The 57,671-nt window shown below is 45.1% G+C and carries 53 protein-coding genes, 1 tRNA gene and 4 pseudogenes (1 of these 58 running past the window's edge); 12 read left to right on the plus strand and 46 right to left on the minus strand.

What is annotated here, in order from left to right; translation table 11 throughout:
* Positions 1 to 75: 75 nt before the first annotated feature.
* The 16 genes and pseudogenes from ACHBIE_RS05235 to ACHBIE_RS05310 form a co-directional block, all read right to left on the minus strand.
* Positions 76 to 1,140 (minus strand): annotated as a pseudogene (locus ACHBIE_RS05235) (Eco57I restriction-modification methylase domain-containing protein); the annotation flags it as partial.
* Between the two features lie 169 nt (positions 1,141 to 1,309).
* Positions 1,310 to 1,981 (minus strand): amino acid ABC transporter permease, encoded by a 672-nt coding sequence (locus ACHBIE_RS05240; RefSeq protein ID WP_105123055.1) that lies wholly within the window; start codon positions 1,979 to 1,981, stop codon positions 1,310 to 1,312.
* A 91-nt stretch (positions 1,982 to 2,072) separates the two neighbouring features.
* Positions 2,073 to 2,948 carry a transporter substrate-binding domain-containing protein gene (locus tag ACHBIE_RS05245; RefSeq protein WP_394732875.1) on the minus strand — a complete coding sequence of 292 codons (876 nt, stop codon included), beginning with the start codon at positions 2,946 to 2,948 and terminating at the stop codon, positions 2,073 to 2,075.
* Positions 2,949 to 3,072: 124 nt separating this feature from the next.
* Positions 3,073 to 4,521, minus strand: coding sequence for an amidase (locus ACHBIE_RS05250; protein WP_394732876.1), 1,449 nt, complete (start codon positions 4,519 to 4,521; stop codon positions 3,073 to 3,075).
* Between the two features lie 66 nt (positions 4,522 to 4,587).
* Positions 4,588 to 5,415, minus strand: coding sequence for a lipoate--protein ligase family protein (locus ACHBIE_RS05255; RefSeq protein WP_105123052.1), 828 nt, complete (start codon positions 5,413 to 5,415; stop codon positions 4,588 to 4,590).
* 222 nt (positions 5,416 to 5,637) lie between these two features.
* Positions 5,638 to 6,768, minus strand: coding sequence for a molecular chaperone DnaJ (gene dnaJ / locus ACHBIE_RS05260; protein ID WP_105123051.1), 1,131 nt, complete (start codon positions 6,766 to 6,768; stop codon positions 5,638 to 5,640).
* Positions 6,769 to 6,994: 226 nt separating this feature from the next.
* On the minus strand, positions 6,995 to 7,675 hold the full coding sequence (locus ACHBIE_RS05265; protein WP_105123050.1) for a type 1 glutamine amidotransferase domain-containing protein: 681 nt from the start codon (positions 7,673 to 7,675) through the stop codon (positions 6,995 to 6,997).
* A gap of 63 nt (positions 7,676 to 7,738) precedes the next feature.
* The gene (locus ACHBIE_RS05270) at positions 7,739 to 7,960 is read right to left on the minus strand and encodes a hypothetical protein (RefSeq protein ID WP_105123049.1); all 222 of its coding nucleotides are present in this window, start codon (positions 7,958 to 7,960) and stop codon (positions 7,739 to 7,741) included.
* Positions 7,961 to 7,981: 21 nt separating this feature from the next.
* Complete coding sequence (dnaK, locus tag ACHBIE_RS05275) at positions 7,982 to 9,805, minus strand: molecular chaperone DnaK (protein WP_002943084.1); 1,824 nt, start codon at positions 9,803 to 9,805, stop codon at positions 7,982 to 7,984.
* A gap of 226 nt (positions 9,806 to 10,031) precedes the next feature.
* Positions 10,032 to 10,544, minus strand: coding sequence for a nucleotide exchange factor GrpE (gene grpE / locus ACHBIE_RS05280; protein ID WP_002943082.1), 513 nt, complete (start codon positions 10,542 to 10,544; stop codon positions 10,032 to 10,034).
* A gap of 12 nt (positions 10,545 to 10,556) precedes the next feature.
* Complete coding sequence (gene hrcA, locus ACHBIE_RS05285; protein WP_105118320.1) at positions 10,557 to 11,591, minus strand: heat-inducible transcriptional repressor HrcA; 1,035 nt, start codon at positions 11,589 to 11,591, stop codon at positions 10,557 to 10,559.
* Between the two features lie 266 nt (positions 11,592 to 11,857).
* Positions 11,858 to 12,358 carry a DUF2812 domain-containing protein gene (locus ACHBIE_RS05290; RefSeq protein ID WP_079267735.1) on the minus strand — a complete coding sequence of 167 codons (501 nt, stop codon included), beginning with the start codon at positions 12,356 to 12,358 and terminating at the stop codon, positions 11,858 to 11,860.
* Positions 12,345 to 12,614: a PadR family transcriptional regulator gene (locus ACHBIE_RS05295; RefSeq protein WP_394732914.1), complete on the minus strand. Its 270-nt coding sequence runs from the start codon at positions 12,612 to 12,614 to the stop codon at positions 12,345 to 12,347. The genes ACHBIE_RS05290 and ACHBIE_RS05295 overlap by 14 nt, the downstream gene beginning before the upstream one ends.
* A gap of 67 nt (positions 12,615 to 12,681) precedes the next feature.
* Entirely contained in the window at positions 12,682 to 13,362 is a 681-nt protein-coding gene (locus tag ACHBIE_RS05300; RefSeq protein ID WP_161941131.1) for an IS6-like element IS1216 family transposase, read from the minus strand.
* Positions 13,363 to 13,415: 53 nt separating this feature from the next.
* The gene (locus ACHBIE_RS05305; RefSeq protein ID WP_105118420.1) at positions 13,416 to 13,664 is read right to left on the minus strand and encodes a hypothetical protein; all 249 of its coding nucleotides are present in this window, start codon (positions 13,662 to 13,664) and stop codon (positions 13,416 to 13,418) included.
* 254 nt (positions 13,665 to 13,918) lie between these two features.
* Positions 13,919 to 14,779: an Rgg/GadR/MutR family transcriptional regulator gene (locus tag ACHBIE_RS05310; RefSeq protein WP_105118421.1), complete on the minus strand. Its 861-nt coding sequence runs from the start codon at positions 14,777 to 14,779 to the stop codon at positions 13,919 to 13,921.
* A 98-nt stretch (positions 14,780 to 14,877) separates the two neighbouring features.
* Here ACHBIE_RS05310 and ACHBIE_RS05315 point away from each other — a divergent pair, with 98 nt between their 5' ends.
* Together ACHBIE_RS05315 and ACHBIE_RS05320 are read left to right on the plus strand one after the other, a co-directional pair.
* Positions 14,878 to 15,744, plus strand: a complete 867-nt coding sequence (locus ACHBIE_RS05315) for an ATP-binding cassette domain-containing protein (protein WP_105120583.1) — start codon at positions 14,878 to 14,880, stop codon at positions 15,742 to 15,744.
* A 13-nt stretch (positions 15,745 to 15,757) separates the two neighbouring features.
* Positions 15,758 to 16,450: an ABC transporter permease gene (locus ACHBIE_RS05320; protein WP_105122142.1), complete on the plus strand. Its 693-nt coding sequence runs from the start codon at positions 15,758 to 15,760 to the stop codon at positions 16,448 to 16,450.
* An 81-nt stretch (positions 16,451 to 16,531) separates the two neighbouring features.
* Here the strand turns inward: ACHBIE_RS05320 and ACHBIE_RS05325 are convergent, their stop codons facing one another.
* From ACHBIE_RS05325 to ACHBIE_RS05335, 3 genes are all read right to left on the minus strand, one after another.
* Positions 16,532 to 17,227, minus strand: a complete 696-nt coding sequence (locus tag ACHBIE_RS05325; protein WP_074391408.1) for a histidine phosphatase family protein — start codon at positions 17,225 to 17,227, stop codon at positions 16,532 to 16,534.
* 175 nt (positions 17,228 to 17,402) lie between these two features.
* Positions 17,403 to 18,740: a PFL family protein gene (locus ACHBIE_RS05330; protein ID WP_394732877.1), complete on the minus strand. Its 1,338-nt coding sequence runs from the start codon at positions 18,738 to 18,740 to the stop codon at positions 17,403 to 17,405.
* 11 nt (positions 18,741 to 18,751) lie between these two features.
* On the minus strand, positions 18,752 to 19,018 hold the full coding sequence (locus tag ACHBIE_RS05335; protein ID WP_002941251.1) for an ACT domain-containing protein: 267 nt from the start codon (positions 19,016 to 19,018) through the stop codon (positions 18,752 to 18,754).
* Between the two features lie 420 nt (positions 19,019 to 19,438).
* Between ACHBIE_RS05335 and ACHBIE_RS05340 the strand changes: the two genes are divergently transcribed.
* Positions 19,439 to 21,190, plus strand: coding sequence for an ABC transporter ATP-binding protein (locus ACHBIE_RS05340; RefSeq protein ID WP_394732916.1), 1,752 nt, complete (start codon positions 19,439 to 19,441; stop codon positions 21,188 to 21,190).
* Positions 21,180 to 22,925 (plus strand): ABC transporter ATP-binding protein, encoded by a 1,746-nt coding sequence (locus ACHBIE_RS05345; protein WP_394718799.1) that lies wholly within the window; start codon positions 21,180 to 21,182, stop codon positions 22,923 to 22,925. The genes ACHBIE_RS05340 and ACHBIE_RS05345 overlap by 11 nt, the downstream gene beginning before the upstream one ends.
* Before the next feature lie 139 nt (positions 22,926 to 23,064).
* On the opposite strand, the gene fni is transcribed toward ACHBIE_RS05345, so the two are convergent.
* The 10 genes and pseudogenes from fni to ACHBIE_RS05395 all read right to left on the minus strand — a co-directional run.
* Positions 23,065 to 24,159 (minus strand): type 2 isopentenyl-diphosphate Delta-isomerase, encoded by a 1,095-nt coding sequence (fni, locus tag ACHBIE_RS05350; protein ID WP_172079314.1) that lies wholly within the window; start codon positions 24,157 to 24,159, stop codon positions 23,065 to 23,067.
* Positions 24,160 to 24,168: 9 nt separating this feature from the next.
* Entirely contained in the window at positions 24,169 to 25,248 is a 1,080-nt protein-coding gene (locus tag ACHBIE_RS05355) for a phosphomevalonate kinase (RefSeq protein WP_105122136.1), read from the minus strand.
* 1 nt (position 25,249) lies between these two features.
* Positions 25,250 to 26,275, minus strand: coding sequence for a diphosphomevalonate decarboxylase (gene mvaD, locus ACHBIE_RS05360; RefSeq protein ID WP_394732878.1), 1,026 nt, complete (start codon positions 26,273 to 26,275; stop codon positions 25,250 to 25,252).
* A 1-nt stretch (position 26,276) separates the two neighbouring features.
* Positions 26,277 to 27,203, minus strand: coding sequence for a mevalonate kinase (gene mvk / locus ACHBIE_RS05365; RefSeq protein ID WP_105160403.1), 927 nt, complete (start codon positions 27,201 to 27,203; stop codon positions 26,277 to 26,279).
* 160 nt (positions 27,204 to 27,363) lie between these two features.
* Positions 27,364 to 28,623 (minus strand): annotated as a pseudogene (locus ACHBIE_RS05370) (MATE family efflux transporter).
* 308 nt (positions 28,624 to 28,931) lie between these two features.
* On the minus strand, positions 28,932 to 30,416 hold the full coding sequence (gene thrC / locus ACHBIE_RS05375; protein WP_105122133.1) for a threonine synthase: 1,485 nt from the start codon (positions 30,414 to 30,416) through the stop codon (positions 28,932 to 28,934).
* A 100-nt stretch (positions 30,417 to 30,516) separates the two neighbouring features.
* The gene (locus tag ACHBIE_RS05380; protein ID WP_105122132.1) at positions 30,517 to 30,723 is read right to left on the minus strand and encodes a hypothetical protein; all 207 of its coding nucleotides are present in this window, start codon (positions 30,721 to 30,723) and stop codon (positions 30,517 to 30,519) included.
* 22 nt (positions 30,724 to 30,745) lie between these two features.
* The gene (locus ACHBIE_RS05385) at positions 30,746 to 31,111 is read right to left on the minus strand and encodes a PH domain-containing protein (RefSeq protein ID WP_105122131.1); all 366 of its coding nucleotides are present in this window, start codon (positions 31,109 to 31,111) and stop codon (positions 30,746 to 30,748) included.
* A 421-nt stretch (positions 31,112 to 31,532) separates the two neighbouring features.
* On the minus strand, positions 31,533 to 34,184 hold the full coding sequence (gene adhE, locus ACHBIE_RS05390; protein WP_394732879.1) for a bifunctional acetaldehyde-CoA/alcohol dehydrogenase: 2,652 nt from the start codon (positions 34,182 to 34,184) through the stop codon (positions 31,533 to 31,535).
* Between the two features lie 273 nt (positions 34,185 to 34,457).
* Positions 34,458 to 34,877, minus strand: a pseudogene (locus ACHBIE_RS05395) (thiamine pyrophosphate-dependent enzyme); the annotation flags it as partial.
* Between the two features lie 286 nt (positions 34,878 to 35,163).
* On the opposite strand from ACHBIE_RS05395, the gene ACHBIE_RS05400 reads away from it, so the two are divergent.
* Positions 35,164 to 35,655, plus strand: coding sequence for a phosphatidylglycerophosphatase A (locus ACHBIE_RS05400; RefSeq protein ID WP_394718785.1), 492 nt, complete (start codon positions 35,164 to 35,166; stop codon positions 35,653 to 35,655).
* Between the two features lie 42 nt (positions 35,656 to 35,697).
* Here the strand turns inward: ACHBIE_RS05400 and ACHBIE_RS05405 are convergent, their stop codons facing one another.
* Complete coding sequence (locus ACHBIE_RS05405) at positions 35,698 to 38,157, minus strand: YhgE/Pip family protein (RefSeq protein ID WP_394732880.1); 2,460 nt, start codon at positions 38,155 to 38,157, stop codon at positions 35,698 to 35,700.
* Between the two features lie 124 nt (positions 38,158 to 38,281).
* On the opposite strand from ACHBIE_RS05405, the gene ACHBIE_RS05410 reads away from it, so the two are divergent.
* Positions 38,282 to 38,821: a TetR/AcrR family transcriptional regulator gene (locus ACHBIE_RS05410; RefSeq protein ID WP_394732881.1), complete on the plus strand. Its 540-nt coding sequence runs from the start codon at positions 38,282 to 38,284 to the stop codon at positions 38,819 to 38,821.
* Between the two features lie 27 nt (positions 38,822 to 38,848).
* Here ACHBIE_RS05410 and ACHBIE_RS05415 read toward each other — a convergent pair whose 3' ends face one another.
* A complete protein-coding gene (locus ACHBIE_RS05415; RefSeq protein WP_394732882.1) occupies positions 38,849 to 39,679 on the minus strand; it encodes a Cof-type HAD-IIB family hydrolase in 831 nt (276 codons plus the stop codon).
* Between the two features lie 26 nt (positions 39,680 to 39,705).
* Between ACHBIE_RS05415 and ACHBIE_RS05420 the strand changes: the two genes are divergently transcribed.
* Both ACHBIE_RS05420 and ACHBIE_RS05425 read left to right on the plus strand, forming a co-directional pair.
* Entirely contained in the window at positions 39,706 to 39,993 is a 288-nt protein-coding gene (locus ACHBIE_RS05420; RefSeq protein ID WP_394732918.1) for a type II toxin-antitoxin system RelB/DinJ family antitoxin, read from the plus strand.
* A pseudogene (locus tag ACHBIE_RS05425) lies at positions 39,993 to 40,264 on the plus strand (type II toxin-antitoxin system YafQ family toxin). Before ACHBIE_RS05420 ends, ACHBIE_RS05425 begins: the two are co-directional and overlap by 1 nt.
* A gap of 51 nt (positions 40,265 to 40,315) precedes the next feature.
* Here the strand turns inward: ACHBIE_RS05425 and ACHBIE_RS05430 are convergent.
* Both ACHBIE_RS05430 and ACHBIE_RS05435 read right to left on the minus strand, forming a co-directional pair.
* Positions 40,316 to 40,690 carry a hypothetical protein gene (locus ACHBIE_RS05430; protein WP_394732005.1) on the minus strand — a complete coding sequence of 125 codons (375 nt, stop codon included), beginning with the start codon at positions 40,688 to 40,690 and terminating at the stop codon, positions 40,316 to 40,318.
* A gap of 129 nt (positions 40,691 to 40,819) precedes the next feature.
* A complete protein-coding gene (locus ACHBIE_RS05435) occupies positions 40,820 to 42,112 on the minus strand; it encodes a CapA family protein (RefSeq protein WP_394732883.1) in 1,293 nt (430 codons plus the stop codon).
* A 173-nt stretch (positions 42,113 to 42,285) separates the two neighbouring features.
* Here ACHBIE_RS05435 and ACHBIE_RS05440 point away from each other — a divergent pair, with 173 nt between their 5' ends.
* Positions 42,286 to 43,473 (plus strand): chromate transporter, encoded by a 1,188-nt coding sequence (locus tag ACHBIE_RS05440; RefSeq protein WP_394732884.1) that lies wholly within the window; start codon positions 42,286 to 42,288, stop codon positions 43,471 to 43,473.
* A 97-nt stretch (positions 43,474 to 43,570) separates the two neighbouring features.
* Entirely contained in the window at positions 43,571 to 43,783 is a 213-nt protein-coding gene (locus tag ACHBIE_RS05445) for a hypothetical protein (protein WP_105122122.1), read from the plus strand.
* 45 nt (positions 43,784 to 43,828) lie between these two features.
* Here ACHBIE_RS05445 and ACHBIE_RS05450 read toward each other — a convergent pair whose 3' ends face one another.
* Positions 43,829 to 44,767, minus strand: coding sequence for a dihydroorotate oxidase (locus ACHBIE_RS05450; protein WP_394732885.1), 939 nt, complete (start codon positions 44,765 to 44,767; stop codon positions 43,829 to 43,831).
* Between the two features lie 220 nt (positions 44,768 to 44,987).
* Here ACHBIE_RS05450 and gdhA point away from each other — a divergent pair, with 220 nt between their 5' ends.
* Entirely contained in the window at positions 44,988 to 46,334 is a 1,347-nt protein-coding gene (gdhA, locus tag ACHBIE_RS05455) for an NADP-specific glutamate dehydrogenase (protein WP_172096223.1), read from the plus strand.
* Positions 46,335 to 46,701: 367 nt separating this feature from the next.
* Here the strand turns inward: gdhA and tsf are convergent, their stop codons facing one another.
* The 4 genes from tsf to ACHBIE_RS05475 all read right to left on the minus strand — a co-directional run bounded on the left by tsf (position 46,702) and on the right by ACHBIE_RS05475 (position 50,999).
* Positions 46,702 to 47,742 (minus strand): translation elongation factor Ts, encoded by a 1,041-nt coding sequence (gene tsf, locus ACHBIE_RS05460; RefSeq protein WP_105122652.1) that lies wholly within the window; start codon positions 47,740 to 47,742, stop codon positions 46,702 to 46,704.
* Positions 47,743 to 47,903: 161 nt separating this feature from the next.
* Positions 47,904 to 48,680 carry a 30S ribosomal protein S2 gene (rpsB, locus tag ACHBIE_RS05465; protein WP_012775356.1) on the minus strand — a complete coding sequence of 259 codons (777 nt, stop codon included), beginning with the start codon at positions 48,678 to 48,680 and terminating at the stop codon, positions 47,904 to 47,906.
* A 185-nt stretch (positions 48,681 to 48,865) separates the two neighbouring features.
* Entirely contained in the window at positions 48,866 to 49,861 is a 996-nt protein-coding gene (locus ACHBIE_RS05470) for a DUF4767 domain-containing protein (protein WP_161948231.1), read from the minus strand.
* 10 nt (positions 49,862 to 49,871) lie between these two features.
* On the minus strand, positions 49,872 to 50,999 hold the full coding sequence (locus tag ACHBIE_RS05475) for a DUF6287 domain-containing protein (RefSeq protein ID WP_394732887.1): 1,128 nt from the start codon (positions 50,997 to 50,999) through the stop codon (positions 49,872 to 49,874).
* A gap of 174 nt (positions 51,000 to 51,173) precedes the next feature.
* On the opposite strand from ACHBIE_RS05475, the gene ACHBIE_RS05480 reads away from it, so the two are divergent.
* Positions 51,174 to 51,244, plus strand: a tRNA-Cys gene (locus tag ACHBIE_RS05480).
* Positions 51,245 to 51,540: 296 nt separating this feature from the next.
* Here ACHBIE_RS05480 and ACHBIE_RS05485 read toward each other — a convergent pair.
* The 8 genes in view from ACHBIE_RS05485 to pnp are tightly spaced (at most 55 nt apart) and all read right to left on the minus strand, a layout consistent with a single transcriptional unit that may run on beyond the window.
* On the minus strand, positions 51,541 to 52,401 hold the full coding sequence (locus tag ACHBIE_RS05485) for a helix-turn-helix domain-containing protein (RefSeq protein WP_161943060.1): 861 nt from the start codon (positions 52,399 to 52,401) through the stop codon (positions 51,541 to 51,543).
* Positions 52,402 to 52,423: 22 nt separating this feature from the next.
* Positions 52,424 to 52,822: a Mini-ribonuclease 3 gene (locus ACHBIE_RS05490; protein ID WP_394732888.1), complete on the minus strand. Its 399-nt coding sequence runs from the start codon at positions 52,820 to 52,822 to the stop codon at positions 52,424 to 52,426.
* Positions 52,815 to 54,158, minus strand: a complete 1,344-nt coding sequence (cysS, locus tag ACHBIE_RS05495; RefSeq protein ID WP_105122648.1) for a cysteine--tRNA ligase — start codon at positions 54,156 to 54,158, stop codon at positions 52,815 to 52,817. The genes ACHBIE_RS05490 and cysS overlap by 8 nt, the downstream gene beginning before the upstream one ends.
* Positions 54,159 to 54,168: 10 nt before the next feature.
* Positions 54,169 to 54,354 carry a hypothetical protein gene (locus tag ACHBIE_RS05500; RefSeq protein ID WP_024418656.1) on the minus strand — a complete coding sequence of 62 codons (186 nt, stop codon included), beginning with the start codon at positions 54,352 to 54,354 and terminating at the stop codon, positions 54,169 to 54,171.
* Positions 54,348 to 55,121 (minus strand): nucleoside phosphorylase, encoded by a 774-nt coding sequence (locus ACHBIE_RS05505; protein ID WP_394732890.1) that lies wholly within the window; start codon positions 55,119 to 55,121, stop codon positions 54,348 to 54,350. The genes ACHBIE_RS05500 and ACHBIE_RS05505 overlap by 7 nt, the downstream gene beginning before the upstream one ends.
* Before the next feature lies 1 nt (position 55,122).
* Positions 55,123 to 55,983 (minus strand): GNAT family N-acetyltransferase, encoded by an 861-nt coding sequence (locus tag ACHBIE_RS05510; RefSeq protein ID WP_394732892.1) that lies wholly within the window; start codon positions 55,981 to 55,983, stop codon positions 55,123 to 55,125.
* Positions 55,984 to 56,038: 55 nt separating this feature from the next.
* A complete protein-coding gene (gene cysE / locus ACHBIE_RS05515; protein ID WP_394732893.1) occupies positions 56,039 to 56,656 on the minus strand; it encodes a serine O-acetyltransferase in 618 nt (205 codons plus the stop codon).
* Positions 56,657 to 56,709: 53 nt separating this feature from the next.
* Positions 56,710 to 57,671: the final stretch of a polyribonucleotide nucleotidyltransferase gene (pnp, locus tag ACHBIE_RS05520; protein WP_394732894.1), read on the minus strand. The gene runs 1,258 nt beyond the window's last position; only the last 962 of its 2,220 coding nucleotides appear in the window; its start codon lies beyond the right edge, outside the window; the stop codon is at positions 56,710 to 56,712.

Below are 57,671 nucleotides of genomic sequence, written 5' to 3' on the forward strand. Positions count from 1 at the left end.
TCTATACTGAGTTGGGGAATTCTAGTATATCAGACGAACATGTCTTTTTTGTTGCACTTCATTTTACAACGCGGGAACTTTTACTTGTTCATCGTTCAGCATTTTGTTATTCCAATTTTTAGGTGTCTGTCCAGCATTAAACAAAAATCGTGCTGGTGTAATCAATAAAGCCTTATTTCCAATTTTATACGACTCTTCAATAAAATAATGATATATTGGTTCATCTCTAGCTCCACCTTCTTCCTGATACGGTGGGTTTCCAATGACAACATCAAATTTCATAGTGGTTTCTCCTTGTGATAGATGCTCAAAATCTATCAACTCATTTGTTTTCCAATCTTTGATTTGTGCCTTTTGTGGCTGGCTGGTCTGCTCTGCTATTTCCTCAAAAAGGCTAAGCTGAACAGCTTCCTTTGCTTGCTCAGTGTAGGGGCTGGTGTAGGTCAGGCCGTCCATCTGCAGGACATTGTAGGAAATAATCTGGGCAATGGTCTGTTTCTGGCTGGGGCTGGGTTCCCGGTCAAACTTGGCTTGATAGTAGTCGATGAAGCTGGCTAGGAGGTTTTCACGAGCCAAGAGCAGGGAATCTCCCTGATACTCGTAGCCGTAGGCGTTCTGGTAGGCAGTCACTGCCCCTTGGAACCAAGCTTCTTCCTCGTGGACGTCCTCAGATAGACGGTGGAGCTTACGGTCCAAAAAACCGACCCGCTCTTCAAGGTCGAGGGCCTGTCCGGTCACCGTATCGTAGCGGGAGACCATGTAAGGCGCTTCCCCGCAGGTGATTTCCAACCATTTGAGGTTGAGGTAGGCCTCTAGGTCTAGATCTTGGAAGTCTTGGTCCACGGCATCAATCTGCTGTCTGACCAACCAAGTTGGGGTAAACACCTCTGCTCGGACCTTGGTGCGGTCTTTTTGCTCGTACTTGGACTTTTCTGAACGTGGCTGGATGAGGTTGGCATAGGGACCCGTCACTCTAGTAGGAGTGATTCGGTCATAAGCACCGAACCCTTTTCCCAGCAACTCATAGGAATGTGTAGCCCAAACAATGGACTTGTTGGTCGTTCGATCTTTCAAGAGGGTCCTAAGAAGACCAGAGGACTCTCTCGCTAATGTTTCTTCGCTAATATCTATGGTCGTCATAAGGCACCTTTTCTCTTTATTTAACTTCTATTATACCATTTCTTTACAAGTAATAAAATCGTTTTCAGAGGAGTGTAAAAAATAAAAAATAAAAAAAAAGCATTGGGTTGAAAAGAACCTCCTTATATGAACAATATAAGGAGGTTCTTTTCAGGGCTTTTTCTTTTTTTTAATAAGTAGCCAGACGTTTTTCCAAGCGTAACTGCCCCACAGCATAGAGTGTACAAATGACCCAATAAATCAAGGCTACGCAGATATAGACCGTCATGTAGTCAGACTTAGCACCGCCGACGATTTTGGCCTTGTTGAAAATTTCAGGCACCGTAATCATAGCTGTCAGAGAGGTACTTTTTACCATGTCCAACAGAACATTACTCAATGGGGGGAGAGCAATTCGGAAAGCTTGGGGAATAATGATTTTTCGATAAATCACATTGGTCTTGAGGCCCAGACTGCGTGCCGCCTCCCATTGACCCTTATCAATAGCCGACAGGGAAGAACGGATGATTTCCGAGATGTAGGCCGATGACATGGAAGTAAAGGCAATGATGGACGCTGATATCGCATCCAGCTGAATGCCCATAAAGGGCAGACCAAAATAGATAAAGAAAAGCAAGACCATAAGCGGAATACCCCGCATGAGGGAAATATGAGCCATAGCCAACCAGCGGAGGACGGCAAGCTTAGACATACGCATCAAGGCTACAAAAAAGCCACAAAAGGTCCCTAGGGCAAAGCCGATAAGAGAGAGAGCCAATGTATAGGGCAAGCCCTCTAGAATAAGCGGAATAGCCTCAAAAGCTAGTTTTGGATCAAAAACAGCCTGCCAATTGATAGACATAGAGAAATACCTTGGAGGCGCCGACCAGGTCAACACCCGTCCTTTCTTTACTAGATAAAAAGGTAGGAATCACTTCCAACCTTTCTGATGTTTAGTCAACGTCTACTACTGGCAACTCATCTGCACCTTCAGCAGGTTTGGTCAAGTCTTGACCAGCATAGTGTTTTTCTGAGATAGCCTTCAAGCTACCGTCATCTTTCATTTCTTTGATGACCTTATCCAACTCTTGCTTCAAGCTGTCATCCTCCTTGCTCATGACAATCACAGATTCGTTTGGATTGTAACGAACATCACCCATCTTCACTTTAATATCTGGGAATTTTGCAGTAATCATCTTAACTGCGACCACTTGTGTGAAGTAGTCATTTGGAATAAAGTCTGTACGACCAGTGGATACATCGCGAAGGTAAACATCGTTGGTTACGTTATCGTAGATAACTGGCTCTGCGCCTTGCTTTTCAGCAATCTTCATGAAGGTTGTACCAGCACCACCACCAGCTTTTTTACCCTTCCAGTCTGAAAGGTCTTTTGCGGTGATGTTTGATGAACCATCTTCACGGACAATCATACCAGATACAGAATACTTGTAAGCCTCAGAGAGGTTGTATTTTTCCTTACGCTCAGCTGTTGGCTGCAGGTTGTTTACTGAAACATCTACCTTGCCTGAGTCTACTGATGTCAGAGCTTCTGCTACACCGATTTCTTGGAATTCAATTTCGAGATCCAAGCGCTTGCCGATTTCCTTCATCATATCGACTTCATAACCGACCAATTCCTTCTTGTCATTGTAGTATGACGTTGGGAAAAGCGTACCTGGAGTCGCAACTTTCAAGACACCTGCTTCCTTGACTTGTTCCCATTTGGTTGGTTCTGCAGTTGCTTCTTCTGTCTTAGAAGCGTTGCTTGAGCAAGCTGCCAGCGTTAATGTAGATACAAGAAAGGCTGATGCCAACAATTTTTTCAACATGTCAATCTCCTCTGGAAGTGACAAACTTCCTTTTTCTTTATTTTTGGTGTTAACCCACCAACTTTAATAGGGTAACATTTTGAAAAAGATTTGGCAAGAATTTGGTATCGTTTTTTGTAGCCATTTACATTCTAAACAAATGAGCATCTTCCAAGTCCTGGGCTAGCTGTAAAAGGATATCTTCTCGGCCCTTAGCTGCTGTCAATTGGACCCCTATCGGTAGGCCTTCTTTGGTAACATGCGTCGGCAAGTTAATGGATGGTTGGCCTGTAATATTGGCCTGTTGCGTAAAGGGAGTAAGAGCGAGACTGTCCGCAAACATCTCCCAGATCAAGTCCTGCTGAGCAGCCATTGAATATTCCTGGGTCTGCTTGAGGCGGGTTTCTAAATCAACAGACGGCTGAAATTGACCATGAAGAGGAGCCACATCTGCCACCGTGGGAGTCAGGAGAATGTCGTAGGTCTGGTGAAATTCCTGCATGCTGGCACTGTAGCGGTCCCAATCCTGTAAAACCTTAGAATAAAGCTTGGCCGGTATGGTTTGACCGCTCTGATAAATGGCCCAGGTCATGGGCTCCATGTCATCCAGAGTCATTGGGCGTCCAAAAGCCGTTTCAATTTCATCAAACATCTGAGCAGTCTCTACGCTATTCATAATATAATAGGACTGCATCACTTCACTCCCGTCCAAGGGTTGTCGCTGTAATTCCTCCACTTGATGACCCATCCCTTGAAGATAGTCGACCAGCTGAAGAACCGCCGTCTGCGCTTCCAGACTAACCTTGCTACCAATAGGGGACTGACAGGTAAAGGCAATTTTCAAAGGGCGATTAAGAGGCCTGAAGATTGACTCTTCCGACAGGGTTGCCAAGGGAAAAGGCGCCTCAACCTGATAGGTTTGAAAATGATAAAGCAGCCGCTTGGTGTCCCGCACGGACTTGGTCAAGGCAAAGTTGCTAGAAGCCCCCTGCCAACCTCGGAAAGACTTGGGTCCGACAGGAATGCGCCCACGACTGGGCTTGAGACCAATCAAACTATTGAAGGACGCGGGAATCCGAATGGAACCACCACCGTCCGATGCTGCCGCAATGCTGACCATTCCAGAAGCCAGGGCTGCAGCTGCTCCTCCGCTTGAACCGCCAGCATTGCGCTTGACATCTGATGGGAGATTGACTGGACCATGGACCAGAGCATCCGAGATATTTTTAAAGCCAAACTCCGGAGTATTAGTCCGACCCAGAATAATAAAACCCAGGTCCTTGAGAGCTTGCACATACCTATCCGTATGGCCGACCGAATGACCCTGAAACAACCGAGAACCCGCTGAAGAGGGATGCCCCTTTTCATTTTGCCCTAAATCCTTTAACAGCAAAGGAACCCCAGCAAAAGGTTTACCCAAAAAACCTTGCTCTTCTGCCTCAGCTAGAGCCTGGTCATACTGGGTGTAGACCACCGCATTAAACTGCGGATTTAGCACCTCTATCTTCTCGATAGCCTCTTGGACCAGTTCCTTGGCCGAAACCTGTCCGCCATTGACAGCCTGAGCCTGAGCTGTCGCATCCATCCATTCCATATCTATACCTTTCTCTTTTGTAAATAGCAGAGCTGCTAGCTAGCCTGAGGGCAAAACTTGATTCGACTATATGCCATACTTCTCCTGAAACTCCTTAATTCCTCGTCCCAGGTCCATAAAGTCAGCCATATTGTCCGACGAAGGATAATAGTTTGAAAGCCTAGCACCATTTCTCTCTAGGACGACCTCAATTCGCTTCTGCATATCCTCGACTGTCAATTCACGACCAACCAGGTCTGAGAGATTGGCCATTGAGGCAGGATTGACCTGGGGATAGCGGTCTGGTATCGGTTGGCCACCACTACTCGCCTGGTAAAAATCAGCCACCAGCTGGCCTCGTTCTGCTTGATTGCCATGAACACTGATATAGGCTGAAATAGCAATGGCCCGCTTATAGACCCGCTGGGCCAAGCCAGCAAACTTCCGCCCCTGGATAGACAAATCATAGGTGCCTGGGCAGTAGGAAGTCGCTATTTCGCCACTCTCCACTTGAACTGGAAAATCCGCCAAAGACTGGCTAATCAAGTCCACCATGACCTGATAGCTTTTGTGGAGGTTAACCTGATGCCCTTGAGCATTCGGCAAAATCAAGGTCAGATTGAGTACGCCTTGGTCAGCCACCACTGCCAAACCACCCAGACTACGGATAATAGGGCTGTAACCAGACTGTTTAATATGAGCCAGACCGGCCGCCAAGTCCGGCACCTGACTGTCCATCATGCCCAATATGACCGTCGTATCCATGGGCCAGTAGTGCAGAATGCCTTGCTGGGGCTGTTGATTGACCTCGCGCAAAAAGACTTCTGTCCAGACCAAGGGGCCCTGCTTACTCCCTGCCAGACCCGAACGATCCTGGTATTTTTTCAGCTCAAGACCAGTCAACCACTTGTCCATCCGTCATCCTTTTCATTTCTACTAATGCTCTTATTTTACCATAAGACTAATGGAACTATTTGAAGAAAATACTGATATAGAAAAAGAGGTTTGATATAACATCCAACCTCACATTATTTGAACAGTAAAAACACTTTAACACAGTGGTTGATTGGCTTTCACAGTTTGATTTTCATTGGGTATGATACAGAAAAAGGACTGGCAGTGCCAATCCAATCTCTCTTATAAATCTTCAAAAGCGTCCTTGACCTTGTCGAAAAAACCTTTTTTCTGCGGATGCACATTGATATTACCTGCTACCGCAAAGTCTTTTAAAGCTGCTTTCTGGCGGTCATTGAGCCCTGTTGGTGTCACTACATTGACAGTGACATACTGGTCACCCATGGCACCCCCGCGGATACTTGGCGCACCCTTGCCTTTAAGACGGAAGGTCTTGCCTGTCTGCGTTCCCTCTGGAATCACCATATCCACATCACCATGAACCGTTGGCACATGGACGGTGTCACCTAGTGCAGCTTGAACAAAGTTGAGGTCCAATTTGTAAAGAATGGTCGTACCTTCACGCTCAAATTTATCCGATGCCTCGACTTGAACGACTACATAGAGATCTCCGTAAGGGCCTCCGTTAAATCCAGCTTCACCTTGACCAGCCAGACGGATACGCTGACCAGTTTCGACACCTGCAGGAACCTTGACCGTAACAGTGTGAGCCTGTTTCTCATGACCAGTTCCACGACAGGTCGTACACGGATCCTTAATCTGCTTGCCACGACCGTGACAGACATCACAGGTCATCTGACGGCGCATGGTTCCAAGTGGTGTCTGTGTATCAACATTGATAACACCAGAGCCATGACAGCGTCCACAAGTTACAGGACTGGTCCCAGGTTTGGCGCCCGAACCAGTACAGGTACGACAAGTTGCCTCACGGTTGTAGGAAACTTCTTTTTCAGCACCGAAAATAGCCTCTTCAAATTTCAAATTGACACGGTACTGCAAATCATCTCCCTGACGAGGTGCATTGGGATTACGTTGAGCAGTTCCACCGCCGAAGAAACTAGAAAAGATATCCTCGAAACCGCCGAAACCAGCACCGTCAAAACCACCAAATCCGCCACCGCCGAAGCCACCATTGGCTCCAGCCGCACCAAATTGGTCATAAGAGGCACGTTTTTGAGGATCGCTCAAGGTCTCGTAGGCCTCTTGAACTTCCTTATATTTATCTTCCGCACCAGCATCCTTGTTAATGTCTGGGTGATATTTTTTTGATAGCTTACGATAAGCCTTCTTAATCTCGTCTGGCGAAGCGTTCTTAGAAACCCCCAGACGATCGTAAAATTCTGTGTTGTTCATAGTTTATGATACAAAAGGCGTTAAGAAAACCGTATGAAAATAGAAAACTAACGCAGTGTGTAAAACACACTAGGAAGTTTATCTTTTTCACTAGGTTTTTAGCCTGTGTTCGAATAAACGAACTTGTATTCCTTTCTTTGAAACTTAGAAAGTAGCCCGTGTTCGATTGCGAACACTTTCCTTTCTGTAAAATTTGAGATGTCAAATACAGTCATTCCAGTCCTTGCTAGAAGTTACTTAGCAAGCGTTTGGCAACTGCCCTACCTGACATGGGATTTTGCCCTGTCACAAAGCGACCATCTTGTATGGCAAAAGAAGTGTAGGGAAGTTTCTTTTGAAAATCAGCCCCACGTTTTTTGACCTCAGTTTCTGTGATAAAGGGAACCTTTTTCAGTTTTCCACTAAGAATTTCTTCCCATTTTGTGAAACCGGTTATCTTCTTACCAGCAATAAGATAACGGCCATCCCTATCACGAATATTTAACAAACCTGCAACACCGTGACAAACTGAGGAAATATATCCACCTTGTTCATAAATAGAATTAGCAATTTCTTGCAGTTCCTTGTTGTCCGGAAAATCCCAAATCACACCGTGGCCACCCGTATAATAGATAGCGATGTAGTCCTCAGGTTGAACATCTTCTGGTTTAAGAGAATGTAGCAAGGCACGCTCCTTAAAATCGGCGCTTTCAGATAGTTGTAAATCTTCTTTCGAAACATAGATACTTTTCAAGCTGCGAGGATCGATTGGAACATTGCCACCCTTTGGGCTAACATAGTCCACTTCAAATCCTGCTTTGGTAACTTCATCTACAAATTCTGTCGCTTCTGCTAGCCACAGACCTGTTTTTTCTTCATCATTTTTGTATTGAGATACATTGGTCAAGACGACCAGTATTTTCTTCATATTGATGGACCTCGTCTCCTCTTTACCCAAAAACAGAGGCTGGGTTGCAACCTCTGCTTAATTTTATAAATAGTCTCTCAACCAATCAGGCATTGAAGGATCGTCGATTTCCCAGGAATCAACTTCACGCCCCCCTGTCTCGCGAACATTTTCATTTCCATCAAAGAATTTTGAAGATGAACACTTATATTTTACTACTCTGTCACCCTCTAATCTATACTCGTTCCAGTATTTACTACCTTTAGAGTACCCATCCCAAGAATTTGTAGTATATATTGTAGACATATTCGCCTCCGTATTATTGGTTTACTTTTCCGTAAACTCGCCATCCACCACATCATCGCCTGCGTTGTTAGCTGTTTGGGCACCTTCTTGGCCTGCGGCTGCTTGTTGTGCTGCTGCGGCTTGCTCATAGAGTTTCACGGCAAGGGCTTGGGCTTTTTCATTGAGGTTTTCAAGTTTAGCCTTCATATCGTCCAAGTTGTTCGCTTCTTGAGCTGCTTTCAACTCATCAAGAGCTGCTTGAGCTTGGTCACGTTCTGCGTCGAAGCCTTTGCCTTCTGTTTCTTTAAGAGTTTTCTCAGTCGCAAAGATTGCTTGGTCCACATCGTTACGAAGGTCTACTTCTTCCTTACGTTTCTTATCTGCTTCTGCGTTTGCTTCTGCATCTTTCATCATGCGGTCGATTTCTTCATCTGTCAAACCTGAGTTAGACTGGATAACGATTGTTTGCTCTTTTTGCGTACCAAGGTCTTTGGCTTTTACAGAAACGATACCGTTCTTGTCGATGTCAAATGTTACTTCGATTTGTGGAATACCACGAGGTGCTGCAGGGATGTCTGTCAATTGGAAACGACCAAGAGTCTTGTTGTCCGCTGCCATTGGACGCTCACCTTGAAGCACGTGGATGTCAACAGCTGGCTGGTTATCTGCCGCAGTTGAGAAAACTTGTGATTTAGAAGTTGGGATGGTTGTGTTGCGGTCGATGAGTTTTGTAAATACACCACCCATTGTTTCGATACCAAGTGACAATGGCGTTACGTCAAGAAGGACAACGTCTTTCACATCACCAGTGATGACACCACCTTGGATTGCCGCACCCATAGCAACAACTTCGTCAGGGTTTACAGATTTGTTTGGCTCTTTACCAGTTTCAGCTTTTACAGCTTCTACAACAGCTGGGATACGAGTTGAACCACCGACAAGGATAACTTCGTCGATTTCTGACAAGCTAAGTCCTGCATCTGAAAGAGCTTGACGAACAGGAACTTTTGTACGTTCTACAAGGTCGTAAGTCAATTCGTCAAATTTTGCACGAGTCAATGTCATTTCCAAGTGAAGCGGACCTGCTGCACCTGCAGTGATAAACGGCAAGCTGATTTGAGTTGAAGTCACGCCTGACAAGTCTTTCTTAGCTTTTTCAGCCGCATCTTTCAAACGTTGAAGGGCCATCTTGTCAGCTGACAAGTCGATGCCATTTTCTTTCTTGAATTCTGCTACCATGTGGTCGATGATCTTTTGGTCAAAGTCGTCACCACCGAGCTTGTTGTCACCTGCTGTTGCAAGTACGTCAAAGACACCGTCACCAAGTTCAAGGATAGATACGTCGAAAGTACCACCACCAAGGTCGAATACCAAGATTTTCTCGTCTTTGTCAGTCTTGTCCAAACCGTAAGCAAGAGCTGCCGCAGTTGGCTCGTTGACGATACGTTCTACTTCAAGACCAGCGATTTTACCAGCGTCTTTGGTTGCTTGACGTTGGGCATCGTTGAAGTAAGCAGGAACCGTGATAACGGCTTTAGTTACTTTTTCACCAAGGTACTCTTCAGCGTAGCCTTTCAAGTATTGAAGAATCATAGCTGAGATTTCTTGTGGTGTGTATTCTTTGCCATTTGCTGAAACTTTTTCAGAAGTTCCCATTTTTGACTTGATAGAGATGATAGTGTCTGGGTTAGTCACTGCTTGGCGTTTTGCCGCGTCACCAACGATGATTTCACCATTTTTGAAAGATACAACAGACGGAGTTGTGCGGTTTCCTTCTGGGTTTGCGATGATTTTTGATTCAGTTCCTTCAAGAACTGCAACTGCTGAGTTTGTTGTACCTAAGTCAATACCGATAATTTTAGACATGTGTGTTACCTCATTTTTTAGTTTTCTTTTATTCATTCATAGTTTACCGTCATTGCAGACGAGTTTTTTTCATAGTTTTCGAGTAACTCTTGTCGCTTTAGCGACCTTAGAGTTACCGACACAAAGTTTGCCCAAGAGCTAGGAGCCTCGCGACGAAGCGATTGGTTGCAAACTACTGTGCATGACATCTCGGTCAGGTTTTCTTTTTTGGGAAATAGCAGAGCGACTACTCTGATACGACTACCATAGCAGGTCTCAGCAAGCGTTCATGCAGCTTGTAGCCTTTTTGGAAGACTTGTGCAATGTGTTCTGCTGGGCAGTCGTCTGTGGCTGGAACGGTTTGAATAGCCATGTGAAGATTTGGGTCAAAGACATCTGTTGCGACTTCTTCTACCCCTTCTTCTTTGAGGGCTTGAATCAAGCTTTCTTGAACCATTTCCAAGCCTTTTTTGACATCTTCTGTCAAGCCTTCAACTTGAAGGGCACGCTCCAAGTTATCCAAACTTGGCAAGATTTTCTTAGCCAAGTCTTGCGAACGGTAACGCTGAATGGTTTGGCGTTCCTCGTTGGCACGGCGTTGGATATTTTGCATTTCAGCGTGGGCACGGAGGTACTTGTTTTCAAATTCCTCTGCCCGCTCATTTGCCAAATCCAATTCTGATTTTTCAGGTGTCTCCACAACTTCTTCTGTTGCTTCAACCTCTTCTACGATTTCTTCGTTTTTGATTTCTTCTGACAAAGCATTCTCCTTCTAATTGACTTCGTAATGATTACTACTTAGATAACGGTAGTAATCGGTTAATTTCATAAATAGGACGCGACTGATGATGTTGATCAAACTCATCTGCCTGCGGTAGTTCATGTCAACAGGACCAAGCAAACTCATCTGGGCCATGCCCCGATAGGGGATTGGAAAGCGATGATGAATAACTGTCACATCCGCTAGGGCTGGATCACGATGTTCCGCCACGGAAATGCTGGTCTGCTGGTCTGGAGCCAGGCCCTGTCGCAACTCTGGTGCCAATAACTGAGGGCTATCCAAGAGCTGATAAGTAGCTAGATTGCCATAGGTCAGCGAGGCAACTTTTCCACTAATAAAGACCGATTCTTGGAAAAGATTGGCAAAGATGTAATCCATGAGATCCAAGACATTGTCCGTCGTGGCAAAGTAACGCTGCACCACTTGGGGAACCTCCGTCCGTAGCTTGTAGTGAATGGACAAGACTGTCTGTCCTACGAAGCGCTCATCAACTAAGCGTTTGAGCACCTCCAAGTCCCTGGACAAAAAGTTTTTAGGAATGGCAAACTGAACGGTGACAGGTTTGGACTGGTCCAAAGTCAAGACTGCCAGGGCATCGTGGCTACTGAGCTGCACAATGTCAAAGGAAGTCAGCTGCTGACTGGTTGGCTCCACATCTAAAATGACCGAGGTATAGCCTGTCAAATCCGCTAGGACTGTGCTGGCCCGCTCCAAGATGTCCTCCAGCTTGAAAGCTTCAAAGTCGAAGGCCTTAACCACCTGATAAACATCTTCTTCATTGATGTGTTCCAAATTAAGCGAGTGGTTGACAAAGTATTGAAAACCAGCCCGACTGGGCATCCGACCGCTTGAAGTGTGAGCCTTTTCCAGCAAGCCCAACTGCTCCAGCTTAGCCATATCATTACGAATAGTAGCCGAACTTGAAGCAATCATTTCCTGTAAGGCCTTAGAACCAACTGGCTCATGATGTCGCGTAAACAATTCAACAATCAGATTCAAAATATCATTTTGACGTTGGGTAATCATCTTCGCTCCTTTCATGAACACTGTTTTAGTTACGCTCAATGAAAATCGACAGTAGCCTAGGAAGCGAGGCCGAATGTAGAACTGTGGTTCACAAAGGCAAGCTGACAACGGTTAGTGTTGATTTTCGAAGAGCGTTAGCACTCTATGATGTCGAGTGCTAACCTATATACTCCCATTATACGCCGAAAAAATGGATTGTCAAGAGAAAAAACCAAAAAATTAGCACTCTTTTGCTTAGAGTGCTAAAAATCAGTCTGAGGACCTAGTTACTCTTTTACCATACGATAAAAACGGATGCCTAGTAATAATAAAAGCGGAATATAAATGATAGAAATACCTAAGACAAAACCTGGACGCGAACGCAAACTTGTTCCCAGTAGAATGCCGTACAGTCCCAAAGATGGCAAATAGCGTCTTTGGAAGATTGTTTTCACAAACTCCACTTTATTTTCTCTATCACCATATAATTCAAGCTCTCCCATCTTCGCAGGTTTCCTAAAAATATTGAAATTTTGGCAGGATACGACAAACTCCCATCCATATTCCTCGTACATATGCAGATAGTTTTCTCTATCTTTATTTTTTGCTTTCTTGAAATCAACCTGATACACAACCCCTTCTGGCAGGCATTTTTCAAAATGATAAAACAAGAGCCAGCTAATCTTAACTAGTTTCCACCCTTGCTGATGCATCTCACTGAGATAGTCTGCTTGCTGACTGAAATCTGTGATAAAAAATACCTTGAACTCTGTCCTAGTCTCCATCATTTTCTCCCTTGCTATTTCGATAGAGCCGTTCAATCCGAGCCAATTCTATGTCTAGGATTTCTCGACCTGTTTCTGTTATCCGATAAAACTTCCGCTTATCTTCTTCCCTGACAAACCGAATCAAGCCGTCCTTTTCCATTTTCGACAGGGTGCCGTACATGGTTCCAGGGCTAATCACGACTTGCCCTGCCGTGACTTCCTTAGTCTTCTGTGTAATATCGTAACCATGTCGTTCTTTCTGTAAATGAAAGAGAATATAGAAGGCTGTTGGTTCTGTTGCAAAGTTTTAAATAAAGAATAAAATCCCTTACGGTATCTATGATTTAAGCTGGGATTCCCAATAATACCTTGATTTCAGTACAGACCGAAAACCCGAAGAGAGTGCCTTCTTTTCGGGTTTTCTTATATAATCCTCGGATGGCTTCCATACCTTTAATCGTGGTAGAGGCAGTGCGTAAACTTCGATAGAATTTATTGCGTCTCTTTACTGGACGATGGTCTTGTTCAATCAAATTATTCAGGTATTTAATGGTACGATGTTCTGTCCCTTGATAAAAGCCGTATTCTTTTAGTTTCTTAAAGGCACTTGTAATAGAGGGGGCTTTATCTGTGACTACAACCTTCGGTTCATCAAACTGCTTCACTAACCGCTTAAGAAAAGCATAGGCTGCTTGTGTGTCCCGTTTTTTACGTAACCAAATATCCAAGGTTAAACCATCTGCATCGATGGCTCGATACAAATAATGCCATTTTCCTTTAATTTTGATGTACGTTTCATCCATTTTCCATGAATAAAAGGATTTTTTATTTTTCTTTTTCCAAATTTGATAGAGTAGTTTGCCATATTCTTGCACCCAACGATAAATCGTCGTATGAGAAACGTTAATGCCACAATCATATAAGATTTCTTGAACTTCACGATAGCTAAGGTTATAACGAAGATAGTAGCCCACGGCTACAATAATCACATCCTGCTGAAATTGCTTTCCTTTAAAATGATTCATCGTCATTCCTCCTGCTATCTTTTTCTATTATTCTACCTTATTTGATAGTAGATTTAAAACTTTGCAACAGAACCTGTCGTGATAAAGTTCTCAAGCCAGCTGACATCATCGCTCTCCGTCGCTACTTCTTCCCTTTCCTCATCCGTGTCTTGTTCTTCATCGTCTGAAAAATCGACTTTTCCAAACAGAACTACCTTGCCCTCCGTTTCAGCACTTGCTGAACTGCTATTAGTTGTTAGAAACCCAAAAGTTACAAAACCTAGCATTGCAAGAGCACCTAAAACAAGTAATTTCTTCATCATTATTTCCTCCAAGATAATTGAGAAACTGTATTCACAGTTCAGCACTTCTAGCTAAGGCTAGCTTTTCAGCTACTCACCGCTCGTTTTTTTCAAAATACAGTTAGTATTCCCTCAAAAAACTGCCTTGATTAGCGAAAAACCATCTCTTCTCTAAAAGCACTTTTCTTGTGAATACAGTTTCTAAACATTGTTTTGTAAAGTTGTAAAACTTACAAGTATTATCTTACAGGAAATGACGAGCCTCTTAAAATTCATTACATATCTGTAACTTTCTCAATTTCCTTATTGATCTGGTGGATTAAATCATAGCAATCTAAAAATTTGGCAATATGCAGACATTCCTTCATTATTTCTAGGCCACCATCATTTCCATTCATGTAGGACAAGCGTGCTTTTAGGAGCTTAAGCAGCAAGCGATCCCGCATATTCTTTTCCATGATATTGACAGAGTCAAGAATTTTGAGAAAGCGAATCGCAGCAGTCTCCTCTCCCCTATCTAACAAACTACTCGAAATATTGATGAGTACCTTATAGACATTATCTCTGTTTTCTGTGATATCCATATAAAAATTTGTTCGATTGAGAACTTCCATTCCCAGAACTTCCAACATCTTGCTAGGAAGACCTCTGCTACAATTTCCGAAAATCCAGAGTTCAAATTTCCCCCAATCATCTATGGACATTAAATAGTCCGATAGAATAGCTTTTTCATCCTCAGAAACATCATAATCAGGATCGCACCATTGCTGCTTGAAGATATGAAAGGCTGCGACCATCACCCTATCAAACGGACGTCCATCTCTATCATACTCTGCTTGATGGTACAAAATTTTATTGTCCATATACTGAGCATTGTGACTATAAACTGCACGGACAAATTCTTCTGAAGAAAACAAATTATCTATCTGAAAATAGGACTGGTAGAGGGTAGAAAATTCGCCCTCAACCATATTCATCCGTCTCAAGCAATGAAAAAATGTATCTACAGAAAGATTGCTCTTTCCATTTTCAAAGCGTGATAGCTGAGCAGGTGTCACGAAATCCCCAGCCACTTCTTTTAGAGACATATTTTTTGATTCACGAATGATTTTAAAAATTTTTCCGTAAGTTCCCATTATATTCTCCACTCGTTACATTTATGTAACGAAATTTGCTAACTTTTGAATCTAGTATATCATAGATTTATCATTTTTTTATAGAAAGGCAGGTAGTTATGGCATCTCTCTTATCTACCCAAGAATTATCAAAGCAATACGGGAAACAAAAGGCCGTTCATCAGGTTTCTTTAACGATTAATAAAGGAGAAATATGTGGCTTAGTTGGTGAAAATGGTGCTGGGAAAACAACGCTTCTCAGAATGTTATCTGGCCTCATTTCCCAAACTTCTGGTACCATTACTAGCTCAAAAAATTGTCGTATTGGAGCTTTAATCGAATCCCCTGCTCTACAACCCAATTTATCTGCTATCGATAATCTTCGTTACATGGCTCTGCAATTAAACCTTAAGCAAGCTGATGAAAAAGTCTTAGAGACATTAGCAATTGTCGGTTTAGAGGATGTGGATCCTAAGAAAAAATCCAAAGATTTTTCATTGGGAATGCGCCAACGTTTAGCCATTGCCTTAGCTATCCTAGATAGGCCTGATTTTTTAATCCTAGACGAACCGATTAATGGTCTTGACCCTGTTGGAATCAAAGAAATGAGAAGTATTATTTTAAATCTTCGAAATCAATATGGGATGACCATCCTTATCTCCAGTCATATCCTATCAGAGCTTGAGATGGTGGTTGATCGGTACATTATTATGCATAAGGGCCTTATCGTCAAAGAATTCTCAAAGCAAGAGCTTGAACAAACCCTAGAAGAACAGCTCTATCTACAAACGAACAACCATCCTAAGACCTTGACTATCCTTGAAGAGCAGGACATCGCTTACAAAATAGATAAGGATTATATCAGTCTGTCATCAGATACGAATGTTATGAGCCTCATTCATCTCTTGATAAACCATGAGATTGAGGTCAAAGAAATTTTTAAACAACAAATGTCATTTGAAGACTATTACCTGACATTGATTTAAGAAGGAGAAGAGCATGATACATTACTTTAAAGCTGATTTATTTAAGATTCAAAAAGAACAGAGACTAACGATTTCATTGGGAATATTGGCTTTACTATCCTTTTTATCCGCTTTTTTGTTGCATGGCAACGAAGACTTCACTAGCTCTCTGATTCAATTGCTTTCTCAATTTATCACACTATTTTTTATCGTTCCAGCCAACCTATTCTTTGGAGAAGATTTTACTTACCGTACCATCAATCATATTATTATCAAGCAACAAACAAGAAAAGGGGTATTTTTCTATAAAGTCTTAGCAACCTTTGTACTAGATCTCGCTTATATCCTTCTAGCCTATTTATTGAGTAGCAGTGTTGGCTTACTTCTAGGTAATCGTGTTGATGTTGCAGTGATAATACACAGTTTCATTGCTCAAACACCTTTATTTATCTGCATCTCTCTGTTATCCATCCTGATATTTGTCAAGTCCAATAAGGTCAATCAAGCCTATCTTATCTTTAGTTTAATCAGCCTTCTTTTTGACAATATCACTAACCTCATTACCAGTAACCTACTCCGTATGAGATTACCAACAGATTATTTTCTATTCCTTTCCCTCCAACAAGGGGAACATATTTCAAGGTTATCCATGGGTGTTAGCTTTATGGCTACCCTCATCTACCTTTATCTGAGTTACTTTATCTTTAGTAGGAAAGAGTTAAAATGATGTAGCTTAGATTTCATATATAAAAAACATGTATGTCACACATCAGAAAAAACGTATGACATACATGTTTTCATTTCACATCTATTCCCCTTGGGCGATCAATTCTGCTCCACGTTTACGGTAGGATAGGTCGCCAACTGCTTCAATTAAAAGCTTGCCATTTTCGTATTTGAGGACGGTGATTGAGCCGTTATCGAGAAAGACATTAGCACCACGCTCTGGCTCTAACAAATGAGCCAATGTCGCAATAGTCATACCGTGGCTGACCACAAGGGCGTTGCCTCCGCCTTGTTTTTCCAAGTCTTGGGCGATGGATTCAAAACCTGTTAAGATACGATTGCTCAAGACCTCCCAAGATTCTGCCCAGCCAGCTGTATCTGCCTCTTGGATACCTGCTGCGATTTCCGCAAAGGACATCCCCGTCGCATCAACTGTCCCTTTCAAACGAGGCAGGACACCTTGGAAAAGCTCGGCATCATACATGCCCTCAAAACTACCGAAGCACCATTCACGGATACGCTTGTCTTGGTAATAAGGGATTTTCCCTAAAATTCCCAACTCACGCTGGGCAATGGTCATGGTCTGAACGGTTCGCCCCAAGTCACTGGATACAGCTAGTTTAAAATCAAGGCCCGCATCCTTTAGCCCCAAGCCAAGCTCGCGGATTCCTTCCTCACCAGCCTTGGTCAGCGGTGTGTCACACCAACCCTGCACGCGCCCAATGGTATTGAACATGGTTTTCCCGTGACGAGAAATATATAATCTTACATCTGCCATAGTGTTCTCCTTGTCTTTTCTTACTATATAGTCATTTGAATTAGCTTTGATACATCGTCACTTTCGGCTTGCTGTACTCTAGTACTACCTGCACCTCGGTTCCTTGTCTGAAAGCTAATTCACTCGACTATAGTATAGCAAAAAACCGACTGCTTGTCGTAATCGGTTTACGTTTTTAGTTCTTAAAACTATGAATTGGAGCTGGAATTTGTCCGCCACGGTTGATAAAGTCCGCAGAAGATGCCTGATTGACCTTCATGACAGGAGCCGTTCCCAGAAGGCCGCCAAATTCAATCATGTCTCCTTCTTTTCCGAGAGGAATAATACGGACCGCAGTTGTTTTCTGGTTGATGACCCCAATCGCCGCCTCATCCGCAATCATGGCTGCAATGGTTTCAGCAGGCGTTGTTTCTGGAATAGCAATCATATCCAAACCTACAGAACAGATGGCCGTCATGGCTTCCAATTTTTCAAGGTTGAGCGAGCCATTTTGCACCGCCGCAATCATGCCCTCGTCCTCAGACACAGGGATAAAGGCACCTGACAAGCCACCTACTTGGTTGCAGGCCATAACCCCACCCTTTTTAACAGCGTCATTGAGCAAAGCCAGGGCAGCAGTCGTTCCGTGCGTACCAACGGTTTCTAAGCCCATTTCCTCCAAAACTCGTGCCACTGAATCGCCAACAGCTGGCGTTGGAGCAAGGGACAGGTCTACGATACCGAACTTGACACCCAGGCGTTCACTGGCCATATTACCAACCAACTGACCGATACGGGTAATCTTGAAGGCGGTCTTCTTGACGGTCTCCGCCACCACATCAAAGCTCTCACCGCGCACTTTTTCAAGAGCACGCTTGACCACACCGGGCCCAGACACGCCGACATTGATAACCACATCCGCCTCGCCGACACCGTGGAAAGCACCCGCCATGAAAGGATTGTCCTCAACCGCATTGGCAAAAACCACCAGTTTAGCCGCCCCCATATCAGAAGCCTCCGCCGTCTCCTTGATGATCCGCCCCATGTCCCGCACAGCCGTCATGTTGATACCTGTCTTGGTTGAGCCGATATTGACTGACGAGCAGACCTTAGAGGTTTGGGCCAATGCCTGCGGTATAGAGTTGATAAGGATTTCATCACCTTTTTGGTAGCCCTTTTGAACCAGAGCTGAAAAGCCACCGATAAAATCAATGCCGATCTCATGAGCCGCCTTGTCCAAGGCATGAGCCAAGGGCAGATAATCCGTGGCATCTGTCGCCGCACCAATCAAGGCAATAGGCGTCACCGACACCCGTTTGTTAACAATGGGAATGCCTAGTTCTGCCGCAATCTCATCGCCGACTGCTACCAGGTTTTTGGCCTTGGTGACGATTTTTGTATAGACTTTATCCGCAGCTTTCTCAATATCCGCATCAATACAGTCCAAGAGGGAAATTCCCATGGTGATGGTCCGGATATCGAAGTGCTGCTCCTCGATCATCTCAATGGTTTCAGTAACTTGTCTAATATCCATGAAATCTCTCCTTACAAGTTGTGCATAGCATCAAAAATGGCCGCACTTTGAATGTTGATTTTCACATTCAAATTTTGACCAAAGGCATCCAACTCCGAACGCAATTGAGTGAAATCTTTCTTCTCATCTGACGATACAACCGCCATCATGGTAAAATACTCATCCAAAACCGTCTGGGAAATATCATCAATATTAAGCCCCAACTCCGCAATCTTAGTCGCAACACCCGCAACAATCCCTGATTTGTCCTTGCCGACAACAGTAACAATTGCTTTCATGTTTCTACCTCATAAAATTTTCTCCTATTTTACCACAAATAAGAGGAAAACGGAATTGCTAGGACATATTGACCTCGAAATGTTCGCCTCTCCAGTTTATCTGAAAGACAAGGACAATCTCAAAAAATAGTCCTCATGGCTACTTACTTTCCTTTTTCTGAATAGTATGTTACACTGGAATGTACATTTATAACCTGTATGACTCTACAGTCTGGGGAGAGACTGTTGGAAGTTGGAGAGGGAGCGAACAGAGTCCGTATCATTCGTTATGACCGGTTCGGAGCCTATAACGCGAATAAACGGAGTTTGCTACGCTACCTCAATCTCTAACTAAAAAACAGGAACTATCTGTTGGAGTCTTAGAAAGGATATCCAACCTTTATTTTGCCCAAATTCTATGAAATAAAAGAAAGGATGATTATGAAAATTGTCAAACAACTCTGGTGGTTTTTTAAGCTAGAGAAAAAGCGCTACCTCCTTGGCATTATCTCTCTGTGTCTGGTCAGTCTCCTCAACCTGCTGCCGGCCTATATTATGGGAGAAATCATTGACCAAATCGACAGCCGTGCACTGACAGGACAGGGACTCCTCTTGGGCGTACTGGGGCTTATCCTATCTGGCTTTGGCATGTACGCCCTCCGCTATGTCTGGCGAATGAATATCCTGGCCACCTCTTTTCGTCTAGGAAAAATTATGCGGGCTCGCCTCTTTGAGCATTTTATGAATATGTCGCCCTCGTTTTTCCAAAATCACAGGACCGGTGACCTCATGGCCCATGCCACCAATGATATCAATGCCTTGACCCGTCTCGCAGGAGGCGGTGTTATGTCCTTCGTCGATGCGACTGTGACCGCTGTGGTGACCCTGGTAACCATGAGTTTTCTGATTTCTTGGCAAATGACCCTGGTAGCTATCCTGCCCCTGCCCTTCATGGCTATGACGACCAGCTATCTGGGCCGCCGCACTCATGAAAATTTCAAGGCCTCTCAAGCTGCCTTTTCAGAGCTGAACAATAAGGTCCAGGAATCTGTGTCTGGTATCAAAGTCACCAAGTCCTTCGGCTACCAAGAGCAGGAAAGCAAGGCCTTTCAAGAGGTCAACCAGGCAGCCTACCTCCAAAACCTCAAGACCATGCGCTACGATTCCCTCTTCGACCCAGCTGTCCTCTTCTTTGTCGGACTCTCCTATGTTCTCACCTTGATTTTTGGCTCCCAATTCATCGCCCAAGGCCAGGTTACCTTAGGGCAATTGGTCACCTTTATGACTTACCTGGACCTGCTGGTCTGGCCCCTCATGGCTATCGGTTTCCTCTTTAATATTACCCAGCGTGGTGCTGTTTCCTACGACCGCATCCAGAGTTTACTGGATGTTCATTCTGATGTAAAAGAGGCCAGCAAGCCTCTGCCAGCACCAGAAAATGGACAAATCTCCTACAAGGTCGACCGCTTTTCTTACGATAAGTATTCTGAGCAGCCTACTTTAGAAGATATTCACTTCAGCATTAAAAAAGGTCAGACTATCGGCCTGGTTGGTCCAACAGGTTCTGGTAAGACCAGTCTCATCAAGCTCCTCCTACGGGAATATGATGTAGACCAGGGCGCTATTTCCCTAAACGGGCAGGACATCAAAAACTACCGCCTGGCAGACCTGCGTGCCCTTATGGGCTATGTTCCCCAGGACCAATTTCTCTTTGCAGCCAGTGTTGCGGACAATATCAGCTTTGGCGACCCTGATTTGGAATTGCAGCACATCAAAGAGGCGGCCAAAACTGTCCATGTCTATGCAGACATCGAAGATATGCCTAACGGCTTTGCGACCATGGTCGGTGAGAAAGGGATTTCCCTATCTGGTGGGCAGAAACAACGTCTAGCCATGGCCCGTGCCATGATTCTCAACCCTGACATCCTGATTTTGGATGATTCCCTATCAGCAGTCGATGCCAAGACAGAACATGCTATTATCGAAAATATCAAGAGCAGCCGTCTGGACAAGACCACTATCATCACAGCCCACCGGCTCTCAGCTGTAGTCCATGCTGACTTGATTTTGGTTATGGAAGACGGAAAAATCGCCGAGCGGGGTACCCACCAGGAACTCTTGGAAAATCAAGCCTGGTACTACGACACCTACATGATGCAACAACTGGAAATGGAGGAAGAAAATGCAAGCTAAATCAAAAGAAAAAGGCGTTTTCTGGCGCCTCCTATCCTATCTCAAACCCTACTCGCTCCTAACTGCTGCAGCCCTGACCTTTCTCTTGCTGACGACTGTTGTTCGCAGCATTATTCCCCTTCTAGCCTCCCACTTTATTGACAATTATATCGGCCATATCTCCCAGTCTGGGACCATGATTCTGGCTGCCTACTTTGGGCTTTATCTGGTGCAGATGCTCTTTCAATATCTAGGCAATATTTGGTTTGCCAAGGTTTCCTATAGCGTAGTCCGAGATATTCGTCGGGATGCCTTTGGCAAGGTCCAATCTCTAGGCATGGCCTATTTCGACCAAACACCGAGCGGTTCTATCGTGTCTCGCCTGACCAATGACACAGAGAGTATCTCAGAGATGTTCTCAGGAATCCTATCCAGCTTTATTTCAGCCCTCTTTGTCATCGTGGTTACTCTCTATACCATGTTTGCCCTGGACTGGAAATTGACCTCCATGCTGGTACTTTTCCTGCCCGTCATCTTCATCCTGGTCAATCTTTACCGCAAAAAATCCGCTCCTGTCGTCGCTAAGACACGCAGTCTCCTCAGCAACATCAACAGCAAGCTAGCAGAGTCTATCGAGGGCATCCGGATTATTCAGGCCTTTTCTCAGGAAAAACGTCTAACTGAGGAATTTGAGGCTATCAACCAGGAACACCTGGCCTATGCTAGCAAGTCTATGGCCCTGGACAGTCTCTTCCTCCGTCCTGCCCTATCGCTGATTAAGATTTTGACCTATGCCCTGCTGATTAGCTACTTCGGCTTGGACTGGTCAGACGCTACTGTATCTGCTGGGATGATTTACGCCTTCATCCAATATGCTAACCGCCTCTTCGACCCGCTTTTGGAGGTCACCCAGCATTTCTCTACCCTGCAAACCTCCATGGTTTCGGCCGGTCGTGTCTTTACCCTTATGGACCAGACCATTGAGGAACCCCAGCAGGTTGACCAGGGAGCCTGTATCAGCCAGGGAGATATCGTTTTTGAGGACGTTTCCTTCTCCTACGACGGCAAACGGAAAATCCTTGACAAGGTTTCTTTTCAGGTCAAGAAAGGCCAGACTATCGCCTTTGTCGGCGCGACCGGTTCTGGAAAATCGTCTATTATCAACGTCTTCATGCGTTTTTACGAATTTGAATCCGGGCGGGTTCTGATTGACGGTCAGGATATCCGAACCTTCCCTGCCCAGGAATTGCGGTCAAATATCGGTCTGGTCTTGCAGGACCCCTTCCTCTATCACGGAACCATTGCCTCCAATATCCAGATGTACCAGGATATCAGTAGAGAGCAGGTCGAGGAGGCAGCCCGTTTTGTGGACGCTGCTCCCTTTATCGAAAAATTACCAGACGGCTATGACCACCTGGTTACCGAAAAAGGTTCCGCCTTCTCAACTGGACAACGTCAATTGCTGGCCTTTGCTCGCACCATGGCCAGCCAGCCTAAAATCCTGATTTTAGATGAGGCCACAGCCAATATTGACTCCGAAACCGAGCAAACTGTCCAGTATTCCCTGGAAAAAATGCGACAAGGACGGACAACCATTGCCATCGCCCACCGCCTATCCACCATCCAAGATGCCGATTGCATCTATGTCTTGGACAAGGGCAAGATTATCGAGTCGGGCAACCACGAACAACTCTTGGCCATGAAAGGCACCTACCAACGCATGTACCAATTGCAAGCAGGCCAATTGGCAGAGTAAAGATTGTAAAAGGAGCACCTCAGCCAGGTGCTCCTCTTTCTATTCTATTATATTCCATAAAAATCAATCTAGCCTATCTCCCTCCGAGTCTTTCAGTCACCAAGGCTCTCGACAAGGATAAGATGATTTTCTAAGAGTATTATTTTTCTGCTGACCGTCTTGCATAGGCCGTCCAGTCAATACCACGTGCCTGACACCAATTCTGCACAGCCGGTGCTAGAATCAGGTCGGTCTTTCTCAAGTCTGCCACAGTTTTAGCACCCAGCATGGTCATGATTTCCGCAATCTGTGTCTGGTAGCGGTCGATAGCCTGCATGGCCTCTTCCAGGCGGTCTGCCTTGCCGTCTTTTACAAATTGCAGGAAGTGATTGGACATCCCGACCAGGTCAGCACCAAGGGCTAGGGCTTTGACAATATCTAGCGGATTTTTAATACCACCTGAGGCGATGACCTGAGGACGACGGTCAGCCGGCAGAGACATGACCTCCACCAGAGATACCACCGTCGATTGGCCCCAACCCTCCAGGTAGTCGTAATCATGAAAGGCCCGACGGGCATTCTCAATCTTGGCAAAATCCGTCCCACCAGTCCCCGAAATATCAACTGTCTGGACACCAACCGAGGCCAATTTTGCCACCGTTTCCCGGCTCATACCAAAGCCAACTTCCTTGGCAATGACAGGCACATCCAGCTCTCGCACCAGGATCTCGATATTCTTCAACCACATAGAGAAATCTCGGTCCCCCTCTGGCATAACAATCTCCTGAGGAGCATTGACATGAATCTGAATGGCATTGGCCTCCAGCAAATCTACAGCCCGCTTGGCATTGTCCACATCGTGGTGGGCACCTAAGTTAGCAAAAATGATTCCGTGAGGATTTTCTCGACGCATGACAGAAAAGGTCTCCGCCACAGAAGGATCCTTAATGGCCGCACTAACAGAGCCCGACGCCAGCGGAATCTTCCCAAAGCACCCCAAAATCCCCAGCATTTGATTGATTTTCCCAGTCCTTTCACTTCCGCCAGTCATGGCATTGATGAAAAATGGGTGGGCAAAATCCAAACCAGCCACACTGGTTGCAAGGGACACATCCTCCAGCTTAAGCTCTGGCAAAGAATGGTGCACAAAACGAGTCTGGGCAAAGTCCGACGCCGACTGACTACTATACTGCTGGTTGGCCAGCCCCACATGCTGGTCCTTACGATCCAAGCCAAATTGTCCAAAATAATACATAAAATCTCCTTATTCACGCATGGCGATGTTTAGTTGGAGTGGAAGAATCCCGGCTTGTCGCCAAGCCATCTCAATGATCTCTTTTTGTTCCCTACTGTCTACCAGGCAGATGCCGCAGTCACCTCCACCTGCACCTGAGGATTTGGCCACCGCCCCATAAGCCTGGGCCCGATTAGCCAGTTGACTCAGTATAGGCGTCTCGATGACCAGGCCCATATCAGCCGAAAAATCCTGCAAGAGCCTGCGATTTTCTGCCACAGCCTGCTTGACCGCTGCCACTTGTCCTGTCTGACAGGCCAGGATAAACTGCTCCACACAGGCCTTTGAGTCGGCCAGAAACTGGCTATGGATACGATCCTTCTGCTCCTGGCTTTTCTGACTTTCCAGCTGCTGGACCAAACTGTCAGTCGAGGCCGCCGACCCCGTCCAACCAACCAGGAGTTGCAGGGGAGCGGGTAGCTGGATGGATTCAATCTTCAGGCCCAGCCAATCAGAGACTAACAAGTCCTCCAAGGACTGCTCTACCATTGCCTGCAAAAGCCAAGCCCGGTCCAAAGAATGGTAGGCCACAAGTCCCCCAAAGCTAGAAGCTGCCAGGTCACCAAAGGAACCGGTCATGCCCAGTTGGGTCTGGGCCAGGGCAGCCAACTTGTAGACCAAGAGGGGCTCAGCTGACTGTTGGTAATAGGCCAAAACCGCCTTGACCGTCGCCACCGTAACCGCACCTGAAGAACCCAGTCCGTACTTGGTACCTGATACCTGGTCGTCCAGGTCTGACTGGATGCCTAGGGCATAAGCTCCTTGACAGGTCAAGCCCTTGGTCCGCAGATAAACCTCGGTCACCTGCATGGCCATCGTAATCAGTGGATAGGGATTTTCCCCATGGGTAACAATAGTCGCTCCCTGACGGCTCCAAGGCAGATAGAGGTCTGCCTGCTGGCTAGAATGAATACTGGCCTGGTCTGACGTTTGAACGGTCACGGTCAGATACTGGTCCACTGCCGCAATGACAGCTGGCTGACCAGCCTCGACCACCGCATATTCCCCTGCCAGAAAGAGCTTGCCTGGTGCTTGTACTTGTACCTGCATCCTAAGACCTCTCTTCAAATGCCTGCTGGGAGCCTTGCCAGTCCTCATCTGTCAGAACATAGGCCGCAGGACCTGGTAGGCTGGTAATGATTTTTTCTTTGGGGAGGTACTGAGATAGGCCATCGACCAGCTCTGCCATTTGACTGGCTCTGCAAAGAACCTTGACATTTGGTCCCGCATCCATGGTCATGTAGGCTGATAGGCCGCTTTCCTCACGGACCTGACGAACAGCCTCCTGGGCCAGCAAACTATCTGCCGACCAATAGGTAAACGGCGGATTGGCAGACAGGGTGGTAGCATGCATCTTCATGCCATTATGCTCGGTAATCTGACCGACCTGTTCAAAATCCCGGTCCGCAATAGCCTGCTTAATAGCCTGCAAATCTTCCTTGGCGGTGTTCACCCAGGCCTGGTAAAAGGGGGACGTTGCGACCGTATGGTCCATGCCTTCACGGCTGGCAATCTTTTTCTGACCTGTATTGACCGCAAGAACAATCATGCCAATATCCCAGTCCGCATCATCGATGGGATGGGCCATAGAATCTGCCGAACCTGTCCCCATATCCCACTCAACAAAACCTCCGAAAAGGCTACGGGTGCTGGAGCCTGAACCACGACGGGCAAGGGTTGACAATTCCTCTCGACTCAAATTCAGACCTAGAGCTGTCGCGGTAGCCAAGGTCAGGGCCGCAAAGGCTGAGGCTGAGCTGGCTAATCCTGCCGCAGTCGGAACAAAATTGAGACTTTCCACTCGGGCAAAAGTCCTCTCACCTATATATTCGCAAAATAAATCCAAAAATCGCGAAATTTTTAAAATTTCTTTTGAATCTTGCAAAATTCCATTTAAATAAAACTCATCAGCCGTCAAATCGCTGTCAAAAATCACCTTGGTATCTGTGTAAAAGGCATCCAGGGTCAGTGACAGGCTGGAGTTCATGGGCAAGAAGAGTTGTTTGTCTCGCTTACCCCAGTATTTGATCAGGGCGATATTGGTATGGGCACGGGCAATGCCGATTTTCTGGCTCATCTTATTCTCCTAAGTATTGGATCCAGGTTTGCTTGGCACCTGCTTGGGCGAGGATGCAGGCCAATTCCTGGGCTTTTTGTTCTGTTTTTACAAGGGCAATCATACAGCCGCCACGGCCACCTCCGGTCAGCTTGGCTCCTAGAGCTCCATGGGTCTGGGCTAGGCTGACCAGTTTATCTAGGCTGGGGTCTGACACGCCTAATTTTTGTAAGAGGACATGGGCTCGACTCATCTTTTGACCTAGAAGCTCTGCCTGATCATGGGCTAAATCCTCTCGAGCAGCCTGGGTTAAAGAACCTAGTTCTTCCACTAGCTGAACGGCCTTTGGCTCATTTTCCAAAAGAGTCGCAACATCAAGGATAGCCTCAAGGGTATTTCCGGTAACGCCGGTGTCAGCCACGACCAAATAGGCATGGAGGTTGAGGGTCAAAGGTTGGATGGGCTGGTTTTTGACGAAATAAATGGGGAACTTGCCGCTAGTCGTCGCTGCATCAATTCCTGAGGGGTTACCGTGGGCAATCTTTTCCGAGGACTGGACGATGTCCCAGAGCTCGCTGTCGGTCAGCTCCTTTTGGTAGTAGGCAAAGAGGGCGCGTGCCACCGCTACTGCCACTGCGGCACTGGAGCCCATGCCCCGCTCTGCTGGTATAGTGGAACTAATCTGGATATGAATGGCCGGGTCGGTCGGTGCTCCGATGCGGTAGAGGGAAAAGCGAATGGCGTGCTTAAGACTCTCCCAAATCTTGGGCATCTTGTGGACAAATCCCTGATAAAAATCACAGGTCACGGTTAGAGCAGTCCCTTGGGCCGCAACGGTCGCAGTAATCTGGACAGCAGAAAAAGGCATGGCAATGGCCGGCTGACCGTACACCACCGCATGCTCTCCCATTAAAATAATCTTTCCTGCCGAAGCTCCTACTGCTGTCATATCTGCCTCCTTGTCAATCAGCTCTATTATACCACTTTTTTAAATCAATAGAAAATGTGAAAACAGCCGACCATCGCCGACTGTTTTCCAGGAGATTATATGAAAAAGATTTCGCTATTTCTAGCTTGACTATAGTATACCCCTTCAAGCTTAAAGAAAGCTAAAGCCATTTTTTATAACAAATATACAAAAATCCAGCCCGAAAGGCATTGTCCAGGATAGTCGCAATCCAAATGGCATCTAATCCTAGCTTGAAAACCTTGAACAAGATTAGGGCGCCAAGTATCCGCACCAGCCACATGCCGAGACTAGTGGCAAAAAATGGGAGCTTGGCATTGCCCAATCCCTGACAAAGAGCCGTCAGAATCAGAGTAGCCGCCGTAACCGGCACACCGAGCAGGGAATAAAACAAGACAGTCTGACTGGCTTCCGCCACTAGAATGTCTTCGGTATAGAGTCTAGTAAGCTGCGGGCCAAATAAATAGGCTAATCCAGCAACCAAAACCATACAGCCGACGGACAAGAACAAACCTGCTTGCAACAATTGAGCAACCTGTGTCTTATCCTTACGGTATCTAGCCGTCAAGATGACCAGGGCCGTCGCCAGTCCCATGGCTGGTATGTAGTTAAACTGGGTCAGGGTTTCCCCGATAGCATTTCCCGCTAGAACAGCCGTCCCCAGACTGACAATAAGGCTGACCACCACGACATCCCCCGCCCGCATCATCAGCCTTTCTCCAGCAGCGGGTAGGGCAAGTCTGACCAAATCCTTATCCATGGATCAGGTCCATTCTGCCAGGGGAACTGGCAACTGCGACCAAAGGAGCAGGCAACCTATGAGACGAGATAGAACTGTTCCGACAGCAATTCCAGCCACGCCGGCATGGAGCACAAAAACGGCGAAAGCGGAGAGCAGGATGTTGAGGAGATTGCTCAAGAGGCTGACATACATGGGGAGGGCAGGCCTACCAAGAGACCTGAGAATGGCGCTGAGGCTGGTCATAAGACCTAGAAAAACGACAGCACCGCCGACTAGGATCAAATAGAGACCGCCCGTTTCTACGACCGCTGCCTCTACTCCCAATAGAGCCAGCAAGCTAGGGCCTGCCAAAATAGCGACTAAACCCAAAATACCGCTGACAAGTAGGGTCAATTTGAGACTTTCCGTCATCCTGGTTCCGACCACTTGCTCACCTTGGTTGCTGGATTGGGCCAGACGTGCAGAAATAGCAGCAGCCAGGGCGATGAAAAGGGCCTGGTAAATAGCCAGAATATTGTTGGCGACGGAAACACCTGACAGGGCAACCATCCCCAGACCTGCCACCAGGTAGGAATCTACCATTCCCATCAGCATCTGCAGGACATTTTCTCCCATGGCAGGTAGGGCAATAGAGATTATTTCTTTATAAATTTTTTTCATAAGGCATAGAAAAAGGGAGTGGGCAAGAACTCGACAAAGCTAAGAAGAGTTCGTCTGCCCACCCCCGCACAGCTCCAACGGTTTGGGGAACCTTTGGAGGTTGAAAATAGAGCGAACAAAGTTCGCATCATTCATTAGGTCTGATCCGGAGCGTAAAACGCGAACGAAATGAGGTTTGCTACGCAATCCTTATTTCCAACCTTTCACAGTTCCCCAAACTGTGAAAGCCAATCAACCACTGCGCTGAGATGTTGACATGAACTATAAAAATCGAGTCTAGGCTTTTGCCCACTCCTTGAATATTCCAATTATACTCCCAAATAACGCTCGACTTCGACCTGCATATCCGCTGCTGCAACGATTGTTGTGTGGCGGACAGGAGCTATTTCTAAGCCGTCCACCGCCGGTGGCAAGGCAACACCTGAAATTTCATGGAGTTTAGCCAGCGCCTCAAAGTCTGATAGACCTGTTTCCCCTGTCACAGACTGGACTGCCACAACTGGGAACTTGTAAGGACTAGCTGTAGAGGCGATAACTGTCGGTGTCTGGTCGCCTGTTTTCTCCACATACTTCTTATAGACAGCGGAGGCAACAGCCGTGTGTGGGTCCTCGATATAGTCTGACTCTTCATAAACACGCTTGATTTCCGTCGCTGTCTCCTCTTCCGTCGCAAAGGCGGCATCAAAGAGAGATAGGATAGACGCGTCAGCCCCTTGGATGTCATACTGGCCATCTGTAGCCAAACGATCCATAAGCTCAGCTGTTTTTGCTGCATCATTTCCAAAGAGATGGAAAATCAGGCGCTCCAAGTTAGACGATACCAGGATGTCCATGGACGGGCTAGTCGTCACGCGGAAGGTGCGTTTCTTGTCGTAAACACCGGTCGTGAAGAAATCAGTCAGGACATTGTTGTCGTTGGACGCACAAATCAGTTTGTTAATCGGCAGGCCAATTTGCTGGGCATAGTAGGCAGCCAGGATGTTTCCGAAGTTACCAGTCGGTACAGTAAAGTTGACCTTGTCGCCAGCCGCAATCTCGCCAGTCTTGACCAGCTGAGCGTAGGCGTAGACATAGTAGACAATCTGTGGCACCAGACGGCCGATGTTCATAGAGTTGGCTGATGAAAATTGTAGTTTCTTTGCTGCCAATTTTTCACGCAAGTCCACATCGTTGAACATGTATTTGACCGCTGTTTGGGCATCATCAAAATTACCGTCAATAGCTACAACATGAGTATTATCACCAGTCTGGGTCGTCATCTGCAGCTCTTGCACCTTGGAAACACCGTCACGTGGATAAAAGACCACGATACGGGTGCCAGGCACATCCGCAAAACCTGCCATGGCCGCCTTCCCAGTATCGCCAGAAGTCGCGGTCAGGATGACAATTTCATTTTCCAGACCATGCTTTTTGGCGGCCGTCGTCATCAGATAAGGCAGGATAGACAGAGCCATATCCTTAAAGGCAATGGTCGAACCACGGAAGAGCTCCAGGTTGTATTGGCCCTTTAGTTTTACCACTGGGGCAATGGCTGGTGTGTCAAACTTGCTGTCGTAGGCATTGGTGATACAGTAATCCAGCTCATCTGCGGTAAAATCATCCAAGAAAGCCGACAAAATCAGCTCAGCCACTTCTTGGTAGGAAGCGTCCTTGAGCTGGTCAAAATTCAAGTCAACTGCTGGTGCAGAAAGCGGTGTAAAGAGACCACCGTCTGTCGCCAAGCCCTGCAAAATCGCCTGACTAGCAGATACAGTATTTTTGGCATCGCGTGTTGATTGATAAACTAGTGTCATGGTATCCCTCGTAAAAATCTATTTTTTCTATTCTACCATAAATTGACAGAAAATTGGAAAGATTTGAGAAAAAACCGAACAGCGGTTCGGTTTTCAGGCTTTATTTGTCCTTCAACAAGGCCAAGCCTCCGAAGAAAGACCAGTTGAGGAGGGACAGATAGGCTAGCCCTCTCAAAAGTCGAAGGCTGCTGAGCGTGTCAAAATCGATACCATCTTTAACAGCCAGCAGCCAGTCCCCAGCAAATAAAAGATAAAGTGCCCCAAGACAAGCTACGGCAATTAAAATAAAACCAAGTTGCTTCTTCATATCCTTCCCCTCCTATCCTGCCTTATAAAATGGCTTCCGCAATCAAGCGGTCAAAGCGTCTGATATCAATTCCTTTTTTCAGATTTATCTTGATATGACCTGCCCTAGTCCAGAGTTCAACTTCCGCATTGAAATCTAGGAATTTTCCTGCATTTTCCGTTGACCACATATTGATAGAACTGTAAGGGAGCGAGTACATCTCTACTTTTTTACCCGTTAGCCCCTGTGCATCACGGACAATCAAGCGACGATTGGTAAAAATAGCACTGTCTCGTATGGTTGCATAGGCAGCCTTGGGCTCCTCACCCGGCAATAAAATCTCAAAAACATCAGCTGGCACTGGACATTCACGGACAAAAGTCCAGGCTAAAGGGGTTAATTCTGCCATAGGAGGCCTCCTTGTTTTTATTTTAGTATATCATGATATAAATACTTCCTCAATAACCAAAAACACCAGCCTACCTTGTGTAAACTGGTGTTTGAGAAAGTTTTGGAGGCTGGTCCATTTGTTTATACAACGGTTGTTGAGGAACGATTTTCTAAACGAACCTAGATAGATTACCGAAACCGTTCTAGCCCTAAGTCTTTCTAGGCAGATAGACGAAGACTAAGCCTATTCAGTTTTGAAATCAGTTTTTCCTAAGAGAATCTAGGCGGCGAAGGTGACGGTTGAATTCAAGTTCACCTAGTCAACAACGAAGATATCCCAAATCATCAAGGAATGATTTTCTAAATGAGGCGAGGCAAAGCGACGCAGGCGTAACTGAAGTTAGGCAAGGAGCTTTAACGACGGATCATGACGAAAATCATTACTTGATGCGACCTGGACGTTCTTTGTAGCCGTAATACGCATCTTCGATGATTTCTTGCATATGGTCAACCATGGCCAAGCGTGGGTTAGCAGGTGTACATTGGTCTTCATAAGCAAGCAGCGCCAATTCACGAGAGTACTCTTTGAGTTCTTTCTCATCAACACCTTGGTCTTTCAAGTTCATTTGGATACCGATACGCTCACCCAATTCGTAAACTGCTTTCGCGTAAGATGCCACACCTTCTTCTGGTGTTGAAGCTGGAAGTCCAAGCATTTTAGCGATGTCTTGATACTTCTCGTCCGCACGGTAGTAGTTGTACTTAGGCCATGTAGCGGTCTTAGCTGGACGAGTACCGTTGTAACGGATAACGTATGGAAGCAAGATAGCGTTGGTACGACCGTGAACAGTGTGGAAACGTCCGCCAAGTTTGTGGGCCATTGAGTGAGAAATACCGAGGAAGGCGTTGGCAAAGGCCATACCTGCCATTGTTGAGGCGTTATGCATTTTCTCACGAGATTCCCAATCTGCTTCTTTGACAGATTTTTCAAGGTTTTCAAAGACCAACTTGATGGCTTGAAGAGCCAAACCGTCTGTGTAGTCATTGGCAACTGTTGATACGTATGCTTCTGTTGCGTGAGTCAATACGTCCATACCTGTATCTGCTGCTACAAAGTCAGGCACACTCATAACGAATGCTGGGTCAACAATGGCAATGGTTGGTGTCAATGAGTAGTCAGCAAGTGGGTATTTACGGTTGTTTTTCTTATCAGAAATAACGGCAAATGGCGTAACTTCTGAACCGGTACCAGATGTGGTTGGGATACCAACATATTTTGCTTTTTCACCCAATTCTGGGAATTTGAAGGCACGTTTGCGGATGTCCATGAATTTTTGAACAAGATCACGGAAGTCCACTTGTGGTTGCTCGTAGAAGAGCCACATGATTTTCGCAGCATCCATTACAGAACCACCACCGATAGCGATGATTGTATCTGGTTTGAAGGCTTTCATGGCCTCTGCACCGCGTTCAACTGTTGTGATATCTGGATCTGGTTCGATGTCTGAGAAGACAGTGTACATGACTTTGTTTGAGCGAAGTTGCAATTGTTCAATTACACGTTGAACAAATCCAAGTTTCACAACGACTTCATCAGCTACGATCATGACTTTCTCAACATTTGCCATTACTTGCAAGTATTGAATGGAGTCACGTTCGAAGTAAATTTTTGATGGAACTTTAAACCATTGCATATTATTTCTCCGTCTTCCTACTTTCTTGATGTTGAGCAAGTTAAGAGCACTTACATTGTCACTCACAGAGTTGCGTCCATAAGAACCACATCCCAAGGTAAGAGATGGAAGGAAGGAATTGTAAACATCACCAATACCACCGAAGGTTGATGGAGAGTTCCAGATAACACGGATAGCTTTTACACGCGTACCGAACTCTTTTGCCAAATCTGCATCCGCTGTGTGGATAGCTGCTGAGTGTCCAAGACCATGGAATTCAACCATTTGACGTGCTGCTTCCAGACCTTCTTCACGACCTTCTACTTTCAAGACAGCGATAACTGGTGACAATTTTTCACGTGTCAATGGCTCTTTTTCACCGATTTCAGCCACTTCAGCCGCCAAGATGTTGGTCCCTTCTGGTACTTTGAAGCCAGCTTGCTCTGCAATCCATGCAGCTGGACGACCTACGATGTCCGCATTCAATTTTCCTTCTGCACAGTTTTTGCTGTTAGCCTTCACGCCAAAGCAGAATTCTTCCAGAAGGGCTTTTTCTTTCTTATTAACAAAGTAAGTGTGGTAAGACTTGAACTCTTCTACAAAATCGTCATAGATGTCCTTGTCCACAATAACCGCTTGCTCTGATGCACAGACCATACCGTTATCAAATGACTTAGACATAACGATGTCATGTGCTGCTTGGCGGATATTTGCTGATTTTTCAACATAGGCAGGAACGTTACCCGCACCTACTCCAAGTGCTGGTTTGCCGCAAGAGTAAGCTGCACGCACCATTGCGTTACCACCTGTCGCAAGAATTGTTGCGATACCGTCGTGCTTCATCAACTCTGAAGTTGCTTCCATCGATGGTTTTGTAATCCATTGGATACAGTTTTCAGGTGCACCTGCTGCTACAGCTGCTTCATAGACAACACGGGCCGCGTGTGCTGATGATTCTTGTGCAGATGGGTGGAAGGCAAAGACGATTGGGTTACGTGTTTTAAGAGCAATCAATGATTTGAAGATGGCTGTTGAAGTTGGGTTGGTTGTTGGAGTAACCCCACAGATAACCCCCACTGGCTCAGCAATCAAGGTCAAACCAGTTACTTCGTCGTCTTCAATCACGCCAACAGTTTTGACACCACGCATGTTGTTCACAACGTGTTCGCAGGCGAAGAGGTTTTTAGTCGCCTTGTCTTCAAAGACACCGCGACCAGTTTCTTCATGGGCATGCATAGCCAAGACGCCGTGTTGATCCAAGGCAGCTACTGACGCTTTCGCAACGATGTAGTCAACCTGCTCTTGATTGAGAAGACGAAATTCTTCCAGAGCCACAAGCCCTTTTTGTACAAGCTCATCAACGTGTGCACGAGCTTCTGCCAATTTTTCTTCTGGTGATACTACTTTTTTATCAGCCATGATATTCCTCCAAAAATTCCGTTAATCATTTTGTTAACTTTTTCACAATGTTATTGTACACTAAGTTTTTTGGTTTGTAAAGTCTTTTTGTTAAATTTTTCACAAGTTTTTTAAAAAATTTTTGAAATAGTAAAGAAGGACAAATTATTTCTGGCTGGACATTTAATTGAGCAATAAAAAGAGCCAGGCAACTAAGCCAAGCTCTTCATCTAAAATCTTTCTTAATCGTGCTAAAAGCCGTCTTGTTCTTCTTTATTTTTTAACAGTGTGACTTTAGAAGATGCGGAATGGCACCGGTTCTTCTGCTTCGTAGCGTTCTTTGAAGGCTGCGATTTCTTCTTCAGAAGCGAGAGCTGGGTCCAACTTCATGGCCTCTACTGGTATTGGACGTTCTTTGGTAATTTTGGCATCAATGACGACCGTTTTACCGTTTTTATTGTCCTCAACCGCCTTGCACATGACTTCGTCCACCCCCTCAATGCGATGAACAGTGTAACCAACGGCACCTTGGGCTTCACCAATTTTGGCATAATCAACATCAATAAAGTCTGTACCGAAGAGGTGTTTGTTGGTGTCCTTGTATTTATTCTTACTATATCCGTACTCTGTATTAGCAAAGACAATATTGATGACCGGAAGGTCGTACTGAACATTGGTCACGACATCTGGATAGGACATGTTGAAGGCTCCGTCAAAGAATTCGGCATTTTCCCAGAGGACGTTTACAAAGACCAAAAGGTGACGGGGACTGACGACAAGCAGAGCCTTACCGTTGGCAATAAAGACAGCAAAAATAAATTGACCATCACCGCCACAAACGGTACAATCAATCTTGGAAAGAAAATAATTTCCTAATGAATAAAGGAGGTAAAGTCTTTTAGTTTACTTTTAGTACTAGGCAGCGAGGTGTAGGCATAACTGGGGTTAGGCAAACCGAGCTAACGAAGGAATAAAAGAAAAACTAAATGACGTTAATAAGATGAAAACACAAGCACTAACCCTACTAGACGAACGTGGCGTACCACTCGAGCGCATTGCAGAATTGGTCATGCACCTGCAAAACAAATACATTCCTGACTTGGAATTTGTGGAGTGTTTGGAAAATGTTCAGGCCGTCCTAGAAAAACGCGAGGTACAAAATGCTATCGTGACGGGGATTGAAATAGACAAATTGGCTGAACAGGGCTTGGTATCCCAACCCCTTCAATCCATCCTCATGAATGACGAAGGACTCTACGGAATTGATGAAATCCTCGGTCTCTCCATCGTCAATCTCTACGGGACTATCGGTTTTACCAACTATGGCTTTCTGGACAAGTCCAAGCCCGGCATCATCTCTGAGCTCAATAGCAAAGACGGCCAGCATTGCCATACCTTCCTAGACGACATTGTCTGTGCCATTGCTGCGGCAGCGGCCAGTCGGATTGCCCACAACGACCCCGATAAAAGTGCTATTACCAATCAAAATTAACTGAAAAACCAACTGTTCACATGAAGCAGTTGGTTTTTAGTATTATTCATCTTTTTGATTATAAATCAAGAGACCTAATCCCATGAAGCCTACTAAGAAGAGGCTCAGCATCCAAACTTGATGACTGCTATTTCCAACCATTGAAATGGTTTGACGAAGGCCTGAAACAGAATAGGTCATTGGAAGATAAGGCTGAATGACTTGGAAGAATCGTGGGCTAAGTTCGATTGGGTAGGTACCTGCGCTTGATCCAAGCTCTAGTAACAAGAGAATTAAGCTGGCAAAGGATCCGAAACGATCGTTCCACCCCACCAGGGCTGTAACGAGTGCCATAAAGGTCCATGAGGCTAAGAGGATTAATCCCAAGGTTGCCATAGGATGAGCTGGATCGATTCCAATCAAGCGAAGAACACCGTACAGAATCACTGCTGCTAGGCTGGCTATCGTACCATTCAGTAACAATTTCCCTTTAGCCCAATCCCAACGATTCTTGTAGGAACGATTATCAAGATGTTTAACGAAAATAACATTCGCTGATAAGGCTACAACCATTAGTGCGACAGATACCATATAAGGAGCCATTCCGACACCGTTGGTCTTCACATCATCTTGGTCGCTGTGTTCCAAGGTGACTGGTTGAGAAACTGCTTGTGCATTTTTGTCTTCTACAGAGATGACTGATAGTTGTTGACTGGCTGAGCTGAGTGAATTTGTTAGGGTTTCACTACCTGTACGAAGACTGGAAATACCGCTTGTCAAGGTTTGACCGCCACTAGCTAATTGATCAGCACCAGCAATCAATTGCTGACTACCAGAAGCCAGTTGTCCTGAACCGCTGACAAGTTGACTGGAGTTGGATGCTAAGGTTGCCAATCCTGATGTTAACTGGCTACCTCCTGATTGGATGCTACTATTATTCGCCGCCAACTGAGCTCCGCCCTCTGCTAGTTGGGCAACACCTGCGGTATAGGCTGTCACCCCTGACATGAGTTGACTAGCTCCACTTGATAATTGTGTTTGAAGTTGACTCACACCACTCGTCAAGGTTTGAGTTCCTGGTAGAACTTGCTGATTCAAGGCGGTGTTGACCTGACTCAAGCCACTTGATAGGTTTTCAATGGCTGTTGTAGCACCTGGCAATGCTTGATTGGCAGCCGTGTTGATCTGACCGACAGCTGATTGTAGCTGGCTCATTTGTGTTGCCATGCCAGAAAGACTTTGTAGGCTAGATAAGGCTTGACTCAGTTGAGATAATTGACCCAAAATCGTTTGAGCTGCTGTCATTGTTGTCGAAGGTGAATTTTGGAGAGCTCCAACCAATTCAGCTTGCTGAGCTGCTGTCAAGTTCTGATAGGTAGCCGTTGCTTGCAAGGCTGCAATGCTGGCTGTTTTATCAGCTTGGGCTGCAGTCAACAATCCTTGAGCTTGAGCCCCCATCTCTGTCAAGAGGCTAGATAGAGTAGAGGTATCTACTGCAAGTCCTCCGATACTTGATAGGCTATCATTTAATTGATTGATGGCCGCCTGCAACTGAGGAAGCCCTGTCAATAAGGCCTGTATCTGACTAGACTGTTCAGCAGACAAACTAGTTGAACTAGCGAGTTGCTCCAAGCCTGCCTGCAATTGATTGGCTCCTGTTACCAGTTGTTCAACCTGACTAGCTCCTGATTGTAATTGTCCCACCCCAGCGATGAGCTGAGCGGAATTGGCATTTAATTGCTCCGCACCTGAAGCAAGACTAGCTACCCCATTTGTGTAGGTCGTTAAGCCGCTGGAAAGTGTTTGACTTCCTGAAGCAGCCTGATTGACTCCATCTGTGTAAGACACAACTCCAGTGGCCAATTGGTTTGCTCCTGTCACAAGTGATTGTCCTGATGAAGATAAGGTAGATAGGCCTGATGATAGAGTCTGACTTCCGGTTTCTAATTGACTAGCTCCATCTGTCAATTGTTGACTTCCATCTGCCGCCTCAACCATACCCGCTTGAATCTCTCCCATGCTATCAAAAACAGCAGAGGTATATGTTTCAGTAATCGTCTCTGAAACAGATGTCTTTAATTTCTCCATAGCTGATTCGCCCATCTTAGAAGCGACAAAGCTGTGACCTTTAGAGGTTTGGTAAGAAATTGTTAGTGGTTCAGGCTGATCCGTCAAGAGACTGGATGCTTTTTCTGATAAATCTTCTGGTAGGGTGATGACCATGTAATAGTCCCCTTCTTCCAAACCTTTTTCCGCATCTTTTTCTGATACAAAGTGGAAATCCAGGCTCTTGCTCTCTTTCATATTATCTACCATATCATCACCAATGGTGAGGGTTTTATCTTGAAAGCTCGCCGACTGGTCTTGATTGACAACTGCCACAGGCAACTGGTCTAGTCGGCCGTAAGGGTCCCACATAGAGGTTAGGAAACTAATGTTATATAAGGCTGGGACACAGGAAACACCGAGAATGGTGATCAAGGTCATTGGTTTTTTGAAAAAATTCTTTACTTTTTCTGACATAATAACTCCTTTAGACATCCTGTCCAAAAACTGATAAAATACATTATACAAGTATCATTTTCAAAATCAAGTAGAAAGAATCGTTTTTAGACAATGTCTCTAAAAATGTTCAAAAGGAGAAAATATGGGAACAGATAATCGAAAAGAACGAACTCGTCAAGCCATTTTAGAAGCAATGGTGACTTGCTTAGAAACTCAAGGATTTAATGAGATTACAACCACCCATCTCGCTCAGACAGCAGGAATTAGTCGCTCTAGTTTTTATACCCATTATAAGGATAAATATGAATTGATTGACTCCTACCAACAAGGCTTATTTCTCAAGTTAGAGACCATATTTGATCACTATGATGGAAATCGACAGTCCTCTTGCTTAGAAATTTTTGAACTACTCTACCGTGAAGAATTACTGTCATCCTTATTGACCCATAACGGAACTCAAGAAATCCAAAATTTCCTTATCAACAAAGTTAGATTATTGATTGCAAACGATTTAGCTGAGCGTTTGGAAAAAGAAGATTTATCACCACTTGAAAGAGAGTACCGAAGCATTTATTTTTCACATGCATTCTTTGGAATCATTCAAGTATGGATAAAAAATGGGAAGCAAGAATCTCCTCAATATATGACCGATTTTTTCTTGAAAATGCTACCGCGAGAATGAAGAAAAGCCACTCATTTGACTGGCTTTTTAGTGTGTTTGTAAAAATTCTTCGATAACCTGCAAGACGCCACTGTCCAAATGGCTGGGAGCGCGATATTTGGCAACGGCCTTGACCCTGTCCGTCGCATTTTCCATAGCGTAGGAATAACCTGCCTGCGCCAGCATCTCAAGGTCATTGTCAGAATCGCCGAAAGCCATGACCTGAGCCATTGTAATGCCCAACGGTTGGATGACCTGCTCGATGCCCCAAGCCTTGTGAATACCAACTGGCAGGATGTCAATAGAGCCATAACCGCTGGTCACAGCCGTCAACCTACCCTCAAATGCCCGATTAAAGGTTGAGGTCAGAACCTCGACCTTACCTTCCTCCACCCAAATGCCAGCCTTGTAGATAGGCTGTTCAGCTGGCAACTGGCTCAAATCCGCTAGGAAGGTCACCTTGTCCAAGAAAGCCTGCATTTGCTCTGGAGCAATCGGCAAATCAGAACCTGCGAAGGGCTGATTGGCCCCCTCCTGCATAAAAATGGTCTGATCATTGGCCAGCATCAAGCACACCTCTCCCCAACTACCTCTAAAGTAGTCCAGAATAGCTGCCACCAGGTCCCGGTCCAACATATGCCGCACCCTGGTTTCCCCTTTTTCAACCACACGGGCCCCGTTGTCCGATACAAAAATCAAGCGGTCCTCAAAGCCCTGACACAATTTCAAGAGCCGGTCCATACCATTGCCGCTAGCGATGACAAAGGGGATGTCACGCGCATCTAGCTGGTCCAAGATTGCTGAAAAGCGCGCTCGGTCAATCTGACCATTCCCATCTAAGAGGGTTCCATCCATATCTGTTGCTATTAGTTTTATCATACATCAATCCTTTCACTTTCAATGGAATTTCAAATCAAAGGCCCACAAGTCCAACTCAAATCAGAATTGAAACAACCGTTAAAGAAGACGCTAATGCCTTGTTTGCAAGACTGGACTTAGATATGTCCAGTGCAGTGAATATCTTCTTACGCCAATGCGTATTGCGTGGCGGTTTACCATTTTCCGTAGAGCTACCAAAGTACAATCAAGAAACCTTGGAGGCAATGGAAGAAGCACGAAAGATTTCACGTAATCCAAATGTACCAAGTTATGCAACTGTCCTAGATTTATTTAAGGCATTGGATGAAGAATAATATATCAAATAAAGTTCACGAACAAATTCAAAAAAGCTACAAGTTAATGAAGAAACGTGGATACGATCTGGGTTTGTTGGAAGAAATTATTACGAAACTAAGCCAAGGTATCCCACTTGAAGACAAACATCAAAATCATATGCTGACAGGAAATTTTTCCGGATATTATGAGTGCCATATTAAACCAGATTGGCTCCTAATCTATTTAATAGAAAATGATATTCTAAGCTTGACCTTGATTGATACTGGCACACACTCAGATTTATTTTAGTCACTCATTAGAGTGGCTGTTTTTATTTTATAACTCATTCCAACTAGTCGACTAGATAAAATCAGCCTGTATAATTTCTGAAATAGCACTGCAAAGCTGGTCAAATGTTTTTGGATAAGCATTCGAACCTTCAATTCTCAACGGCGCATTTCTTTTAAATAGAATGTCTACATACCATTGAGTGCCATCTAGAACGTATGGATTTATGTATTCTTCGTCCCACTCAAGCAGTCTACAATTTTCTAAATCGTGTTTAAATTGAGAGGCTGAAAAACTTAATTCTAGCTCACTCCTTGAATCATGGTCATCTATATGAGTATAAATAACTTCTTCATCTTCAAAATCCATTTCAACAAAATTAATCGGACCGAAATATCCTCCAATCCAAACCCTCATACATTGTATATCTTGATAGCCCCTACTCATGTTTAACTCCTTCTTATCTACAGGAATTTCAGACTATACCTATTTATCTTATAACTGTCTGGCATCGTTTTGCTGAACCTTACTTGGTCAACTGCAGATGTTCTTCATTCAGAATTTAGATAGACTCTACTATTCCTTCTCCTCAGTTACCCAATCCAAAGCCATAAATTCATTCATCTCAGAATAGGCTAAATCTACCCGCTTCTGGGTTACTGCATCCAGTTGACCATAATGCTTGCCACCCTGGACAAAATCTTCCAAAATCAGGGTTTGATAGGTATAGAGCTCGTAGCCTTCCGGTGAAAAACGTCCCTTAGGTTCCTTGCTGACCCAGGTCGGATGGGCCTGGGCTGTTTTGATGCGGGTCACACCGTCCTTCTTCTCTATCGTCACGTCCATCAGCACCCCACGCTCGGTCCACTGGGCATTGGCAACACCCGCCATGGTCTCAATCCGCTGGTTAGAAATAAAATTCCCCATAGAGTAGATGATTAACTTCTTCTCACCGTCTTTTTCAACCGTCTCAGAAGGCTCCGCTACATGGGGATGCCCGCCAAACACCAGGTCTGCTCCCCAGTTAATCATGTCATGATAGAGACTAACCTGCTCCTCCGTCGGCTCCAGCTGGTATTCGACACCCGTCTGAGGCATGACGATAGTAATGTCCGCCTCTTTCTCAGCCAGTTCAATCTCAGCCTTCATCTTCTTGCGGCCAAAATCCGACAGATAGGCATTGTATTCTTCCTGGGTCAATGATGCCTCCATCCCATTGAATCCATATGCATAGGCAAGAATTGCTACCTTGATACCATTGACATCACGAATATAAATGGGAGCTGTCGCCCGATTGCCCTCCGCATAGACACCAACTGCATCTACATTGACATTCTTAAAGGTCTCCACTGTGGAAATGAGGCCCGACAACTGCGAATCCAGAATATGATTATGGGCCAAATCCACCACATCATAGCCTGCACCACGAATATCCTTTGCCACCTGGGCCGGCGCATTAAACAAAGGATAGCCAGCCAAAGGAAAATCAGGAGAAATAGTCCCCTCAAAGTCCGCAATAGCCAAATCAGCCTGCTCAATCCAGGGTTTCACATAGGTAAAATTCTCAGAAAAATCATAGGTCCCATCCGCCTGGAGAGCACTCCAATAGAGGAGATCATGGTAAAGCAAGTCCCCATGAGCCATGATACGGGCGGTCTGCACCTCATCCTGCTTGCCTGAAAACCAAGAACCTATCCCAGATGATTGCTGGCTGGTCCTATCCGCCTTACCAAACAAGGGCAAAACATGGTCATGCACGAGAATAATGGACAGGATGACCGCAGCCAAAAGGCAGATAGACATAAATTGGCGCTTGTTTCGTGCCTTTCTAGCAAGTTTCCGACGTTCCTGTAATGATGTTCTAGACATAGAAGTCGACCTCTCTCTTTCCTATAATCCCTTTCATTATACGCCTTTTTACCTCAAAAATCCAGACAATACCTGTAGACTTTTACAAGAATTTTACACATATTTCTCCTAGATTCCCTGGCTAATCTGTCAATTTATGATAGACTGAAATAAGAATAGATTTGGAGAACACTATGCCGCAACACATACAAAACAAACAATTTTTAAAAGATGTCTTTCTCTGTTCACTAGCCTCCTACGGCGGGCCTGAAGCTCACTACGGTGTCTTTAGCAAGGAATTGATTGACAAAAAGAAGTATATCAGCCAGGAGGAGATGACGGAACTCATCGGAATTTTTTCGCTCTTTCCTGGACCTTCCAGCACACAAACCATTACTGCTATCGGCTATCGTCTAGGCGGGCCATGGATTGCCTTGGCTAGCTTTCTCATCTGGATTCTTCCTGCCTTAGTCATCATGACCAGCTTAGGAATCGGTCTGGAATGGGTAGCTCAAAACCAGGCTTGGAACAAGCTACTGATTTTCTTACCTGCCGTAGCGGTCTCCTTCATTCTCTACGCAGCCATTCAACTGACCAGGAAGGTCGTCACGTCCAAAAAAGACCTCATCCTATACATCTCTTTCTGTCTTCTGAGTTTTGTTCTTATTCCACTTTCTAGCTGGTCTATTCTCTTGCTTCTACTTGCAGGAGGTCTAGCAGGCTTGGTGCCCGTCTGGGGGCAAGCCGGACAAGAATTGCAAAATATCCCCAAAACCAGCAAGGTCAGATGGCAATTGCCAGCCACCATTATCATCCTAGCTATTCTATTTTCTGCAATGGCAAACTATTTTGGTGGCGATAGTCGCTTGTTTGCATCTATTTATCACTATGGCTATTCCATCATTGGCGGTGGACAAATCATGATTCCGCTAATGATTCAAGACCTGGTCAAACAAGAAGGCTTTCTCAGCCAGGCTGATTTTCTAGCGGGCTATAGCTTGGATCAGGCAGTTCCTGGGCCACTCTTCAGCTTTGCTTCCTTTGTCGCTGCCCGCTCTGTGACAGGAGGAATAGTGGTAAAATTCCTAGCTGGCCTATTGGGTGGAGGACTCATTTTCCTTCCTGGAATCCTGCTTGTCTATTTCGCAACCCCCCTTTGGCAGGTCTATCGTCAGTTACATTATGTTTCCTCATTCTTAAAGGGCATCTCCTGGGCGGTCGCTGCCATCATCAGCTGGACAGCTTTGAATCAGTTGCAGGGCCTATCATCAGGAGGGGAGTGCTTCATCTGTATTCTGGCAACCCTACTCCTCCTATCCAAACGCATCCCGTCTCCACTACTAGTCATCGCCGTTATGCTATTAGGATTTTTCATCGGTTAAAAGTGTTGGGTAATGACTAATTAGTGATATAATAAGAGATAGATAAAACTCGACTGGAGGTGCATGAGTCCCAAGCAGTCACGAACGGAGGTCTATTATGTTACACATTCGGTATTATCAATCACAAATTGCCCATCCATCAGAAAAGCAGTATGAAAGTCCAGAAGAATTTCTGATGCTCCAATCTCGGGAAGTTCCGCAACTACAGGATTTCTTCGTGATTGATAGTATCACCCTTGATGGCCAGGAGCTAGTGGATATGCACCAAAAAACCATCGGTGATTTGTTTAATTATTTTAACCGTAAGTAAAAGAGTTTGGAAGCCCCAAACTCTTTTACTGTTTCTTTTTTACGCTTAGTCATCCAAATGGTGCAATTCCCCACGGAAATCTTCGATGGTTTCATAGCCTTTTTCAGCCATAATGTCTCGGAGTTCTTGGGTAATGCGGTCAAAGGCTGCTAGCCCTTCTTTTTGCAGAGTTGTCCCGATTTGAACCATGCTGGCACCGCAGAGAATGTGTTCAAAGGCATCACGTCCTGTCAAGACACCACCCGTTCCCACGATTTGAATTTCTGGCTTAAGGCGTTGGTAAAAGGCATGGACGTTTGCCAAAGCAGTCGGCTTGATGTATTCGCCACCGATACCACCAAATCCATTTTTAGGCTTGATAATCACGCTCTCATCTTCTATATAAAGACCGTTGCCAATCGAATTCACACAGTTGACAAACTTGAGCGGAAATTGATTGAAAATCGCAGCAGCCTGGTCAAAATGCACAATATCAAAATAAGGTGGTAACTTGATGCCCAGCGGTTTGGTGAAATAGGCAAAGACTTCCCGTAAGATGGTTTCTGTCGTTTCAAAATCATAGGCAATTTGCGGTTTTCCCGGAACATTCGGACAAGAAAGATTGAGTTCAACTAACCCTTGAAAGGCACTATCCTGCACTTTTTTGAGAATGGTGTGGGTCTCATCTGGCGACATGCCTACTAATGAAAGAACAAAGGTGCGTTCTGGTTCTTCTTCCTGTAACTCCAAAAGATAATCCAAATAATAATCCAGGCCTTGATTGGGCAAGCCCATGGAATTAATAGACCCCAGCGGTACATTTTTGTAGCGCGGCTCTGGATTCCCCTCCCGGTATTCCAGTGTAGCGGTCTTGGTGACAAAGGTTCCTGCTGCTGAGTTTTTCACACCATCCAACTCTTCCTTGTTCATGCACCAGACACCTGCCGCATTCATCAAACAATTGTCAAAAGAAAATCCACCCAATGTCGTCGCTGTTGAAACCATTCTATAACTCCTTTTTGCGTTTTCTAGCTTGATTATACCATAGAAAACATACGGATTTTCCCTATTTACTGCCATTGTTCGGCTTTTATCAGGGAATTTTGAAAATTTTTAAAAAATTTTGCATTTTCTTCTTTACATTTAAAAATCATAGTGCTATAATAATTTTCATAAATTAAATTGTCAGACAATTTAATAAATAAAAAAGAAATCAGGTGGCCCTATGTCAAATGCAAAAGCTTATATTCAAGCTTCTTTTGAAGCAGTCAAAGCCCGCAACCCTCACGAAACAGAATTCCTCCAAGCGGTTGAAGAACTCTTCTCAACACTTGAGCCTGTTTTTGAAGCACATCCAGAATACATCGAAGAAAACATCCTGGCTCGTATCGTTGAGCCAGAACGTGTAATCAGCTTCCGTGTTCCTTGGACTGACAAAGATGGAAATGTCCAAGTTAACCGTGGCTACCGTGTTCAGTTCAACTCAGCTGTAGGTCCTTACAAGGGCGGTCTTCGCTTCCACCCAACTGTAAACCAATCCATCTTGAAGTTCCTCGGATTTGAGCAAATCTTCAAAAACGTCTTGACTGGTCTTCCAATCGGCGGTGGTAAAGGTGGATCTGACTTCGATCCGAAAGGAAAAACAGACGCTGAAATCATGCGTTTCTGCCAAAGCTTCATGACTGAATTGCAAAAACACATCGGACCATCCCTTGACGTCCCTGCTGGTGACATCGGTGTCGGTGGTCGTGAGATTGGTTACATGTACGGTCAATACAAACGTCTCCGCCAGTTTGATGCAGGTGTCTTGACTGGTAAACCTCTTGGCTTTGGTGGTTCATTGATCCGCCCAGAAGCAACTGGTTACGGTTTGGTTTACTTCACTGATAACATGTTAGCTGCAAATGGTAAATCCTTCAAAGATCAAACAGTCCTTATCTCTGGTTCTGGTAACGTTGCCCAATATGCTGTTCAAAAAGCGACTGAACTTGGTGCAAAAGTCATCTCTGTTTCAGACTCAAATGGTTACATCATTGACGAAACTGGTATTGACTTCGACCTCTTGGTGGACATCAAAGAAAAACGCCGTGCTCGTTTGACAGAATATGCTGCAGAAAAAGCAACTGCCAAGTACTTCGAAGGTTCTGTATGGAACTACGATGGCAAGGCTGACATTGCTCTTCCATGTGCGACTCAAAACGAAATCAACGGCGAGCAAGCTGCTGCCCTTGTGAAAAACGGCGTATACTGTGTGGCTGAAGGTGCCAACATGCCATCTGACCTTGATGCTATCAAAGTTTATAAAGAAAATGGCGTTCTTTACGGTCTTGCAAAAGCTGCCAATGCTGGTGGTGTAGCCGTATCTGCCCTTGAAATGAGCCAAAACAGCCTTCGCTTGTCATGGACTCGTGAGGAAGTTGACGGCCGTCTCAAAGACATCATGGCAAATATCTTCAATACAGCTAAAGAAACTGCTGAAAAATACGACCTTGGTACAGACTACCTCGCAGGTGCTAACATCGCAGCCTTTGAACAAATTGCAGATACCATGATTGCCCAAGGTTTAGTATAATCACACACATATTTCATGATAAAAACACACCACAATTGACGTGCCAATTGTGGTGTTCTTTTCTTCTAAGAGACTTCCAGACATGGAAAACCTCCAAAAATCATATTATAGATTATCAACTTATCTTGACGGGTGAAAAGCTTCCGCGAAGATTATCTGCCTATTGACTTGCAAACAAGCCAATAACTGAATTCAATTATCGACTTGTTGTAGCCAACAGGATTACCATATTTCTTCCAACCTCCCAGTCCCCAGACTGTGATAAATTTCCATTAAGAGCCGCATTTCTCTTATCAAGAATGGACCAGAGATGCAAAGGATAAGAAAAGCAGGCTAGTTCAACTAACCTGCTTTGTAATCTTTATTCTTATTTACCAAGAGCTGCTGCCATTGTCGCTGCAACTTCTGCTTCAAAGTCGTTTGAAGCTTTCTCGATACCTTCACCCACTTCAAAACGAGCAAATTCTACAACAGAAGCGTTTACTGAGTTCAAGTAAGCTTCAACTGTTTTGCTGTCGTCCATGATGTAAACTTGTGCAAGAAGTGTGTAAGCTTGGTCAACTTGAGTGTTGTCAAGCATGAAGCGGTCCATTTTACCTGGGATGATTTTGTCCCAGATTTTTTCTGGTTTGCCTTCTGCTGCCAATTCTGCTTTGATAGCTTCTTCAGCTGCTGCAATCACTTCGTCAGTCAATTGAGCTTTTGAACCATATTGCAAGAGTGGCAATGCTGGTTTGTCAACCATTGCACGGCTTTCGTTATCTTGTTCGATTTTGTGGTTGATTTGTGCCAACTCATCTTTAACAAATTGCTCATCCAATTCAGTGTAAGAAAGAACAGTTGGTTTCATTGCAGCGATGTGCATTGAGATTTGTTTTGCAAGAGTTTCGTCGCCACCTTCAACAACTGAGATAACACCGATACGTCCACCATTGTGTTGGTATGCACCAAATGCTTGAGCATCTGTTTTTTCAACCAAAGCAAAACGACGGAATGAGATTTTCTCACCGATAGTTGCAGTTGCGTTTACGTATGCTTCTTCAAGCGTTTCACCTGAAGGCATAACCAATTTAAGAGCTGCTTCGTTGTCAGCTGGCTTACCTTCTGCAATTACTTTAGCAGTAGTGTTTACTAATTCAACGAATTGAGCGTTTTTCGCAACGAAGTCTGTCTCAGCGTTCACTTCAACAACTGCTGCTACGTTACCATCAACGTAAACACCTGTCAAACCTTCAGCTGCTACACGGTCAGCTTTCTTAGCTGCCTTAGCCATACCTTTTTCGCGAAGCAATTCGATCGCTTTTTCGATATCACCTTCAGTTTCAACCAATGCTTTTTTCGCGTCCATAACGCCAGCACCTGATTTTTCACGCAATTCTTTAACGAGAGCTGCTGTAATTTCTGCCATGTCTATTCTCCTTGTTTGTATTTATAAAATAGAGGAGCGGGCTCAGCCCTGCCCCTCTAGGATTGTTTTTTGTGTTTGATAAATGATGTAGAATGTACTCGGACTAAAAAGCTAGAATTTAGATAAATCTAAGGCTTTTCTTAACGTCCTCGTTACTTAGATTATTTACCTTCTACTACTTCAACCAATTCTTCGATTGATTCTGTAGATGCTGGCTCAGCTGCCAATTCAGCTTCAACTGCTGCTACGCTGTCTTCACCTTGGTTGCCTTCGATGATAGCGTCAGCCATTTTAGCTGTGATCAATTTAACAGCGCGGATAGCGTCATCGTTAGCTGGGATGATAACATCGATATCATCTGGATCAGTGTTTGTGTCAACCATCGCTACAACTGGGATACCCAATTTTTTAGCTTCTTTAACAGCGATTTGCTCTTTGTGTGGGTCAACTACGAACATTACATCTGGAATGCGTGGCATGTCAGCGATACCGCCCAAGAATTTTTCAAGACGAGCACGTTGTTTGTTCAACAATGCTACTTCTTTCTTAGGAAGCACTTCGAAAGTTCCATCTTCTTCCATGCGGTTGATTTCTTTCAAACGAGCGATACGTTTTTGGATTGTACCCCAGTTTGTAAGAGTTCCACCCAACCAACGGTGGTTGATGAAGTATTGACCAGCGCGGATAGCTTCGTCTTTAACAGCTTCAGCAGCTTGTTTTTTAGTACCTACGAACAAGATAACTGCGTCGTTTGCTGCAGCGTCACGAATGAATTCGTAAGCTTGGTCAGCCAATTTTACAGTTTGTTGCAAGTCGATAACGTGGATACCGTTACGCTCTGTAAAGATGTATTTAGCCATCTTAGGATTCCAGCGACGAGTTTGGTGACCGAAGTGTACACCAGCCTCAAGAAGTTGTTTCATTGAAATTACTGCCATGAGTATTTCTCCTTTTGTTTTTTCTCCTCTCCCGAACTTCGACTTGCAGCCCAACCTTTCGGCAACAAGACCACAATTGGTCCAAGATGAGTATTTGTTGCACAGCAACTCTATCAGTATATCAGAATACCTGCCTATTTTCAAGTAAAATAGTAGATAAATTCGTCAAAATCCTACCTTTTCTCCTATTCAAAGTAGGTTTCAGCTACTACTGAATAAGACCCTGCAACAACATCCATTTTCTCTAACTGACCATTAGCATTGACACGGTAAAAGGCTGCTCCAGAGGAAACACTCCTATCCGCTCCTGCTGCCTGCATATTTGCACTATTATGGTCTTCTCGAACTTCAATGTAGGCCAAACCATCCGATGATTGATTGTTAGAAATTACTTGTGAGATGAAATCCGATTTATTATATGGACTTCCATATTCTGATGCTCGATGTGCCTTGGCCCAATTAGCTGCCTGTTCGACTGTCAAGTTCTTGGTGTCTACTGAAGACTGAGTAGCCGTCGCTGAACTGGTTTCAGTCGCTGCAATCGAACTACCATCGAGGACCAAGTTTTCAAAGAAGGCTTGTAATTCCTGGTTTTTGGTTGGTCGGAAATACAAACGTTTTTCTGGATTGCCCTGATTTTGCTCGGTAATCCAAGCAATACCTTGGCCATCCTTGATAGTAAAGAGATAGAGGTGGGCTAATTGAGATTTTGATGCTTCAATATCTGAATAGATTCCGACCACAGCTGTCTGACCTGCCTCCACTTGACCGTTCTCGCTCCAAACCAATTCCGGAGTCTCCCCTTGAAAATCGGGTGTCATTTGCTGACCAGGACCACTTAGAACCCCTGACGGCAAGCTCACCCCAAAAAAGCTTCCCTCATTTCTTGGATGATAGGATAAATAGTACTGAGGTGGCGAGAAGGATGGTCCCCATTGGTCTATCACAAAACTTCTCAGCACTTCTGCTTTACCAGCATCCCACAAGCCCGTTTGGCTACTTGAACTACTGACTACAGAGGTGGTCGAAGAGGTGGTTGATATGCTAGAACTAGAACTAGTCGAACTTATAGAAGTAGATGAAGATGTCGGGGTTACTTCCCGCTTCTGACTACCGCAGGCCGCCAGCAAGCTGACACTCGCTCCCAAAAGTAAGCCTGATATAATTCTATTCTTTTTCATCCCATCTCTCCTAATCATCCACTCGATAAAAGACACCTTGGCTAAAGCTTTCTGTCGTTGCAACACTCTGGGTAGTAAAAATCCTATCCTTGCTAGTGTCCGTCTGATCGCTATGCCCTTCTAAAAATCCATAAGTATTCTGTACCCCTTTTGGAATCAGCAAAGTTGGTATGGTAGGTGACGCCATAGCATTTGGATTGGTAATTCCTGCTAAAAGAACTTCACCTTCAAACTTGGCATTTTGTACATCAACAAAGGCAGTATTGCCACCACCATTTACAGCCACATTTCCTTGACTATCAATCTCAATCCGATCACCGCGTTCATTGACCCACTCTCCTTCCAAACTAGAAAAGTTTCCAGCTAGGATTTGTTCCAAATTCATGGACTGGACACCATCTGTTTGATCTGAACTGCTCATTTCTGTTTCTGATTCTGTTCTGTCAATCTCAAATTCTTCCCAGTCAAATTGATTAGGATCTAGAATTTCTGACTCTGTCTTTCCAAAAACAGAAACAAGTTCATCTCTCATATGAAAATCTTGCGCGACTCCCTCAATCAATTGACCATTTGCATCTAACTTATTAAGCGTACCTACGGCATCTCCTGTCCCTGAACTCCAACCATAGCTAATAAATTCCCCATCATTGAACAACGCCACTGCGCTCCTTGCACCACCATGTCCAGCCACAAAACCTTCGGCTAACAATGATACCTGGTCAGCAATTATCCCATAAAAACCCGTCACAAACATAGAGCCATCTGGATTTTCTGACCCGAAAAATAATTCATTTTGACCATCGTTATTGAAATCATAAAAGGCATATCTAATGGAGTCCGACGTATTTATTGCACTTTCCACCACCCAAGAATTCATCGGAAACTGAAGTTCATTCAATACCGTTAGCACACCATCTACATTACTTGAATCAGCTGTAGCTGCAAATTCCACGATTTTCTGATAGTCAGCAAAGACCGCCTGATACAACTCTTTATCGTCTATCTTTAGCTCACTTGAACTGGTAGAACTTTCCTGACTTGTCGAAGAAGAGTTCTCTGTTTTAGCCGGAATGTTGGATTGAGTACAAGCCGATAAAGTCATCAAGCACACCAGACCTAGTAAAAAATGTTTTTTCATTCTAACCCCCAAAATAAAATATGCACCGACAAAAGATCGAAATCTTTTGTTAAACTCTCGGACTCTCTACATACGACACACTTCCAAACGCCAATTTCCTTTTTCAATAATATCTAAATATTGATTTTACCACTTGACCCTTTTCGCTTTTTAAGGTACAATATTCTTTGTTATGGCGGTATAGCCAAGTGGTAAGGCACGGCTCTGCAAAAGCTTGATCGTCGGTTCAAATCCGTCTACCGCCTTTATTATAGGATTTTATCCGAATTTATACAAGTCAAAAGCCCGAGAAATCGGGCTTTTTTGATTTTTTATTCGGTTAAATTCGGTTAAGTTTGGTAAAGTTGGTGGGCAAATTTTTCTTTGATTTATTAAAATGACTCTATTTACTCGTGCCATTTATCCCCAATCGACTTATACACAAAAAGCCCTCGGATTTCTCCAGAAGGCTCAATTCAACATACAATGATAGCGGTTGGGCGGCGCATCCAACATCTCAGGTACCCTCACAGGTGCGTCAGGATCCTTTCTGACCTCGTCATCATCCCAATACCTGGCTCTCCACTATATAGTATAGGAGCGCCAAATCCGTCAATTCCCTCAGCTGCAAGCCTGTCAATTCGAACCATTTGTCCAATCGGTACAGCAAGGTATTCCTATGAACAAACAAACTTTGCGCCGCCTTGGTCAACACTGCACCATTGTCCCAAAGTGCACGAATTACATCTTCCATCTCATGTTTCGCAATCATATCCGATAAAATGCGCATGATCGCCTTGTCCTTAGCCCCATCCAAAAAGAACAATTGACTAAAGGTTAAAAAGCTAGCAGAAAGATTCTTTTGCATCCAACTACGGAATAAATCCATTTCAGCCCTTATGGCATCTGGCCACCATTCTTGAACCTGACCCGGCCAAATTTGCCCCAGAAAAGCAGTCATCTTTATGCCAAAGTCATATTCCATGACTCCAATTGTATCTCTGAGAATCTCCTGATAGTCAATAAAAGGACGCTGGTCCATGATAAATACAAAATAATCCGATGCTGAGGCATAGTGACTAACCAAATTCGGTAACAAGGTTTCCATGAATTCTAACCAGGCCTGCACAACCTCCTCGCTGGGATTGGACCATAACTTTATTTGAAGGACCTGCAACTGCCCAACCGAAGTCGGCATCGGACCTTGTCCATCAAAAAAATCTTGCCACGGAGCGCGAGGAATATTGTCCTGATTTTCCTGCAGAAGTTCCAACAAATAGCGCTCTCTATCTGTCAGACTGTTTAATTCTAGATTCAAGAAAAATCGTTCTCCCAAGCTCAAACTAGCCATCCCCTCCCTTTTTTGAGGAGAATCAGCAAGTGATGCCGTCGGAAAATATTGCTTTAACTTATTCTTATCCACACTTGCCTCCATGAAATAGTCCCTAGTCACTCTCCACCTGCGCGATACTCCAGGCGATTAATTCTTCCAGCCGCTGAATTTGGTCTGTCATGTGCAGATAGCCCAAGACCGCCTCAAAGCCCGTGGACATCCGGTAGGTCACTACATCTGCATTCTTGGCCTTGGTGTGGCTATGGCTATTCCTTCCCCGCTTGTAGATTTCTTCCTCTTTTTCGGTCAATAGTTGAGCTTCTAAGAGGGCAGAAATCAGGCTTGCCTGAGCCTTGGCCGAGACATATTTGTTGGCCTCTCCGTGCAGTTTGTTGGGTTTGGTCAGCCCCTTGAAAATCAAGTGCCGTCTGATATACATGGAATAGACCGCATCACCCTCAAAAGCAAGTGCGATACCGTTAATGAGATTGACATCGACTGACTTAGTCACGAGTCCACCTCACACCATCCTTGGTATCCAAGAGCTTGATTCCCTGGGATGCCAGTTCATCACGAATACGGTCAGCCGTCGCAAAGTCCCGATTGGCACGCGCTGCTTGACGCTCTTCTATCAAGGCTTCAATCTCGCTGTCCAAGACTTCTTCTTCAAAGACAATACCAAAGACGGCGAGCATCTTGCCAAAGGCTTCTTTTACAGCTTCATCGTAATTGCCTGAGTTGATCCATTTGGCAAAGTCAAAGATAGCCGTAATCCCATTTGCCGCATTGAAATCATCATCCATTGCCGCTTCAAAGGCCGCCAGATGTAATTCAAGAGCTGACTTATCCACAGAGTTTTGCATAGGTTGTGTATAAGTATTTTTCAGATATTTGAGATTGATTTCCGCATCTGAAATCGCCTTTTCTGTATAGTTAAGCGGACGACGGTAGTGCTGGGTAGATAGGAAGAATCGCAAGACCTGACCATCAATTTGTTCCAACATATCATGTGCTGTCAGGAAATTGCCCAAGGACTTGGACATCTTCTCATCATTGATGTTGAGCATGGCATTGTGCATCCAGTAGTTGGAAAAGGTTTGACCTGTCTTGCACTCTGACTGGGCAATCTCATTGGTATGGTGAGGAAATTCCAAGTCCGCACCACCACCGTGAATATCAATGGTAGCTCCCAAAATCTCTGTCGCCATGACCGAGCACTCAATATGCCAACCTGGACGGCCTGCTCCCCAAGGACTTTCCCAAGATACTTCACCTGGCTTGGCAGTTTTCCACAGGGCAAAGTCGAAAGGATGTTCTTTCAGCTGACCTTCTCCCTCAACCCGGCCAGAAGCCCCAGCCTCCAAGTCAGACAGGGTTTTGTTGGCCAAACGAGCATAGTTTTCAGCCTTTTCCACACGGAAATAAACATCTCCAGAAGCTTCATAGGCGTAACCCTTATCGATCAAGACCTGCACAAAAGCAATGATTTCATCCATATAGTCGATTACCCGAGGGTTTTTGGTAGCTCGCTTGACACCTAACTTTGCCACATCTTCCTTGAAGGCTGCGATAAATTTATCAGACAGTTCCTTGGTTGTCATACCAGCTTCATTAGCAGCTTTGATAATCTTGTCATCCACATCCGTAAAGTTTGAAATGTAGGTCACATCATAGCCACGGTATTCAAAATAGCGACGGATGGTGTCAAAAGCCACGACACTACGGGCATTACCGATATGGATATAGTTGTAAACCGTCGGACCGCAAACATACATCTTAACCTTACCCTCTTCCAAGGGCACAAAGTCACGCAGACTGCGGGTCATGGTATCGTAAATTTTAATCATAGTTTCTCCATTACTTCTGAGTATTCTTTAGGACTTGATACTTTTGATACAATTTTACTAGCCAATAAGCTGTCGCGGCCAACCAAATCATCCCTAGCTGCCAGTTTCCTTGGGAAAATTTAAGGATAAATAGAATTGTTCCACCGATGGCGGTCAACACATAAGGCCAGTTTTGTCTTACTAATTTTTTTAACATGATCTACTTTCTAATGTTCTTGCAATGGCCATGGCCACTTCAAAGAAGGTCATACTGTCAACCGTCCGTTCTTCCCGACGGGCATCCCATTCATTCTTGTGGTGGTCCACATAGTCCGCCGTGTAGAAAAACTGATAGACCTTGGCCTGACGATAATTGGCCCAAGCCATGATAGCAGAAGCCTCCATATCGACGACCATAGCACCAGCCGCTAGGCGGCGTTTGACCTTGGCAGCCGTTTCCCGATAGAAAGCGTCCGTGGTCCAGGTCTTGGCCCACACGTATTCGATTCCTGCTTGGTCCAAGGCCTTTTCCATGGTCAATAGCAGAGCAGGGTCATAGCTGATTTCCTCGCTAGCAGGAGCGTAATGGTAGCTAGTTCCCTCATCCCGAAGAGCGGATCTAGGAAGAATAATCTTATCCGCAGCAAGCGACTTATCCAGCACACCGCAGGAACCAAGAACGATAAAATTCTCAAAACCACAGGCTTTCAGCTCTTCCAGATGACCAACTGCCATTGGAGCACCGATTACTGCCAACATGACCGCAACCTGCAGTCCATCTCTTTCCAAAATATACCAAGGATGACAACCATTTAGGGTCTGTAAATGACCACCCTCTCTGCTCTCAGCTAGCTGACTTACTCGGTCCACGATTTCCCCATTGAAGGAGAAAATCATGGTCTCACATACCTCACCGCCACCACGGATAGCCTTATCCGTCGGTTCAATAACAGCAGAGGTATTTTCAAATTCTTCTAATAGCATCTCAACCTTCTTTCGGGTCTAAGTAGACCACTTGTGTCTGCTTTGTAAAACCGATATTTTCATATAGCCGCTTAGCGATGAGGTTGTCATCTTCGACGGCGATTTGAAAAGGTTTGTCGTTTTTCCTGATAAGGGCATTGATGACAGCTTTGACTAAGTAAGTGCCGTAACCTTTTTGTTGCTGGTCTGGGGCAATAGCTAAACCGTAAAGATAGTTATCATCGGTCGATATATCTACTGTGCAAGAACCGATAACCGCTCCGCTATGTTCCAAAAGATAAAGTAAACTATCCGCATCCGCAATGGCTTCACGCACGTAGCGGAGCGCCACCTCATAGTCGTTACCGAATGCCGCAGTCTTACAGCGTGCAATACTGTCTGCATGGTGAGCCTGTGCCAAACTCACTGTGAGTTCAACCTGTTGTGAGAACTGATAAGGCTCTCGCTCACGTCCCAGCCATGTCTCAGTATCCGTACCTTCTACCAAGTTCCATGCTGTCGCAAGGTCTGGGTGCTTATCCAGAAAGACACGTTCGGTCTGAAAGGTCACACTAGCGATAGGATAGTTAGCCGTCTTCATCTGGTAGCAATCATAGAGCTTGCGTGCCATACCCTGTCTACGGTAGTCTGGGTGCACAATAATCGCAAGTTCCACATCCTCATCATCGGCATATACAGTCAAGAGCCCCACCAACTGTTGGTCTTGATAAGCCAAGAAAAAAGCTGGCATTTCAGGGTCAAAGTTGAGCATATTTGACAGGTAAGGGTCACGATAGGTTCCGTCATGGGATTGTACAGTGCTTATCAGAGTTTTTGCTGCAGATAACTGCTGGGAATTTAGGACATTAGTGGCTATTATCATGCTTATTTTTCCTCTCTATGGCTAACTCACATAGAACTTACCGTATGTGGCTTTCCTACAAATGCGATGACTGATGACTAGCCTCTCTCAACTCTGCTAATTTAGTCGTGTAGTGTTCACGGCCACCTTCCATGTCATGAATGACTTTTTCATCTTTCTTGCCGTGGACACGGACGATTTTGGCTGGCATGCCGACGACTGTCACATCTGCTGGAACATCGGCTAGGACAACGGCAGCTGCACCCACTTTAGCATTTTCCCCAATCTCAATAGGGCCAATGACTTGGGCGTGGGCAGAAACCAGAGCCCCTTTTCGCACAGTCGGATGGCGTTTGCCACAATCCTTACCCGTACCACCAAGCGTCACCCCGTGGTAAAGCATGACACCTGATTCGATAGTGGCGGTTTCTCCGATAACCAATCCAGCTCCATGGTCAATGAAGACTCCCGAAGCAATCTCGGCGCCTGGATGAATCTCAATATTGGTCCAAAAGCGCCAAAATTGGCTGTGCATCCGAGCCAAGAGTTTAAAGCCTTTTTTCCACATCCAATGGGACAGACGGTGGGCAGCCAAGGCCTTGACACCTGGGTAGGTCAAAAGGACTTCCAAGGTCGTCCGTGCTGCCGGATCTTTTTCTTTTACAATCTCAATGGTGTCCTTCCACCAACCCATAGTCACTCCTTCTAGCGAGAAGACAAGCCCGCTACCGAACTTGTCTACTCAGCTTATTTCTTTTCAACCTTGTGGAATTTGAATTCACCAAAGTTGTTGTCTTTTTTCTCTTTGTGGTCTCTTGGACGGCGAGGTTTGTCTGAACGCTCGCGTTTTTCTGGCTCTACATAGCCTTCTGGTTTTGGAAGAAGAGCCTTCATAGAAGCGTCAATACGTCCTTTATCATCAATCTTGATAACTTTAACATCGACAATATCGCCAATTTCAACCAAATCTTCTGGTTTATTGACACGGGTCCAAGCCATTTCAGAAACGTGAACCAGAGCATCAGTCTTGTCAAAGAGGTTGACAAAGGCACCGAATTTCTCCAAACGAACCACTTTTGCTTGGAAGACTTCGTCCACTTTTGCTTCACGAACAAGACCTGCGATGATTTCCTTAGTCCGTTCAATCGCATCGCGATCTGGTGAGAAGATAGCCACAAGACCGTCTTCGTCAATATCGATTTTCACGCCAGTTTCTGCAATAATCTTATCAATGGTTTCGCCACCCTTACCGATAACAATCTTGATCTTATCGACATCAATCTTGATAGTGTCAATCTTCGGTGCAGTTGGTGCCAAGTCAGGACGAACTTCTGGGATAGTCGCTTCGATGACATCAAGGATTTCAAAGCGAGCTTTCTTAGCCTGTGCCAAGGCTTCTTCCAAGATTTGCGGTGTGATACCGTCAATCTTGATGTCCATTTGAAGAGCTGTGATACCATCACGGGTACCAGCTACCTTGAAGTCCATGTCGCCGAAGTGGTCCTCAAGACCTTGAATATCGGTCAAGACGGTGTAATTGGTACCGTCTGAAATCAGACCCATGGCAATCCCTGCAACTGGTGCCTTGATTGGCACACCACCGGCCATGAGGGCAAGGGTACCAGCTGTGATAGAAGCCTGTGATGAGGAACCGTTTGATTCCAAAACTTCTGCCACCAAGCGAATAGCGTAAGGGAAATCTTCCAAGC

This window comes from Streptococcus sp. A23, assembly GCF_043674155.1.
In the GTDB taxonomy this organism is placed as follows: Bacteria; Bacillota; Bacilli; order Lactobacillales; family Streptococcaceae; genus Streptococcus; species Streptococcus suis_V.

Excerpts from the sequence above, each read along its gene's own strand:
- ACHBIE_RS05335 (WP_002941251.1), bottom strand. The coding sequence starts at position 19,018 with ATGAAAGCAATTGTTACTGTTGTCGGCAAGGACAAATCAGGGATTGTT.
- ACHBIE_RS05415 (WP_394732882.1), bottom strand. The coding sequence starts at position 39,679 with ATGATAAAACTAATAGCAACAGATATGGATGGAACCCTCTTAGATGGG.
- gdhA (WP_172096223.1), top strand. The coding sequence starts at position 44,988 with ATGTCAAATGCAAAAGCTTATATTCAAGCTTCTTTTGAAGCAGTCAAA.
- ACHBIE_RS05250 (WP_394732876.1), bottom strand. The coding sequence starts at position 4,521 with ATGGAATGGATGGATGCGACAGCTCAGGCTCAGGCTGTCAATGGCGGA.
- ACHBIE_RS05255 (WP_105123052.1), bottom strand. The coding sequence starts at position 5,415 with ATGGACAAGTGGTTGACTGGTCTTGAGCTGAAAAAATACCAGGATCGT.
- tsf (WP_105122652.1), bottom strand. The coding sequence starts at position 47,742 with ATGGCAGAAATTACAGCAGCTCTCGTTAAAGAATTGCGTGAAAAATCA.
- ACHBIE_RS05435 (WP_394732883.1), bottom strand. The coding sequence starts at position 42,112 with ATGTCTAGAACATCATTACAGGAACGTCGGAAACTTGCTAGAAAGGCA.
- fni (WP_172079314.1), bottom strand. The coding sequence starts at position 24,159 with ATGTATTATTTTGGACAATTTGGCTTGGATCGTAAGGACCAGCATGTG.
- ACHBIE_RS05405 (WP_394732880.1), bottom strand. The coding sequence starts at position 38,157 with ATGTCAGAAAAAGTAAAGAATTTTTTCAAAAAACCAATGACCTTGATC.
- ACHBIE_RS05400 (WP_394718785.1), top strand. The coding sequence starts at position 35,164 with ATGAAAACACAAGCACTAACCCTACTAGACGAACGTGGCGTACCACTC.
- ACHBIE_RS05505 (WP_394732890.1), bottom strand. The coding sequence starts at position 55,121 with ATGCTATTAGAAGAATTTGAAAATACCTCTGCTGTTATTGAACCGACG.
- ACHBIE_RS05445 (WP_105122122.1), top strand. The coding sequence starts at position 43,571 with ATGTTACACATTCGGTATTATCAATCACAAATTGCCCATCCATCAGAA.
- ACHBIE_RS05315 (WP_105120583.1), top strand. The coding sequence starts at position 14,878 with ATGGCATCTCTCTTATCTACCCAAGAATTATCAAAGCAATACGGGAAA.
- ACHBIE_RS05245 (WP_394732875.1), bottom strand. The coding sequence starts at position 2,948 with ATGTTGAAAAAATTGTTGGCATCAGCCTTTCTTGTATCTACATTAACG.
- ACHBIE_RS05305 (WP_105118420.1), bottom strand. The coding sequence starts at position 13,664 with ATGATGAAGAAATTACTTGTTTTAGGTGCTCTTGCAATGCTAGGTTTT.
- mvaD (WP_394732878.1), bottom strand. The coding sequence starts at position 26,275 with ATGAGCCAGAAAATCGGCATTGCCCGTGCCCATACCAATATCGCCCTG.
- thrC (WP_105122133.1), bottom strand. The coding sequence starts at position 30,416 with ATGACACTAGTTTATCAATCAACACGCGATGCCAAAAATACTGTATCT.
- ACHBIE_RS05310 (WP_105118421.1), bottom strand. The coding sequence starts at position 14,779 with ATGGGAACTTACGGAAAAATTTTTAAAATCATTCGTGAATCAAAAAAT.
- ACHBIE_RS05290 (WP_079267735.1), bottom strand. The coding sequence starts at position 12,358 with ATGATGGAGACTAGGACAGAGTTCAAGGTATTTTTTATCACAGATTTC.
- ACHBIE_RS05320 (WP_105122142.1), top strand. The coding sequence starts at position 15,758 with ATGATACATTACTTTAAAGCTGATTTATTTAAGATTCAAAAAGAACAG.
- ACHBIE_RS05385 (WP_105122131.1), bottom strand. The coding sequence starts at position 31,111 with ATGGCAGAATTAACCCCTTTAGCCTGGACTTTTGTCCGTGAATGTCCA.
- cysE (WP_394732893.1), bottom strand. The coding sequence starts at position 56,656 with ATGGGTTGGTGGAAGGACACCATTGAGATTGTAAAAGAAAAAGATCCG.
- ACHBIE_RS05410 (WP_394732881.1), top strand. The coding sequence starts at position 38,282 with ATGGGAACAGATAATCGAAAAGAACGAACTCGTCAAGCCATTTTAGAA.
- ACHBIE_RS05450 (WP_394732885.1), bottom strand. The coding sequence starts at position 44,767 with ATGGTTTCAACAGCGACGACATTGGGTGGATTTTCTTTTGACAATTGT.
- ACHBIE_RS05330 (WP_394732877.1), bottom strand. The coding sequence starts at position 18,740 with ATGGATATTAGACAAGTTACTGAAACCATTGAGATGATCGAGGAGCAG.
- ACHBIE_RS05380 (WP_105122132.1), bottom strand. The coding sequence starts at position 30,723 with ATGAAGAAGCAACTTGGTTTTATTTTAATTGCCGTAGCTTGTCTTGGG.
- ACHBIE_RS05440 (WP_394732884.1), top strand. The coding sequence starts at position 42,286 with ATGCCGCAACACATACAAAACAAACAATTTTTAAAAGATGTCTTTCTC.
- ACHBIE_RS05265 (WP_105123050.1), bottom strand. The coding sequence starts at position 7,675 with ATGAAGAAAATACTGGTCGTCTTGACCAATGTATCTCAATACAAAAAT.
- adhE (WP_394732879.1), bottom strand. The coding sequence starts at position 34,184 with ATGGCTGATAAAAAAGTAGTATCACCAGAAGAAAAATTGGCAGAAGCT.
- cysS (WP_105122648.1), bottom strand. The coding sequence starts at position 54,158 with ATGATTAAAATTTACGATACCATGACCCGCAGTCTGCGTGACTTTGTG.
- mvk (WP_105160403.1), bottom strand. The coding sequence starts at position 27,203 with ATGACAGCAGTAGGAGCTTCGGCAGGAAAGATTATTTTAATGGGAGAG.
- ACHBIE_RS05470 (WP_161948231.1), bottom strand. The coding sequence starts at position 49,861 with ATGAAAAAGAATAGAATTATATCAGGCTTACTTTTGGGAGCGAGTGTC.
- ACHBIE_RS05500 (WP_024418656.1), bottom strand. The coding sequence starts at position 54,354 with ATGTTAAAAAAATTAGTAAGACAAAACTGGCCTTATGTGTTGACCGCC.
- ACHBIE_RS05430 (WP_394732005.1), bottom strand. The coding sequence starts at position 40,690 with ATGAGTAGGGGCTATCAAGATATACAATGTATGAGGGTTTGGATTGGA.
- ACHBIE_RS05340 (WP_394732916.1), top strand. The coding sequence starts at position 19,439 with ATGAAAATTGTCAAACAACTCTGGTGGTTTTTTAAGCTAGAGAAAAAG.
- ACHBIE_RS05300 (WP_161941131.1), bottom strand. The coding sequence starts at position 13,362 with ATGAATCATTTTAAAGGAAAGCAATTTCAGCAGGATGTGATTATTGTA.
- ACHBIE_RS05270 (WP_105123049.1), bottom strand. The coding sequence starts at position 7,960 with ATGTCTACAATATATACTACAAATTCTTGGGATGGGTACTCTAAAGGT.
- rpsB (WP_012775356.1), bottom strand. The coding sequence starts at position 48,680 with ATGGCAGTAATTTCAATGAAACAACTTCTTGAGGCTGGTGTACACTTC.
- ACHBIE_RS05510 (WP_394732892.1), bottom strand. The coding sequence starts at position 55,983 with ATGATAATAGCCACTAATGTCCTAAATTCCCAGCAGTTATCTGCAGCA.
- ACHBIE_RS05345 (WP_394718799.1), top strand. The coding sequence starts at position 21,180 with ATGCAAGCTAAATCAAAAGAAAAAGGCGTTTTCTGGCGCCTCCTATCC.
- hrcA (WP_105118320.1), bottom strand. The coding sequence starts at position 11,591 with ATGATTACCCAACGTCAAAATGATATTTTGAATCTGATTGTTGAATTG.
- dnaK (WP_002943084.1), bottom strand. The coding sequence starts at position 9,805 with ATGTCTAAAATTATCGGTATTGACTTAGGTACAACAAACTCAGCAGTT.
- dnaJ (WP_105123051.1), bottom strand. The coding sequence starts at position 6,768 with ATGAACAACACAGAATTTTACGATCGTCTGGGGGTTTCTAAGAACGCT.
- ACHBIE_RS05240 (WP_105123055.1), bottom strand. The coding sequence starts at position 1,981 with ATGTCTATCAATTGGCAGGCTGTTTTTGATCCAAAACTAGCTTTTGAG.
- ACHBIE_RS05325 (WP_074391408.1), bottom strand. The coding sequence starts at position 17,227 with ATGGCAGATGTAAGATTATATATTTCTCGTCACGGGAAAACCATGTTC.
- ACHBIE_RS05475 (WP_394732887.1), bottom strand. The coding sequence starts at position 50,999 with ATGAAAAAACATTTTTTACTAGGTCTGGTGTGCTTGATGACTTTATCG.
- ACHBIE_RS05355 (WP_105122136.1), bottom strand. The coding sequence starts at position 25,248 with ATGCAGGTACAAGTACAAGCACCAGGCAAGCTCTTTCTGGCAGGGGAA.